We start from the raw sequence: 56140 nt of genomic DNA on the forward strand, positions 1-56140 counted from the left end.
TGCCATCAGAGGCGGGTTGCGTGCGCAAAATACCTTCATCCACCAGCAGCTTAAGACGCGCCGTCAGCATGTTTTTGGCAATACCCAGGTTTTTCTGAAATTCACCAAACCGCGTAACGCCTGCTAATGCATCACGCACAATCAGCAAGGACCACCAGTCACCAATAATATTTAGTGAGCGAGCAACAGGGCAGAAAGTCTCTTCAAAGCGGGTACGTTTCATTACGATTCTCCGGTTAATAGTTTAATTATAAAACCACGCCGCGCGGCTTCACACTGCTTTTTGCGCCAGTGCACACTCCGGGGATCTTGTGCGAGTGAGTTGTCATGAATGTGTCACAATCTAATTTCGGGTTGAAAAATAAGGAAAACACAATGAAAACGGTTTTTTTGCTTAGCGCGATTGCCGCCACCATGGCACTCCCCGCCGCGATGGCGCAAACGGCACCACAGGGTTATCAGTTACAACAAGTGTTGATCATGAGCCGTCATAACTTACGCGCACCGCTGGCGAATAATGGCAGCGTGCTGGAACAATCCACGCCCAACAAATGGGCGCAGTGGGATGTACCCGGCGGAGAGCTGACCACCAAAGGCGGCGTGCTGGAAGTGTATATGGGGCACTATATGCGCGAATGGCTTGCGGAGCAGAAACTCATTGCGACGGGAGAGTGCCCGGCGCCAGAAAGCGTTTATGCCTGGGCTAACAGCTTGCAACGTACTGTCGCGACGGCGCAGTTCTTTATCAATGGCGCGTTTCCTGGTTGTGATGTCCCGGTACATCATCAGGAAAAGATGGGCACGATGGATCCGACCTTTAATCCGGTGATCACGGATGACTCCGCCGCTTTCGGCCAGCAGGCGGTGAAAGCCATGGAAACTCAACGCCAGCACTATGCGCTGGCAGAGAGCTATAAACTGCTGGAAAAAATCACCCGCTATCAGCAGTCGCCGGCCTGTAAAGAGAAACAGCAATGTTCGCTGGCAGATAGCACCGATACCTTCAGCGCGAAATATCAGCAGGAGCCGGGTGTTTCCGGGCCACTGAAAGTGGGGAACTCGCTGGTGGATGCGTTCACCTTGCAGTACTACGAAGGGTTCCCGATGGATCAGGTTGCGTGGGGCGAAATCAAAACTGATCAGCAATGGAACATTTTGTCGAAGCTGAAAAATAGCTACCAGGATACGTTGTTCACCTCGCCGGAAGTGGCGCGTAACGTGGCCAAACCGCTGGTGAAATACATCGACAAAACGCTGGTGGAAGAGGCTGGTCGCGCGCCGAAACTCACCCTGCTGGTCGGGCATGACTCCAACATCGCTTCATTGCTCACGGCGCTCGATTTCAAACCTTATCAGTTGCATGACCAGAATGAACGCACGCCGATTGGCGGAAAGATCGTTTTCCAGCGCTGGCATGACACGGCGGGTAACCGCGATCTGATGAAGATTGAATATGTTTATCAGAGCCGCGACCAGTTGCGTAATGCCGAAGCATTAACTCTGAAATCTCCGGCACAGCGAGTCACGCTGGCCTTAAAAGATTGCCCGGTAAATGGAGAAGGGTTCTGCCCGATTGATAAGTTCAACGCGGTGATGCGTGACGCGGCGAAATAAGCGAAACGAAAAGCTCCCCCGCGACAGCGAGGGAGCAGGATGCTACACGTTCTGCCGCTCTATGGTTTGTTCGCCCCAGAAAAGCGAATCTTTATCGGTTTTTTCAAAGGCGCGCAGCAATACCTCATCGCTGCCTTCCTCCCAGATTTTTTCTGCCAGCTTTTCGTCATAATCGGCGAGTTCGAAGATCGCCTCGGCAATTTCCGGCGACGTATTCCGTAAACTGGCCCATTCACCCACGCGATGGGCTTTTGCTTCTTGAGTTGGCATCTGTCTCCTCCTGTAGAAGGTTAACCGTTGAGTTTTACTGCCAGGCCCGCAACGTATTCGCCCTGATAACGGGCAATTGCCAGCTCTTCATTACTGGGCTGGCGCGAACCGTCGGCACCGGCAATGGTTGTTGCACCATAAGGTGTGCCTCCGCGAACCTGCGAAATATCGAATAACTCCTGGGCAGCGTAGCCAATAGGCACAATCACCATCCCATGATGTGCAAGCGTAGTCCAGGTTGACGAGATTGTATGTTCCTGGCCGCCGCCGGTGCCGGTGGAGCTGAAGACGCTCGCCAGCTTGCCGTACAAGGCGCCCGATGCCCATAAACCACCGGTCTGATCAAGGAAGGTTCGCATCTGTCCGGACATGTTGCCGAAGCGCGTTGGTGTACCAAAAATGATGGCGTCGTACTCAGCCAACTCTTGCGGTGTGGCGACCGGCGCGTTTTGCGTCTTACCACCTGATTTCAAAAATAATTCTGCCGGCATGGTTTCCGGTACGCGCTTGATGACAACATCCGCGCCATTCACTTTTTGCGCACCTTCGGCAACGGCATGCGCCATCGTTTCAATATGTCCATACATTGAATAATAAAGCACCAATACTTTGGCCATTTGCATCACTCCTGATTTGATGATTTCCGGCAGCAGATCGCTGCGTTCTTTTTAAGCGTATGACGTGATGGCCAGAGTGCAAATTTGAGCGCCATTTCTTTGATAAATAACAATTTAAAAAACAAAATCCTGGCGCTTACAATTTGTCACAGATAAACGCGGCGGATTTTTTGCGAGTTAAGAGGAAGTTATCGGTTTCGCTTAGGGAAGGATGGCCGTTGGCAGCACAAGCTGTTGCAGAATATTACCATTCACTGGCTGAATGTTTTCCTTCCACTAAGCTTAGTTCCACACGGCGCAGATAAAGGCACTGCCTTTGCACCGTGCGGTGAAAGAATCCTCTTTTACTGAACGCAGTATGATGTCTGATATTTCACTCATCTGGAGGTAAGCATGGCAAACCATCGTGGTGGATCAGGTAACTTTGCTGAAGACCGTGAAAGAGCATCAGCAGCAGGCCGTAAAGGTGGCCAGCAGAGCGGGGGGAATTTCAAAAACGATCCCCAGCGTGCCTCAGAAGCCGGTAAAAAAGGGGGCAAAAATAGCCATGGTAGCCGTAGTAGCAGCTAGCAATGGCGGCTGACAGCCCTGACCGGTTGTCAACCACGCCCGCCGCCGGGGAGACCCGGCGGTTTTTTTATTCTTGCACCGTCTGCGATGCCAACGCACACTAGCGTTTTTCTCTGTTGCCGGTTGTGATATGTCTCTCTCCCGTTACGCCTTCTCCGTAAAACCTCAGGAAGCGCTGCTGATCCTTATCACCATGTTCTGGGGCGGCACGTTTCTTGCCGTGCAATACGCCGTAACGATGAGCGGTCCGTTTTTCTTCGTTGGTCTGCGCTTTGCCACTGCCGCGCTGGCGGTGGGTATGCTCTGTGTGAATATTCTGCGTGGCTTAACCTGGCTTGAAGTGAAGGCGGGAGTCGTCATCGGCGTTGCCATCGCACTGGGTTACAGTTTGCAAACCTGGGGGCTTCAGTCTATTTCCAGCAGCAAATCCGCCTTTATTACTGCCATGTATGTGCCCCTGGTGCCGTTATTACAGTGGCTGTGTCTGGGACGATTGCCGGGGTTAATGTCCTGTGTCGGCATTGCGCTGGCGTTTACCGGTTTGTTGTTTCTCGCCGGGCCGGAGGGGAACCTGCTGGCGCTGGGGGAGGGGGAAATCATCACGCTTGCCAGCGCGCTGGCGATTGCCGCCGAAATTATTCTGATCAGCGCCTGGGCCGGAAAAGTCAATGTTCGCCGGGTGACGGTAGTGCAGTTGCTCACCGCATCGCTGGTGTCTTTTGCCGCCATGGTGCCCGCCGGAGAAGCCATACCGTCACTGACGACAGGTTTGTTACTGGTTGCGCTGGGATTGGGTATTTTTAGCGCCATTATCCAGGTGGTAATGAACTGGGCGCAGCGCAGCGTGTCGCCAACCCGCGCCACGGTTATTTATACTGGCGAGCCAGTATGGGCCGGGATTTTTGGCCGCATTGCCGGTGAGCGGTTACCGCTGTTAGCACTTTTGGGCGGCGCGTTGATTGTGCTTGGTGTGCTGGTGAGCGAACTGAAGCTGAAAAAGAGAAAAACATCTTCTGCCGCTACAGCAACTGAGGCTGAGCAGGAGTCGTGATGGTGAAGGATAAGGAGTGGATGATGGCACAGGATGCAGCGAGCGGCGCGGGCAAACGCAAGCGCGCGGTGAGCGAGAAACGGCAGGCGATTTTAACGGCAGCACTGGATCTCTTTTCCCGGCTTGGTTTTCATGGCGCGCGCCTCGAACAGGTAGCGGAGCTGGCGGGGGTATCGAAGACCAATTTGCTCTATTACTACCCGTCGAAAGAGGCGCTTTATATCGCCGTGTTGCGCCAGATCCTTGATATCTGGTTAGCGCCACTGAAAGCGTTTCGCGAGGATTTCGCACCGCTGGCGGCCATTCGCGAGTACATCCGTTTAAAGATGGAAGTTTCGCGCGATCATCCCCAGGCATCAAAACTGTTTTGCCAGGAGATGCTCCAGGGCGCGCCGCTGCTGAAAGCGGAACTGACCGGCAGTTTGAAAACCTTAATTGACGATAAATCGGCGATTATTGCGGGCTGGGTAGCCAGCGGCAAACTCGCCGCTGTCGACCCGCATCATCTTATCTTTATGATTTGGGCCTCAACGCAGCATTACGCCGATTTCGCCACCCAGGTGGAAGCGGTCACCGGCTCGACCCTGCAGGATGAGGCTTTCTTTCAGCGCGCGGTGGAAAACGTTCAGCACATGATCATCGAAGGCATCCGCGTGCGTTAATGGCCTGGCGGTAATGGGCAGCTCAGATCACCTTCGCCGCATTGTAGCAGCGATGCCAGCCAGGCTTCACGCTCATTGGTTTTATCTGTCAGGCACTGGTTTTGCACCATCGGCTGGGCGCTGCCGCCCTCCACGCCAGAACTGACAAACGCGCAGTCGCTGTCGCGCAGGGTAATCCAGCTCTGCTGCGCTTTTTTCAGCATCGCCGCTTGCGGCGGCGTCGAGCGTTTAAGTGCGGCCTGGAAGGTTTGATTAAGTTTCTTATCCGCGGCCTGGTATTGACCGGCAGTGCAGCTGTTGAGCTGAGATTGTGTGGAGGCGTTATCGCACTCATCGGCCAGTACCGGGCCGCTGAGTAACAGCGCCGCCAGCGCCAGCATACGCGTTTTCATCACTTCCCCTTATTTCGCAAGGCGTTGAACCAGCGCTTTTATTAACATAGCCCTTCGCGAAAGTCACCCGCACAGCTGGAGTTTTGGGTAGCGTGTCAGCCAGCTTTTTTCATCAACCCGCTGGTCGAAAAGGTGGCGCTTCTCATGCTGAAAACAGGGTGTCGGTTGCAGACGCAAGCTGAATAAATCCGCCAGCCCAAAAGGGGCGATAATCGCGAGGCAATCATCTTTAGCTAAACGTACCGCTACGGCTGTCGCCGTTTCCGGCCAGTGCCAGAGAGCTTCGTCAAGCGAGGCGTACGGTGCATCGCCATTACGCGTGTGCATACGCGCCTGATTTTTAACCGACCAGGCAATGTCGCCCGAGCGCTGGCGCAACTGTGCTTCCAGCTCTGCATCGCGTTCAGCGCGCGTGTCCGCAGTCTCATGCCAGATAACATCCACATCCCCGGTATGCTGGCGCGGCGTAAAGCCGTGCAATTGATCCCAAACGGCATCGCGTATAAACCCGGCGCCAATCCAGCACCCTTCATGGGTTGACTGCACCATTGCCAGGGCCGCCATTCGCTGTGAATCGGCGCGAAGCAGTGCTTCCAGTTCAGCCGCATAGCGCATTGTTACACTCCGTTATTCGTTAAGCCGCAAGGAGTACAAGGTTATCGCCACTGCTGGCGGGCGAGTATCGTTTTACGCTGAAAATATTGCAGTTGGCGTTGTTGCCTTGCTCGTTTCAGTTCTCATTTTTAAAAACTTCTGGCGGCTGAGAGGCGGTTTTGTTGTGTAAGAACAGCTGCCACAACCCTGAAAATGAAAATAAATTGTTAATAAAATGTTTGTAAATACATTTTATTTAACAATATTCACGCTGACACTGGAGAGTTCCTGTCCAAATTTAACGTTAAATTAACAATAATTGATCGTTAATTTAACTTACTTGGGCTTATATCACATTTTTAAAATTAGCATTGTTTTGCCTCTTCCCTTCGTTGCTAACCTCCATTTCGCGACTTTCCTCTGTCCTCAAGAAAGGTACAACTATGAAATTCAAACTCGCATTACTCAGCGCAGCCCTCATTTCTGCCAGCATGGTTTCCGGCCAGGCGTTTGCGGCACAAAAATATGAGATCGCGGTGGTTGCCAAGGTTACCGGTATTCCATGGTTTAACCGCATGGAAACCGGGGTCAACGAAGCGGCGAAAAAACTGGACGTTAATGCGTACCAGACCGGGCCATCAACGCCGGATCCGGCGCAGCAAGTGAAAGTGATTGAAGATCTGATCGCCAAAAACGTCAACGCCATCATCGTTGTGCCGAACGATGCGAAAGTGCTGGAGCCGGTGCTGAAAAAAGCCCGTGACAAAGGCATTGTGGTGCTGACGCATGAATCGCCGGACCAGCAAATTGGTCAGTGGGACATTGAAACCATCGACAGCGAAAAATATGCGCAGGCCAACGTCGATGAACTGGCAAAAGATATGGGCGGTAAAGGCGGTTACGCCATTTATGTCGGCTCTCTGACGGTGCCGCTGCACAACGCCTGGGCTGACTACGCCATCAAATATCAAAAAGAGAAATACCCGGATATGTTCGAAGTTACCTCGCGATTGCCGGTCGCCGAGAGCATCGACAAATCCTACGCCACCACCCTCGATTTAATGAAAACCTACCCGCAAATGAAAGGGGTGATTGGCTTTGGTTCGCTGGGGCCGATTGGCGCCGGGCAAGCCGTGCAGAAGAAACGCGCAAAAGACAAACTGGCGGTAGTGGGTATCGCGATGCCAGGCCAGGCCGCGCCGTATCTGATGCGTGGTGACATCAAAAAAGCACTGCTGTGGGATCCGCGTGACGCCGGTTTCGCACTGGTGACCGTCGCCGATCAGTTGTTGCAAGGAAAAGAAGTGACGCCCGATCTGACTATCGATGGGTTGGGCAAAGCCGATGTTGATATGAATAAGAAAGTGATCCGTTTTAATAAGATCCTCGAAGTGACCAAAGATAACGCACAATCACTCGGTTTCTGAGCCTTTCAGGCCACACCAGGGAACCGGAATGCCGGCCGTCAGGCCGGCCTCTTCCGCCGCAGATTTTAACCTCGCGCCCGCCACGGGCGCTGGCAGAGGTATTGTCGATGACCGACACCACCGCATTTATCACTCTTGAGAATATCAGCAAGCGATTCCCGGGCGTGCTGGCGCTGGATAATGTGAATTTAACGCTGAAGAAAGGCGAAGTTCACTGTCTGGCGGGGCAAAACGGCTGCGGAAAGAGCACTATCATCAAAGTTATCTCCGGTGTTTATCACCCGGAAAAGGGCGCTAACATCGCGCTCGACGGCAAGCTTTTTCACCAGCTCACGCCGCAACTTTCAGCGCACTACGGGATTCAGGTTATCTACCAGGATCTGTCGCTGTTTCCTAATTTTAGCGTGGCGGAAAATATCGCCATTCACCGCTACCTTCCCGGTGGCGATATCTGGGTGCGTCGTAGCGCGATGCGAACACAAGCGCTGGCGGCGATGGCGCGCATTGGCGTGCACCTCGATCCGGATAAAAAAGTAGAAAAACTCTCTATTGCCGACCGCCAGTTGGTGGCGATTTGCCGCGCAATTGCTGCCGATGCCCGGCTGGTGATTATGGATGAACCCACCGCGTCGCTCACCCGCCAGGAAGTGAATGGCTTGCTGCGCGTGGTCAATGAACTGAAAGCCGCTGGCATTTGCGTGGTGTTTGTCAGCCACCGTCTGGATGAAGTGATGGAAGTGGCCGATCGTATCAGCGTGATGCGCGACGGCAAATTGATTGGTACCTGGCCGGCAAGCGAACTGGATAGCCACGAGCTGGCGTATCTGATGACCGGCCAGCGTTTTCACTACAGCCCGCTGCCGGAAAAACCACCGGTGGATCAATTGCCCATGCTGGAGCTGCGCCACCTTAGCCGTAAAGGCAAATATCGTGATATCAATCTGGCGCTGCGCAGCGGCGAAATCGTGTCGATTGTCGGGCTTTTAGGCGCCGGGCGTACCGAACTGTGCATGAGCTTGTTTGGTATGACCAAACCGGAAGATGGCGAGATCCGCATCAATGGCACGCCGGTGAAACTGCGTAATAACCATGACGCGATTCGCCACGGCATTGGTTATGTGTCAGAAGACCGGCTGACGCAGGGGCTCATCATGGAACAGTCGATTTATGACAACACTATCGTCACGGTGTTCGACAAGCTGCACACGCGCAGCGGGTTGCTTGATCACGCTAAAGCCGGGCAACTGGTGGCCGATCTGATCCGCGAGCTGAATATCAAAGTCTCTGATGCCCAGTTGCCGGTGAAAACGCTCTCCGGCGGCAATGCGCAGCGTATCGCCATCGCCAAATGGGTGGCCACACAGCCGCGTATTCTAATTCTGGATTCTCCCACGGTTGGCGTGGACATCGCCAACAAAGAGGGGATCTACCAGATTGCCCGCCAGCTGGCGGAGCAGGGGATGGCGGTGCTGATGATTTGTGACGAAATCCCGGAGGCTTATTACAACAGCCATCGCGTGCTGGTGATGCGTCAGGGAGAACTGGTGGCCGAGTTTAATCCGCACCGTTGCACAGAGCAGGAAATTGCCGAGGTGGTCAATGCGTAACGCGTCCTTTTCCCGCCTTGTCGGGCAACATGAATTCTGGCTGGGGTTGTTGGTTATCGCGCTGGCGATTTTTCTCAGCGTACGTACCGATGAGTTTCTCTCCCTCGGCAACCTGACGGATGTCGCCACCAGTTACGCCATTCTCGGGATCCTGGCCTGCGGGCTGTTTGTGGTGCTGATTTCCGGCGGCATCGACATTTCGTTTCCGGCGATGACCGCCATTGCCCAATACGCGATGGCCAGTTGGGTGATCGCTCACGGCGGTAATTTCGCGCTGGCGTTGGGGCTTTCGATGGCGGTCGGGCTGCTGCTTGGCCTGGTCAATGGCTTCCTGGTCTACTGGCTGCGCGTGCCTGCCATCATCATTACCATCGCCACGCTGAATGTTTATTACGGCCTGCTGGTGTATGCCACCAAAGGGACGTGGCTGTACGGTTTTCCGGACTGGTTTATGAACGGCATCAACTGGTTCTCGTTCACCGCCGCTGATGGTTATGACTATGGACTGACGCTGCCGCTGCTGTGTCTGGGCGCGACCATTATTCTGACCGCCGTGTTAATGAACTACACCCGGCTGGGCCGCCAGATTTATGCCATGGGCGGCAACCGCGATGCCGCGTCACGCCTCGGGCTGAACCTGCTGAAACTGCACTTCTACGTCTACGGTTTTATGGGCATCCTCGCCGGTGTTGCGGCGGTGGTACAGGCGCAAATTACTCAGTCTGTCGCGCCCAACTCGCTGCTGGGGTTTGAGCTGACGGTACTGGCGGCGGTGGTACTTGGCGGCACCAGCATGTCCGGCGGTCGCGGAACGCTGACCGGCACGCTACTGGGCGTTGTGTTGCTGGCTTTCCTGCAGAACGGCTTAACGCTGCTGAGTGTTTCTTCTTACTGGCACACGGTGTTTAGTGGCGCGATTATTCTGGTGAGCATTAGCGCCACCGCGTGGAACGAAAAACGCAAACTTGCGAGGGAGTTATAAGATGAAATCCATCGTCCGAATTCTGCCCGGTGATGCCATCATCCGCTTGCAATGCGTGATTATCATCGTCGTGGCGCTGGTTTTCTCGGCGCTGCTCGGCAGCCGTTTTTTCAGCGTCGCTAACTTCCAGTCGATTGGTTCGCAGTTGCCGATTCTGGGCATGCTGGCGCTGGGAATGGGCATCACCATGCTGACTGGCGGCATTAATTTGTCGATCATTGCCGGTGCGAACGCCTGTTCGCTGGTGATGGCGGCAGTAATTGTCAGCCACCCGGATAACCCGCTGTTCCTGGCGCTGGCGTTACTCGCCGGGCTGCTGGTGGCGGTGGCGATTGGCGCGCTGAATGGTGCGCTGGTAGCGTGGATTGGTGTTTCGCCGATTCTGGCAACCCTTGGCACCATGACGCTGATCTCCGGGCTGAATATTCTGTTCTCAAATGGCACGGTCATTTCCGGTTTTCCGGCGGCTATTCAGTTTCTTGGCAACGCTACACTGCTTGGCATCCCGGTCGCGCTGTTGCTGTTTATTCTCGTTGCGCTGTTGCTATGGGTGTTACTCGAACACACAACGCTTGGGCGCAGTCTCTATCTGGTTGGCTCAAACGAGCAGGCCACGCGCTACAGCGGTGTGAATACTGTTCGCGTACAGATTTCTGTTTATATCATCTCCGCGCTGTTGGGCTGGGCGGCCGCCATTTTGATGATGGCGAAGTTCAATTCGGCGAAAGCGGGCTACGGTGAGTCTTATCTTCTGGTGACCATTCTGGCGTCGGTGCTGGGCGGCATTAACCCGGACGGCGGTTTTGGCCGCGTGCTGGGGCTGGTGCTGGCGCTGGTGGTGCTGCAGATGCTGGAGAGCGGCTTTAATTTATTGGGTATCAGCAGTTATCTGACGATGGCGCTCTGGGGCGCGGTGCTGATCCTCTTTATCGCATTACAAAATCGAAAAGCCTGAGAGCGGGAGAAAAAGAATGGCGAGCTACTTTATTGGTGTGGATGTTGGCACCGGCAGCGCACGTGCAGGCGTCTTTGATCTGACCGGCAGAATGGTCAGCCAGGCGAGCAGGGCGATTGAGATTTACCGGCCGCAGGCCGACTTTGTTGAGCAATCTTCCGACAATATCTGGCAGGCGGTGTGCAACGCGGTACGCGATGCGGTCAACCAGGCAGACATTAACCCGATTCAGGTTAAAGGCCTCGGTTTTGACGCGACCTGTTCGCTGGTGGTGCTCGACAAAGAGGGCAACCCGCTGACCATCAGCCCTTCCGGGCGCAGCGAGCAGAACATTATCGTGTGGATGGATCACCGCGCCATCTCGCAGGCGAACCGTATCAATGCCACGCACCACCGGGTGCTGGATTACGTGGGCGGGATCATCTCGCCGGAGATGCAAACGCCGAAACTGCTGTGGCTAAAACAGCACATGCCAAACACCTGGGCCAACGCCGGGTATTACTTCGACCTGCCGGATTTTCTCACCTGGCGGGCGACTGGCGATGACACCCGTTCTCTTTGTTCCACGGTGTGCAAGTGGACGTATATGGGCCATGAGGATAAGTGGGACACCAGTTATTTCCGCCAGATCGGTCTTGAAGATTTGCTGGAGCATGACGCGGAGAAAATCGGCCGCTACGTGAAAACCATGGGCGAGCCACTGGGGCGCGGGCTGACGCAGCGTGCGGCAACCGAAATGGGCTTGATGCCCGGCACGGCGGTCAGCGTGTCAATTATCGATGCCCACGCAGGCACGCTGGGAACGCTCGGCGCCAGCGGGCCTTCGGGGGAAATGGCGGATTTCGATCGGCGCATCGCGCTGATTGGTGGTACATCTACTGGCCATATGGCGATTTCACCGCAGGCGCGCTTTATCGGTGGCGTGTGGGGGCCTTACTTCTCGGCGGTGCTGCCGGGCTACTGGCTGAACGAGGGCGGGCAGTCGGCGACCGGGGCGCTCATCGACCATATGATTCAGTCGCACCCATGCTACGACACGCTGCTGGCTCAGGCAAAAGCGCAGGGGCAAACCATCTATGAAGTGCTGAATGCGCTGCTGCGCAAGATGGCGGGCGAGCCGGAAAATATCGCGTTTTTAACGCGTGATATTCACATTCTGCCGTACTTCCACGGTAACCGTTCGCCGCGCGCGAACCCGACATTAACCGGGGCGATCAGCGGGCTGAAATTGTCACGTACGCCGGAGGATATGGCGTTGCATTATCTGGCAACCATTCAGGCGATTGCCCTCGGTACGCGGCATATTATTGAAACCATGAATCAGAGCGGCTACAGCATCGACACGGTAATGGCGAGCGGCGGGGGCACCAAAAACCCGATCTTTGTTCAGGAACATGCAAATGCCACCGGCTGCGCGATGTTACTGCCGGAAGAGAGCGAAGCGATGCTGCTCGGCGGCGCAATGATGGGCACCGTGGCGGCGGGCGTGTTTGACACTTTCCCTGAAGCGATGTCGGCGATGAGCCGCATTGGCAAGACGGTGACGCCGCAAACCAACCGCATCAAGCAGTATTACGATCGTAAATACACCGTCTTCCATGAGATGTACCAGGATCACATGAAATACCGTCAGCTGATGCAGGAGGAGGCATGAGCGACAGCTGGCGCCAGGCCTGCGGCGCCTGGCAAATCTATAGCGAAGAGATGGCGGCGCTGAGCCACCATCTTAACGATGCGTTGTGGAATGGGTTAATGGCGGAACTGCGCGGCTGTCGCGGCAAGATTGCGGTCACCGGCGTGGGGACATCCGGCATTGCGGCACGCAAGATTGCCCATATGCTGGCCTGTGTCGAGCGTCCGGCTATCTATCTGAATGCCACGGATGCCGCGCACGGTGATTTGGGGTTTCTCGACACCAATGATCTGGTGATTATGCTGTCGCGCGGCGGGAACTCCGATGAGCTAACGCGGCTGCTGCCGGGGCTTGCGCAAAAGGGTGTGCCGCTGATTAGCGTAACGGAAAACCCGGATTCCGCCATCGCTCAGGCCGCGCGGCTGGTAATTTCCACCGGCGTGCAGCGCGAAATTGATCCGCTTAATATGCTGGCGACCACTTCCATCGTGCTGACGCTGGCGATTTTCGATGCCGCCTGCGCCTGCCTGATGAGCGAAAGTGGTTATTCAAAAGAGACGTTACTGTCGGTACATCCCGGCGGGGATGTCGGATTGTCGCTCAGAAAAAAAGCGCCGTAAGGCGCTTTTTGTTGTCATTTCCAGACTGTTTTTCAGGTGGGGGATAACATCAGCCAATTGTCATCAAGCTGGCGTTGCCACCAGCTGCGGCGGTGTTGACACTCAACGAGCGTTCCACCCACAGGCGTTCGAGCAGGATGTTGGTTTCACCGCGCGCAAAGCCCTGTACCGACACAATCGCGCCATTGCGTGCGGCGACGTTTTCGCACAGCGCTACCAGTTGATCGGAATCACCGTGGAAAATCACCGCATCAAACGTCTGCGCCATTAACGCATCGGCTTTGGCAAACTGAATACGTTTGCTGACGCTTTCCGGCAGCTGTTTTGCCACATCGCGGTGCAACGTGTCGTCCGGCCATAGCAATTGGCTACCGCAGGCGATGACCGCCGCCAGTTGCACCAGTGCGTCCTGCTCGTTATCCGCCACGCAGAGTATCCGTTCGCGCGGTACCAGCGTCCAGCTGTTGCGCTCGCCGGTCGGGCCTTGCAGCAGGCGTTGTGTGCCGGTTTGCGCCAGTTCGCCAAAATGGGCGCACAGTTGTTGCAGCGCCGGACGATCTTTTGCCCATGCGCTTAATGCGTCCAGCGGCTGCAGGAGTGATGCTTTCAACTGCGCATCCAGCGGATGTTGCGCGTCGTGACGGGCCAGCGTTTTCTGTACCGCGTTTTCCGGTCGGCTGCCTAACAGGCGGTAAAGATAGAGCGGCCCGCCAGCTTTCGGCCCGGTGCCGGACAACCCTTCACCGCCAAACGGCTGCACGCCTACTACCGCGCCCACCATATTGCGGTTCACATACAGGTTACCGACATGGGCATTGCCGGTGACCTGGGCGATGGTTTCATCGATACGGGTATGAACGCCGAGCGTCAGGCCATAACCGGAGGCGTTAATCTGCGCGATTAATTGATCCAACTGGTTACGGTGATAACGAACGACGTGCAGCACCGGGCCGAAGACCTCTTTTTTCAGCTCGTCAAAACTTTCCAGTTCAATCAGTGTTGGCGCGACAAAGGTGCCGGTGCGCCATTCGCGCGCATCTTCGCTGTTTTCACGCACCGCCTGGTACACCTTGCGCCCTTTGGCCTGCATGGCCTGAATATGTTTGTCGATATTCGCTTTCGCTTCGGCGTCGATCACCGGGCCGATATCGGTGGTCAGTCGGCCTGGGTTACCCATGCGACACTCGGCCATCGCGCCGCGCAACATGGTCAGCGTGTGATCGGCAATGTCATCCTGCAAGCAGAGCACGCGCAGGGCTGAACAGCGCTGGCCTGCGCTATCAAACGCGGAGGCCAGCACATCGATAACCACCTGTTCGGTAAGCGCGGAGGAGTCGACAATCATCGCGTTCATCCCGCCGGTTTCCGCGATAAGCGGCGTCGGGCGACCCTGGGCATCGAGGCGCGTGGCGATACTGCGTTGCAGCAGCGTAGCCACGTCGGTGGAGCCGGTAAACATCACGCCGCGCACGCGCGGATCGGCGGTCAGCTGCGCGCCTACGGTTTCGCCGCGCCCTGGCAGTAACTGTAAAACACCCGCCGGGACACCAGCTTCCAGCAAAATAGCCACGCCCTGAGCGGCAATCAGCGGAGTCTGCTCGGCAGGTTTTGCCAGCACGCTGTTGCCCGCCGCTAACGCTGCGGCAATCTGGCCGGTGAAAATCGCCAGCGGGAAGTTCCACGGGCTGATACACACTACCGGCCCCAGCGGGCGGTGCGTTTCGTTATCGAAATCCGCACTCACCTGGCCTGCGTAGTAGCGCAGGAAATCGACCGCTTCGCGCACTTCGGCAATGGCATTGCTGAAGGTTTTACCCGCTTCACGCACCAGAATGCCAATTAACGACTGCATTTGATCTTCCATCAGCACTGCGGCGCGCTGAAGAATGGCGGCGCGCTCCTGCGGCGGCGTGGCAAACCAGATCGGTGCGTGATTAACGGCGTTTTCCAGCGCCTGGTTAACCTGCGCTTCGCTGGCTTCCACCACATAGCCAACGGTGTCTTTCGGTTCGGCAGGGTTAATCACCGCGACGGGTTCACCGTCCATGACCACCTGTTCCAGCGTCGGGCGGGCGTACCATTTCTGCGCCGCGCTGGCAAGCAGCGAGGAGGAGAGCGAGGCCAGCCGGTGTTCGTTCGCCAGATCCAGGCCAGCGGCATTGATTCGGCCTTCGCCATACAGTGCGCGGGGCAGGGCGATTTTCGGGTGTGGCAAGCCAACCTGACCTTCCTGGGCGGCGATTTTTTCCACTTCGCTCACCGGATCGGCAACCAGCGCGTCCAGCGGCAGCGTATTGTCGGCAATGCGGTTGACGAACGAAGTATTCGCGCCGTTTTCCAGCAGACGGCGCACCAGGTACGCCAGCAACGTTTCGTGGGTGCCGACCGGCGCATAAATGCGGCACGGGCGGTTCAGTTTGCCATCGGCCACTTTACCCACAACTTGCTCATACAACGGTTCGCCCATGCCGTGCAGGCACTGGAATTCATACTGGCCCGGATAGTAGTTTTGCCCGGCAAGCTGGTAGATAGCTGCCAGCGTATGGGCGTTGTGGGTGGCGAATTGCGGATAGATCAGGTTCGGCACCGCGAGCAATTTTTTCGCGCAGGCGAGGTACGAAACATCGGTGTACACCTTGCGGGTATAAACGGGATAGCCTTCCAGCCCTTCCATTTGCGCGCGCTTGATTTCGCTGTCCCAGTAAGCGCCTTTAACCAGGCGGATCATCAGACGGCGGCGGCTGCGTGTTGCCAGATCAACAAGATAATCGATAACAAACGGGCAGCGCTTCTGGTAGGCCTGAATAACAAAACCGATACCGTTCCAGCCTGCCAGTTCCGGCTCGAAACAAAGCTTTTCCAGCAGGTCGAGGGAGATTTCCAGACGATCGGCCTCTTCGGCGTCAATGTTAATGCCGATGTCATACTGGCGCGCCAGCAAAGTGAGGGATTTCAGGCGCGGATAAAGTTCATCCATTACGCGGTCGTATTGCGCACGGCTGTAGCGCGGGTGCAGGGCGGATAACTTAATTGAAATTCCCGGACCTTCATAAATGCCGCGCCCGTTGGAGGCTTTGCCAATGGCGTGGATCGCCTGCTGGTACGACACCATATACGCCTGCGCATCGGCCGCGGTAAGCGCCGCTTCGCCGAGCATGTCGTAAGAGTAGCGGAAACCTTTCTCTTCCAGTTTGCGCGCGTTAGCCAGCGCTTCGGCGATCGTTTCGCCGGTAACGAACTGTTCGCCCATCAGGCGCATCGCCATATCCACACCTTTGCGGATCAGCGGCTCGCCACTTTTACCAATAATACGATTCAACGAATGCGAGAGATTGGCTTCGTTATGCGTGGAGACCAGGCGGCCAGTAAACAACAGCCCCCAGGTGGCGGCATTGACGAACAGCGACGGGCTGCGCCCAATGTGTGACTGCCAGTTACCGTTGCTGATTTTGTCGCGGATCAGCGCATCGCGAGTGGCTTTGTCGGGAATACGCAGTAACGCTTCGGCCAGACACATCAACGCCACGCCTTCCTGCGAGGAGAGGGAAAACTCCTGTAACAGGCTTTGCACCATGCCAGCGCGGCCGGAGGCGGTTTTCTGGTTACGCAGTTTTTCCGCTAACTGATAAGCCAGCTTATGGGCATTTTCCGCCACCGGCTGCGGCAGGCGGGCTTGTTCCAGCAACATGGGCACTGCATCGGTTTCCGCCCAGCGCCATGCGCCGGTGATCGCGGCGCGGGAAACGGACTGCGGCAGGATCTGCTCGGCAAAATCAAGAAACGGCTGGTGGCTGTCATCAACCACAACGGCACTTTCCTCTTCCTGCGCGCTGGCGGATGCGGTCGCCAGTTCCGGCAGGCCTTCGTTGTTTTCCAGCTTTTCCAGAAAATTGAAGATGGCTTGTTTAATCAGCCAGTGCGGTGTGCGGTCGATGGTCGCCGCAGCGGCTTTGATCCTTTCGCGTGTTGCGTCATCAAGCTTGACCCCCATGGTGGTGGTGCCCATGCTTTGCTCCTGTTTTTTACGTTGTTTTGCGGTTCAGGCTGAAATATCCATCATGTTGCAACTTTGTGCAACCTTGTTAAATGTGACCTGGCTGGCAAGGTAAGAAATGAATGAAATGTTAACGGTTGGTAATTGCTAAAGGCGCTGAATAATTCGCTGGCAAAGTAGGTTTTATGCGGCAGATAACACTTTTTAAAGGTGCAACCTTTGAAAGTGTGACAGAGTGCAACCTATAGGAAATTGTTATCAGAGCCGGGATGAATTTGATGTAAATGCTGTGTTAAATCAATTGTGAATAAGTGAGGCATCCGGCAGGATACGGGCGCTTCAAATAATCTAAACGCCCCAGCGCCTCGTTCCGGTGCTGGAAAAAAGCGGCAAGCAGTATTTGCCGACGAAGAATCCTGGAGACTTTTTAATGGCAATGAGCACACCGATGCTGGTGACTTTTCTCGTTTATATCTTTGGCATGATACTTATCGGTTTCGTCGCCTGGCGTTCGACGAAAAACTTCGATGACTATATTCTGGGCGGTCGCAGCCTTGGGCCGCTGGTCACTGCGCTGTCTGCGGGGGCATCGGATATGAGCGGCTGGCTGCTGATGGGGCTGCCGGGCGCGATTTTTATCTCAGGTATCTCTGAAAGCTGGATCGCCATTGGCCTGACGCTGGGTGCCTGGATTAACTGGAAACTGGTGGCCGGGCGTTTGCGTGTCCACACCGAGGTGAACAATAACGCGCTGACCTTGCCGGACTATTTCACCGGCCGTTTTGAAGATAACAGCCGCCTGCTGCGGATTATCTCGGCAGTGGTGATTCTGCTGTTTTTCACCATTTATTGTGCTTCCGGCATTGTTGCCGGCGCTCGCCTGTTCGAAAGTACCTTCGGCATGAGTTACGAAACCGCCCTGTGGGCCGGTGCCGCTGCGACGATCATTTACACCTTTATTGGCGGTTTCCTGGCGATCAGCTGGACCGACACGGTGCAGGCCAGCCTGATGATTTTCGCGCTGATCCTGACGCCGGTGATTGTCATTATTTCCGTCGGCGGTTTTGGTGATTCGCTGGAAGTGATTAAGCAAAAAAGCATTGAAAACGTCGATATGCTGAAAGGCCTGAATTTTGTCGCCATCGTCTCGCTGATGGGCTGGGGGCTGGGTTATTTCGGCCAGCCGCATATTCTGGCGCGTTTTATGGCGGCGGATTCCCATCACACCATTGTCCATGCGCGTCGCATCAGTATGACGTGGATGATCCTGTGCCTGGCGGGCGCGGTCGCGGTGGGCTTTTTCGGCATCGCCTATTTCAATGAAAATCCGTCTGCTGCGGGCGCGGTTAACCAGAACGCCGAGCGCGTGTTTATCGAGCTGGCGCAAGTTCTGTTCAACCCGTGGATTGCCGGAGTGCTGTTGTCAGCGATCCTCGCCGCCGTGATGTCGACGCTGAGCTGCCAGTTGCTGGTGTGCTCCAGCGCGATTACCGAAGATTTCTATAAAGCGTTTTTGCGTAAAGGCGCAAGCCAGCGCGAGCTGGTGTGGGTTGGCCGTGCGATGGTGTTGCTGGTGGCGCTGGTTGCGATTGCGCTGGCGGCGAACCCGGAAAACCGCGTGCTCGGCCTGGTGAGCTACGCCTGGGCGGGCTTCGGGGCGGCGTTTGGCCCGGTGGTGCTGTTCTCGGTGATGTGGTCGCGCATGACGCGTAACGGTGCGCTGGCGGGGATGATCATCGGTGCGGTAACGGTGATTGTCTGGAAACACTACGCCTGGCTGGATCTGTATGAAATCATTCCGGGCTTTGTTTTCGGCAGTATCGGCATTGTGGTGTTTAGCCTGCTGGGCAAAGCGCCTTCCGCGCAGATGCAGCAGCGCTTTGCCGAGGCAGATGCACATTACCGCTCTGCGCCGCCATCGCGTTTACAGGCTGAATAAATTACCTCTTATGAAAAACCCGCTGCGGCGGGTTTTTTTATTGCTAAATAATTGTAATTACGCTGTTATCTCACAACAAATAACAATGAGGATAACAACATGACGTTAAAGACAGGGTTCACTGCACTGATGATGGCGGGTTTACTGGCGGGTTGCGTTTCGCCTGCTGTAAAACAACCGGGGGCGGCAGCACACACCTGCAAGGCTGAAAACCAGATGCAGCAAACCACGCTCTATTACGGCTTAACCCGACAGGGCGGCAAAGCGATTACCGCTCAGGAGTGGCAGCAGTATGTGGATAACGATGTCACGCCGCGTTTTCGCGATGGTTTAACCACTTTTGATGCGCAGGGGCAATGGCTGGGAAGTAACGGGAAAGTATCGAAGGAGCCAAGCAAGGCGTTGATGCTGATCCACAGCGTGGATGCGCAAAGTGACACTAAAATCGATGCGCTGCGTGATATCTACAAATCACGCTTTGCCCAGGAATCGGTGATGCGTGTCGATCAGCCGGTCTGCGTACAATTCTGATGTAAAGGCCCACTTGTGCGCAGTGGGCCAGTAAATTACAACACCACACCTGCGAAAGCCGCCGAAAGCAAACTCACCAGCGTTGCGCCGTACACTAAGCGCAGACCAAAGCGGGAAACTGCATTCCCCTGTTGCTCGTTTAACCCCTTAATTGCCCCCGCCACAATGCCGATCGAGGCAAAGTTGGCGAACGACACCAGAAACACGGAAAGAATACCCAGACCGCGCGGCGTCATCTGCGCGGCGATTTTTTGCAGCTCAATCATTGCTACAAATTCATTCGCCACCAGCTTGGTCGCCATAATGCTGCCCGCGTGCAGCGCATCGCTCAGCGGAATGCCAATCAGCCATGCCAGCGGGTAAAACACATAACCGAGGAGTTGCTGGAAGCTGATGCCGAACAAGGCGGAGAAGAGGGCGTTGACGGCGCTTATCAGCGCAATAAAGCCAATCAGCATCGCCAGAATAATCATCGCCACTTTGAAACCCGCGAGGATGTACTCCCCGAGCATCTCAAAGAAGCTTTGCGATTCGTGGAGCTTTTCCAGTTTGACCTCGGCTTCTGCTTCCGGGCGCGTCGGGTTAATGACCGACAGCACAATAAAGGTGCTGAACATATTGAGGACCAGCGCGGCGACCACATATTTTGCGTCCAGCATGGTCATATATGCGCCGACAATCGACAACGACACCGTCGACATTGCCGTTGCAGCCATGGTGAACATGCGGCGCGAGGAGAGATCCGCGAGGATGCCTTTATAGGCGATGAAGTTTTCCGACTGGCCGAGGATCAGCGAGCTGACGGCATTAAACGATTCCAGTTTGCCCATGCCGTTCAGTTTTGACAATAACGTGCCTATCAAACGTATAAAGATGGGCAGAATCCGCCAGTGCTGCAAAATACCGATCAGCGCGGAAATAAAGACGATAGGGCACAGCACGCCGAGGAAGATAAATGCCAGCCCTTTTTCGCTCATCCCGCCGAAGACAAAGCCGGTGCCTTCGCCCGCGAATTTCAGCAGCACTTCAAAGAAACCGGAAACGTATTTAATCAGCGTTAACCCGCTTTGCGCGTGCAGGAAGAACCACGCCAGCGCCAGTTCAATGACAATTAATTGCAGGATGAAGCGAAAACGAATGTGTCGGCGGTCAAAACTCACCAGCCAGGCCAGCGCGAGGATCACCACCAGCGCCAGCAAAAAATGGAAGAAGTTAGTCATGTCTTTAATTTTGCAGGTAAACGAAACGGGGCGTTTATTTAGCCACAGCGCCGGAGTGGGGTAAATACAAAGTTAAAGATTTGTAAGCTATGTTTTTGCTTTATTTCAACTGCTTCCGCATAACGCATAAACCGCACGGTTAGCCTGCTACGCGGTTACATCCAGTTATCATTCTCAACATTTTTCGCTTGAGTTTCCTTGCGGCGTAATGATAATCACTATCAATGCAATTTACTTTTCTTTGCAACCATTGACCGCGCATGACATTAGGGGTTTCCTCCATGTTTGTTCCATTTTTGATTATGTTACGTGAAGGCCTCGAAGCGGCGCTGATCGTCAGCCTGATTGCCAGTTATCTGAAACGTACCCAGCGTGGGCGCTGGATAAACGTGATGTGGATTGGTGTTTTTCTTGCCGCCGCGCTCTGTCTTGGGCTCGGTATTGCGATCAATGAAACTACCGGCGAGTTTCCGCAAAAAGAACAGGAGCTGTTTGAAGGCATTGTCGCGGCGATAGCCGTAGTGATCCTCACCTGGATGGTGTTCTGGATGCGCAAAGTGTCGCGCAACGTAAAAGTGCAGCTGGAGCTGGCGGTCGACAACGCGCTGGCGCGCAGTCATAACCACGGTTGGGCGCTGATCCTGATGGTCTTTTTCGCCGTGGCGCGCGAAGGGCTGGAATCGGTGTTCTTTCTGCTGGCGGCGTTCCAGCAGGATGTCGGCGTCTGGCCGCCGCTGGGCGCAGTGCTGGGTCTGGCCACGGCGGTGGTGCTCGGTTTCTTGCTTTACTGGGGCGGCGTACGTCTGAACCTCGGCGCGTTTTTCAAATGGACCAGCCTGTTTATTCTGTTTGTCGCGGCAGGGCTTGCCGCCGGGGCGATCCGCGCGTTTCACGAAGCGGGATTATGGAACCACTTCCAGGACGTGGCTTTCGATTTCAGTAATGTACTCACCACGCACTCCCTCACCGGTACGCTGCTGGAAGGGATTTTTGGTTACCAGGAAACACCAAGCGTCAGCGAAGTGGTGGTCTACTTTATCTATCTGATCCCGGCGCTGGTGATGTTTGTTTTACCGCCTCGCGCGGGGACGCAACCTTCACGAGCGGCACCATAATCGCTTTATAGTTACAACATACTAATTAAGGGAAAGGGCATGGCAATTCATTTTCGTCGTAGTGCATTACAGGCCGGGATGGCGGCATTAATCTCCAGTGCTTTCGCGGTGCAGGCTGCGGATATCCCACAGGTGAAAGTTACGGTTACGGACAAACAGTGTGAGCCGATGAACCTGACGGTGAACGCCGGTAAAACGCAGTTTATTATTCTCAACCACAGCCAGAAGGCGCTTGAGTGGGAGATCCTTAAAGGCGTGATGGTGGTTGAAGAGCGTGAAAATATCGCGCCAGGTTTTAGCCAGAAACTGACGGCTAACCTGCAGCCGGGCGAGTATGAGATGACTTGCGGTCTGTTAACCAATCCGAAAGGCAAGCTGGTGGTGAAAGGCGCGGCGACGGCCGATGCGGCAAAAGGTGACGCGCTGCTGAGCCTGAGCGGAGCCATTACCGCGTATAAAGCGTATGTGGTTGCCGAAACGGCGCAGCTGGTTTCCGGCACCAAAGCGTTCACTGATGCGGTAAAAGCGGGCGATATCGAAAAAGCGAAAGCGCTGTACGCGCCGACGCGCCAGCACTACGAGCGTATTGAACCGATTGCTGAGCTCTTCTCCGATCTCGATGGCAGCATTGATGCACGTGAAGATGATTACGAGCATAAAGCCGCCGATCCGAAATTTACCGGTTTCCACCGTCTGGAAAAAGCCCTGTTTGGTGATAACAGCACCAAAGACATGGGCAAATATGCCGATCAGCTCAACTCAGATGTGGTTGATCTGCAAACGCGCATTAATGAGCTGGCGTTCCCGCCATCCAAAGTGGTCGGTGGTGCAGCCGGTCTGATTGAAGAAGTCGCCGCGAGCAAAATCAGCGGTGAAGAAGATCGCTACAGCCACACCGATCTGTGGGACTTCCAGGCCAACGTCGATGGCGCACAGAAAATTGTTGATTTGCTGCGTCCGCAATTGCAGAAAGATAACGCCGAACTGCTGGCGAAAGTCGATGCCAACTTCAAGAAAGTGGATACCATCCTTGCGAAATACCGCACTAAAGAGGGGTATGAAACCTACGATAAGTTGACTGACGCCGATCGCAATGCGCTGAAAGGGCCGATCACCACACTGGCGGAAGACCTGGCGCAGCTGCGCGGCGTGCTGGGGCTGGATTAATACCATGAAGCACGATGATAACAACGACGTCAGCGAACCTTCCCGGCGCCGTTTATTAAAAAGTATGGGCGCGCTGGGAGGCGCGCTTGCGCTGGCTGGCGGATGCCCGGTAGCGCATGCGGTAACACCGAAGAGCGCACCTGGGACGCTTTCGCCTGATGCACGTATGGAGAAGCAGCCTTTCCTGGGCGCGCATCAGGCCGGTATTTTGACGCCACAGCAGGCGTCAATGATGCTGGTGGCGTTTGACGTGCTGGCTGCTGATAAAGCCGACCTTGAACGGTTGTTCCGTTTATTGACGCAACGCATCACGTTTCTGACCTCCGGCGGTCCGGCTCCGGAGACAACGAACCCGCGCTTACCGCCAATGGATTCCGGTATTCTCGGGGCGTATATCGCGCCGGATAACCTGACGATGACGGTTTCCGTAGGCGAATCGCTGTTCGACAACCGTTTTGGTTTGCGCGCGCAGATGCCGAAAAAGCTGCAAAAGATGACGCGTTTCCCTAACGATTCGCTTGATGCGGCGCTGTGTCACGGCGATTTGCTGCTCCAGATTTGCGCCAACACACAGGACACGGTGATTCATGCGCTGCGTGACATCATCAAGCACACGCCGGATTTACTCAGCGTGCGCTGGAAGCGGGAAGGGTTTATCTCTGATCATGCGGCGCGCAGCAAAGGCAAAGAGACGCCGGTTAACCTGCTGGGTTTTAAAGATGGCACCGCCAACCCGGACAGCAGCGATAATACGCTGATGAACGAGGTGGTGTGGGTGACGAAAGAGCAGGGCGAACCGGCGTGGGCGGTGGGCGGCAGTTATCAGGCGGTGCGTATTATCCAGTTTCACGTGGAGTTCTGGGATCGCACACCGCTAAAAGAGCAGCAGACCATTTTCGGGCGCGATAAGCATTCCGGCGCGCCGCTGGGCATGAAAAATGAGCATGACGTCCCGGATTATGCCAGCGATCCGGACGGTGATGTCATTGCCCTCGACAGCCATATTCGTCTGGCGAACCCGCGCACGAAAGAGACGCAATCCAGCCTGATGATGCGGCGTGGTTACAGTTACTCGCTCGGGGTGACCAACTCCGGTCAGCTGGATATGGGGTTGCTGTTCGTTTGTTATCAACATGATCTGGAAAAAGGCTTTCTGACGGTGCAAAAGCGTCTGAACGGCGAGGCGCTGGAAGAGTACATTCGTCCGATTGGTGGCGGTTACTTCTTTGCGTTGCCCGGCGTACAAGCGGCAAACCGCTATCTGGCGCAATCTCTGCTAGAAGCGTGAAGATCCTATCCTGCCCGCTACCGGGCAGGATATTCTGTCATCTGTTGCATCCTGACATACTTTTTCTGCCATCCAGATATCATTTTTTCGTATGAGAAAGTATCTGTTATCTTTCTGTAATATTCATAACCGAGACTCTGTTCAACGACGCAGAGGTCATGCACGTTATGGTTAGGTAAAAATAATGTTGCAATGATGCTAATCTTTGATGTAATTAGTGAGAGCGTTATCCCCTGCGGTGATGAAGTTTTTCTGGAGATCGCGGATGGTAAAGTCCAGTAGCGGACAGACAAAAAGACCACGCAAAACCCGGCACGGAGGTGCGACCTCCGGCAGCGACTTCTTCACCCCTGAATTTTCCTCCTTCTTTTTCATTCCTGATGTCGACGATGTGACAGGCGATGCTGTTCGTCGCGTTGGCACGTCATTTTCAAAGGCAAGCCATGGCTTACAAGGAAGCCAACCCTCAGACGTTTGTGCGCATAATCGCGTCGATAGCGACGTGTGTGATGTAAACCAACAACTCAAGGTGCTATCCATGGGAAGACAAAAAGCAGTGATCAAAGCTCGTCGTGAAGCGAAACGCGTGCTGAGACGTGATTCACGCAGCCATAAACAACGTGAAGAAGAGTCGGTCACCTCGCTTGTGCAGATGAGTGGCGTAGAAGCAATTGGCATGGCGCGGGACAGCCGTGATACTTCTCCAATTGCAGCGCGTAATGAAGCTCAGGCGCACTACCTGAATGCTATCGAGAGTAAACAACTGATCTTTGCAACCGGCGAAGCCGGCTGCGGGAAAACGTGGATCAGCGCGGCGAAAGCGGCGGAAGCCCTGATCCATAAGGATGTGGACAGGATTATTGTAACCCGACCGGTTCTGCAGGCCGACGAAGATCTCGGCTTCTTACCCGGTGATATTTCGGAGAAGTTCGCTCCCTATTTCCGGCCCGTCTACGACGTGCTGTTGAAACGCCTGGGGGCGTCCTTTATGCAATACTGCCTGCGACCAGAGATCGGTAAGGTGGAAATCGCGCCGTTCGCCTATATGCGCGGACGTACCTTTGAAAATGCGGTGGTCATTCTCGACGAGGCTCAGAATGTCACGGCTGCGCAAATGAAAATGTTTTTAACGCGCCTCGGGGAGAACGTGACCGTTATTGTCAACGGTGATATTACCCAGTGTGACCTGCCATCCGGTGTGAAATCGGGTTTGAGCGACGCGCTGGCACGTTTTGAGGAAGACGAGATGATTGGCGTTGTACGCTTTAATAAAGACGACTGCGTACGCTCCGCGCTCTGCCAGCGCACGCTGAAAGCGTACGACTGATGGCGTTGATAGTTAGCGATAAAACCCGGGAAACCGGGTTTTATTTTTTGCGGGGGGCAAACAGGCCGTTCCCTGGCCCGACCGCGGATCGTCATTCCCTGGCGACATACGAAAGAAGCCCGCTTTTTCAGGCTGGTTCTTCTTTGAAAGGCGAGGGTCGATAACAGAACAAGACCATGGCTTGTTAATAATGACGTGTAAATAACCGGACCTGTGTCGCGCCTGCTGACTGCGTGAGCCTGTTTTTCCAGCGAATGATTAAGCATTTGAAATGTGCAATATGTAATTCAAAAGAACCTGACCGATGCTTTTGCCTGTGGTAATTATGTGTTTCAGCGCTTTTCTCGCCGCCAGGCGGTTCTGGCCAGTTAAGACCCGCTTCGCTTGGCGCAGCGCGCATGTCTCCTTTGCGGCTTGATGACTGATATTTTGCGGGGGCGTTCTTTATAAAATAGCTCTCCCTGTTGCCGGAGTCCCGAAGAGAGGGGATATCTGGCACGTCATCACTCTTATCCCCGTGTTCACCCTGCCTGGTCTGTAGTGCTTTTCCCCCTTATAAAAATCGCGGATCCGTACAGGATTTGCTGCCTGTCGATGAATCCATATTGATATCAGCGCGTTACATTTTCTTACGCAAAGCCGCTTTGATGAAATAATAACGCAACTGAATTAATGAAAAGTGAACGGTGCCTGTTAGAGCTTTACCGTAGTACTGGCTTGCCGGTGATCCCGGAGGCACTTTTCAACCACGGTGGGTCACGCAATTGGGTATCTAAAGAGCGCGTACGCGCTGGAACGTCATGCGCTGCTTATAACAAGACTCTTACATCCAGAAACGAAATAGTAACTATTGGTTATATTTGCGCAGGTAAATTAGGGTTGGCACCATTTTTGGAGGGATGATGATGAAGATTTTCGTATCGACACTCTATATGTCCGGAAGTTTTTGTACGGGAGCCTCTGCACCCATTTGTCTTAGTGCCCTTTCATCACTCTTAAGCGAACGCATGGCGTTAATGAGAGAAGTTGCCGCTTATAAGGCGAAGTACCACGTGCCGGTGGAGGATATTGTTCGGGAACAAAAAGTGTTGCTGCAGGCGCAGAGCACTGCGCACGAGGTTGGGCTGGAACCGAAGTCCGTGGAGCCGTTTATCAGTGCGCTGATGAATGCGGGAAAAGCGATACAGTATCGCTATCTGGCAGACTGGTTGCCTCGACCAGAATCATTCGTCACCCTCCTGGATCTTGATGGGATCAGACGGCGTATAAATGAACTGGACAAGCATTTGCTGATGGTCATAAGTCAGCGGCTTCGTGCAGGAACGCTCTCTTATACCGACCGGGCTGTGCTGGCGGAGAAAACAGTGTCCCCAAATCTTACTGATGCTGAGAAGGATAATTTGCTGGATTCCATGCGCTTTATTCAGCGTGCCCCGCAGGCACCCGATTCAGGGATAGTCTGAAAGGCAACGTCACGATCTTACAAATATGCACCGAACCCATTGCTCTGTGCCGGTAAAAAATCACTATCAGTGATATTTACACTATTAATGAGGTTATCCTGCGAGCATTGATTAGATAATGTTATTGTGTTCAGGTTTAATTTTATAAAGATAAACTTATCTAATGAAAATTAGAGTGTCACCATTTGCGTTCTCGACTTTTATTTTTACTTTGTTGCAATGCCGTTTAATTTTTATACCTCTGGATAACAGCGCTAATTATATAAAGTGAAACTAATGGCATTAATAACTTTTTGCGGAGTGAACATGGGATATGACGCGCGTAATTTTATTAACTCGATCGTTAAAAACTTTAAAGAATCCATTGGAATAATGAACGTGTTGTTACTGGAACCTGATGAGCCCGACGCGTTGCGCTTATTGTACCTAAAACTGGATGTTATCAGGGCAGGGATTGAGCAGGATGTCCACATGTTAACCAAAGCCCGTCTGGACAGCAACGCCGCACTTTGCCTTTACCAGGTACATAATGCGTTAAATGCTTTGAACTATTGCATTGGGATTGTCAGAAATACGCCGTTAAATCAGCAGGTTTATTACGATTTCGAAGATCTAAAGCGTATTGTGAACACTCTTGATGCAACATCCGGACGTGTTTTTACTAAACTGGATGGTAATGAGTACACATAAAGAGATATCTGTATTGCATGAAGTTAAAAGGAAAGCTGCATGAAAAACCAATACATTTTGCTAAATCTCTTTCGCTTTAAGTGTAATGAGTTAATACTGATTGATAATCGTGGAAATAAAAAAGGAGAAACATCTTATCACTTTTTCTCCGCTGAACTTAAACGCCAATTCAACTAAATATGAATTCGTCAGATGTTTTTATCGCAGCACCTTAACCATACTTCAACAATGCTAATGTCGGGATGATTATGTTTTTTCTGCGCCGTAATGTGAAAGGAATAATTGCCAGCCTCATTGTTTTCCCGGTATCCGGATTCTGCGCGATGCTATTGGCCCAGAATAATGCTGATGTGCCAGAACCTGTGCTGCCCGCGCATATCTGCGCAAGGCTGGCTTCTTCGTCAGGAGACGATACCCGACGGCTTCAGTCGGCGATGGATAACTGCCCCCGGGGTGAAGCATTGCAGCTCCTTGCGGGTCGTTTCTCCAGTGGGCCGCTGACCATGAAGTCTGGCGTCACACTCTGGATCTCGCGGGGGGCAATGCTGGTAGCGAATAGTGACTCACGTGTTTACGACAAGAACGGTCACTGTGGAACTGTCGATCATAAAGGGAATGGCTGTCGGCCCTTTATTCTTTTTAAAAGCACGGACGGGGGAGGCATTGTCGGGGAGGGCATTATTGATGGGCAGGGCGGTAAGCCGATACAAGGGCAGAAAGAATCATGGTGGCAACTGGCTCGCCGCGCACAGACGGAAGGCGGGGCGCAGAATGTTCCTCGCCTGATTGAAGTAGATGATGCCTCGCATATTATTTTTCACGGCATCACACTGCGAAATGCGCCGGGATTCCATGCCACGCTGAAAAACGTCCAGGATGCGACGTTCTGGGGCGTGCGTATTGATACCCCGGCGAATGCCCGTAACACCGACGGCATTGATCCCATTTCGTCGCAGAATATCCTCATCGCCCACAGCTTCATCAGAACCGGTGACGATAATGTGGCGATTAAAGCAGGCGCAGGTGGCGCCACGCGCCATGTGGTCTTGGTGGATAACCATTTTTACTGGGGACACGGGATGTCGATTGGTAGCGAGACGCTTGGGGGTGTCAGTGACATTCGGGTGCGTGATTTGACGCTTGACGGCACAACTTCCGGGCTTCGTATCAAAAGTGACATCAGCCGGGGCGGCGTTGTCAGCGATGTGCGCTACGAAAATGTTTGTATGCGCGGGAATCGTCGGCCGCTCGACTTTGATACCCAATATGATGCGCACGCGATCGGTAACAACATTCCCGTCTACCGCAATATCTCCCTGAGCCACATTTCCGGCGAAACCGGCCAGTTGATATTACGCGGTTATGACGCGGCTCATCCTTTGCAATTTGCCCTGAACGACGTCTCTTTCAGCAACACAGCCCGCTGGCTAATTGAATCGGCGCAGATCCGCATTGGCCCCGATGGCATCTCACCTGTGCCGCCGGGAGAAGCATCATTACCACGATCGGCTGTCCAGGCGGATTGCGCAAAAAAATGGATCCCATTCCCGGTGACGGATGCACCTGAAGACTAAAATGCACGTGATGGAAGCCTGGCTGCACTGACCATTCATTAACAGAGCATCGTTTGGCACAGTCAACGGTGACAGTCCTCCAGTAGAAGAAGAGAGCAGGGGTTACATTTTTTACGGACAAAATAAGGATTGCAGCTTCGGTATGAGAGAGAAAGAGGATAATGCGTTTGTAAATAACTCACGTCACGCATCTTATGCCAGAGATAATAATTATGCCGTGTCGGGTATTTTCACTACGGCTATTTTACTGCAACGTCAAACCGCATGCGCCGGGCAGCCTGCCCGTAGTATCGCTGGCCTGCTGTTATCAGGCCGACGATTTCATCCTGAGCGCGTTTGCGAAAACCACGACGTGTTATGTGGATTGCTGGCGTAATTGCTGCGCCTGAGGGCAGCCGATACTGCGACGCCATGCGCCGGGTGCCTGGCCATACTGGCGCTTGAAACTGCGGTTGAAGGACTGCTGGGAGTCAAAGCCTAACGCAATCGCCACGTTCAGAATCGGCTCGTCGCTGTGGGTTAAGCGCTCGATCGATTTTTGCAGCTTTTGCGCGCGAATATACTCGGCGAGACGATAACCCGTATGCTCTTTGAAGAGGCGCTGGAGGTGCCATTTCGAATAGCCGGCTCGCCTGGAGACGGTTTCAATGTCCAGACGGCTTTCCAGGTTGTTGTCGATCCAGTCGAGTAAATCGTGAATAAATGCGCCAGTGTTCATCTTGTTATCCTCACGCCGCTTATTTAAAAGCATCTTTGTCTGTTGCATTTAAAGGTGGCCCGTTTTCGCATTAATTGCAAGTTTTATTGTTGCATTTAAATCCTTGTCGGAAACGTGACTTTTCCCCCTGACTCAAACAGCACATAAAGTGTATCAATTATTCTTGCACTAAATTTAGCGCCTCCCTACAATCCCCGCGATAGTGTATTGGCAACTGTTACAGTTTTGTGGCGATGAACGGCACAAATGGCCTGAAGCCAGCCCGGACAAAGGAAGTGGCGTAGCGTCTCCCGCTGCGTCTTGCCCGGCGGCTACAATTAGCGGAATAAAAATAATGAGCCTGCAGAAACCTTGGGTTAACTTTCATCTGAATGCACTGGGAGCGATGTTGCTCTCTGTAGTGCTTGTCGGATGCGATAACGGTGTCGCGCAAAATGCCGTGCCACAAGCTCCCGCCGTCAGCGCCGCTGACGTGGTAGTGAAATCTATTAGCCAGTGGGATAGTTTTAACGGTCGGATTGAAGCAGTGGAGAGTGTTCAGCTCCGTCCGCGCGTCTCCGGCTACATTGATAAAGTGAATTACACTGACGGCCAGGAAGTGAAAAAGGGCCAGGTGCTGTTCACCATTGATGACAGAACCTATCGCGCCGCGCTGGAACAGGCGCAGGCGACGCTGGCGAGAGCCAAAACGCAGGCCAGCCTGGCGCAAAGTGAGGCGAACCGTACCGATAAATTAATCAACACCCATCTGGTTTCCCGTGAGGAGTGGGAGCAGCGCCGTTCGGCCGCCGTTCAGGCGCAGGCCGATATTCGCGCCGCGCAGGCGGCAGTTGACGCCGCGCAACTTAACCTGGATTTCACCAAAGTGACCGCGCCTATTGATGGCCGCGCCAGCCGGGCGTTGATCACCAGCGGTAATCTGGTCACCGCGGGTGACAGCGCCAGCGTACTCACCACGCTGGTTTCACAGAAAACCGTTTACGTCTACTTTGACGTGGATGAGTCGACCTATCTCCACTATCAAAACCTCGCGCGCAGCGGGCAGGGGGCGTCCAGTAATCACCTGGCGCTACCGGTGGAAATTGGCCTTGTCGGCGAGGATGGCTACCCGCATCAGGGCAAAGTGGATTTTCTGGATAATCAGTTAACCCCGAGTACCGGCACGATCCGTATGCGCGCGCTGTTGGATAACGCGCAGCGTCAGTTCACGCCGGGACTTTTTGCCCGCGTACGTCTGCCGGGCAGCGCTGAATTCAAAGCCACGCTTATCGACGACAAAGCGGTGCTGACCGATCAGGATCGCAAATATGTTTATATCGTTGATAAAGAGGGGAAAGCGCAGCGTCGTGATATCACACCGGGGCGTCTTGCTGCCGGTTTACGCATCGTGCAGAAGGGGCTGAACCCTGGCGATAAAGTCATCGTCGACGGTTTACAAAAAGTGTTTATGCCGGGGATGCCGGTTAACGCGAAAACCGTGGCCATGAACGCCAGCTCCGCTCTCAACTGATCCCTTATCTGAGAATCCGACACATGGACTTTTCCCGCTTTTTTATCGACAGGCCGATTTTCGCCGCGGTGCTGTCGATTCTGATTTTTGTAACAGGATTAATCGCCATCCCGCTGTTGCCGGTGAGCGAATATCCTGACGTTGTGCCACCAAGCGTACAGGTGCGCGCGGAGTATCCAGGCGCCAACCCTAAAGTGATTGCCGAGACGGTGGCGACGCCGCTGGAAGAAGCGATCAATGGCGTTGAAAACATGATGTACATGAAATCTGTCGCAGGTTCCGACGGCGTGCTGGTGACCACCGTCACTTTCCGTCCGGGTACAGATCCCGATCAGGCTCAGGTTCAGGTACAAAACCGCGTATCGCAGGCCGAGGCACGTCTGCCGGAAGATGTGCGGCGTTTGGGCATCACCACCCAGAAGCAATCACCGACGCTCACGCTGGTGGTGCATCTGTTTTCACCCAACGGTAAATACGATTCACTGTATATGCGTAACTACGCCACGCTAAAAGTGAAGGATGAACTGGCGCGTCTGCCTGGCGTCGGCCAGATTCAGATTTTCGGCTCGGGCGAATACGCGATGCGCATCTGGCTGGATCCGAATAAGGTGGCGGCACGTGGGTTAACTGCCTCGGATGTGGTGACGGCGATGCAGGAGCAAAACGTCCAGGTTTCCGCCGGGCAACTTGGCGCGGAGCCGCTGCCGAAAGAGAGCGATTTCCTGATCTCCATTAACGCTCAGGGTCGTCTGCACACCGAAGACGAGTTTGGCAATATTGTTCTGAAAACGGCGCAAGACGGTTCGGTAGTACGTCTGCGCGACGTGGCGCGTATTGAAATGGGTTCTGGCAGCTATGCGCTGCGTTCTCAGCTTAATAATAAAGACGCGGTCGGGATTGGTATCTTCCAGTCGCCGGGGGCGAACGCCATCGATTTGTCTAACGCGGTGCGCGCCAAAATGAACGAGCTGGCCACGCGTTTCCCGGAAGATATGAAATGGGCGGCACCTTACGATCCGACAGTTTTTGTTCGCGATTCCATTCGCGCGGTCGTGCAAACGTTGCTGGAAGCGGTGGTGCTGGTTGTGCTGGTGGTGATCCTGTTCCTGCAAACCTGGCGCGCGTCGATTATTCCGCTGATCGCGGTGCCGGTCTCGGTCGTGGGGACGTTCAGCATTCTCTACCTGCTCGGCTTTTCGCTTAACACCCTGAGCTTGTTCGGGCTGGTACTGGCTATCGGTATCGTTGTGGATGACGCCATCGTGGTGGTGGAGAACGTCGAGCGAAATATCGAAGAGGGGCTTGCCCCGCTACAGGCGGCGCATCAGGCGATGCGTGAAGTGTCCGGGCCGATTATCGCGATTGCGCTGGTGCTGTGCGCGGTGTTCGTGCCGATGGCGTTTCTCTCCGGCGTAACGGGTCAGTTCTATAAACAGTTTGCGGTGACAATCGCGATTTCGACGGTGATCTCTGCCATCAACTCGCTGACGCTCTCTCCGGCGCTGGCCGCTTTGCTGTTGAAGCCGCACGGCGCACCGAAAGACTTCCCGACGAGGCTCATTGACCGTCTGTTCGGTTGGCTTTTCCGTCCGTTTAACCGCTTTTTCCACCGCAGCTCGAACGGTTATCAGGGGCTGGTGGGTAAAACGCTTGGTCGACGTGGCGCGGTATTTGTCGTTTATGTGCTGCTGCTCTGTGCCGCTGGCGTCATGTTTAAAGCCGTACCCGGCGGGTTTATTCCGACGCAGGATAAGCTCTATTTAATTGGCGGCGTGAAGATGCCGGAAGGCTCTTCGCTGGCTCGCACCGATGCGGTGATCCGCAAAATGAGTGAAATCGGTATGAATACCGAAGGCGTGGATTATGCGGTCGCTTTTCCAGGGCTTAACGCGTTGCAGTTCACCAATACGCCGAATACCGGAACGGTCTTTTTTGGTCTGAAACCGTTCGACCAGCGTAAACATACCGCAGCGGAAATTAACGCTGAAATCAACGCTAAAATCGCGCAGATCCAGCAGGGTTTTGGATTCTCCATTTTGCCGCCGCCGATTTTAGGGCTGGGTCAGGGCTCTGGTTATTCGCTGTACATCCAGGATCGCGCCGGTCTTGGCTATGGCGCGCTGCAAAGTGCGGTGAACACCATGTCCGGTGCGATTATGCAGACGCCGGGGATGCATTTCCCCATCTCAACCTACCAGGCTAACGTTCCGCAGCTGGATGTGCAGGTTGATCGTGATAAGGCGAAAGCGCAGGGCGTGTCGCTGACCGATCTGTTCGGTACGCTGCAAACCTATCTGGGCTCGTCTTATGTGAACGATTTCAACCAGTTCGGGCGTACCTGGCGCGTAATGGCGCAGGCCGACGGGCCGTTCCGCGACAGCGTGGAAGATATTGCGAATTTGCGCACCCGTAATAATCAGGGCGAAATGGTACCGATCGGCAGTATGGTGAATATCAGCACCACCTACGGGCCGGATCCGGTGATTCGTTACAATGGTTATCCGGCGGCGGATCTCATTGGTGATGCCGATCCTCGCGTTCTCTCTTCCTCGCAGGCGATGACGCAACTGGACGGGATGTCTAAGCAGATATTGCCGAACGGGATGAATATTGAATGGACAGACCTGAGCTACCAGCAGGCCACTCAGGGGAATACGGCGCTGATCGTCTTCCCGGTCGCGGTTTTGCTGGCGTTCCTCGTGCTGGCGGCGCTGTATGAAAGCTGGACGTTGCCGCTGGCGGTGATCCTAATCGTCCCGATGACGATGCTGTCCGCGCTGTTTGGCGTCTGGCTGACCGGTGGCGATAATAACGTGTTCGTGCAGGTTGGTCTGGTGGTACTCATGGGGCTGGCATGTAAAAACGCGATTCTTATCGTGGAGTTTGCCCGCGAGCTGGAAATTCAGGGGAAAGGGATCATGGAAGCGGCGCTGGAGGCTTGTCGTCTGCGTTTACGCCCGATTGTTATGACCTCCATCGCCTTTATTGCCGGGACGATTCCGCTGATCCTCGGTCACGGCGCGGGTGCAGAAGTGCGCGGTGTCACCGGGATCACCGTGTTCTCCGGTATGCTGGGCGTGACGCTGTTTGGTCTGTTCCTGACTCCGGTGTTTTACGTTACGCTGCGTAAATTCGTGACGCGCGGTAAACCGGTAAATGACGTTCTGCCTGCGTAAGTTGTTGCAGATACAAAAAAACCGCCTTCATTGTGAAGGCGGTTTTTTTTCATAATAAGCAAATAGTTAAGACGTTTTTTTATACTGGGCAATAAGTTCCGGCACCGGATCCCAGCCGCTGGTATCGGCTTTTTTCACCTCTTCCAGCGCGCTTGCCACGGTATGGCGCGCTAATACCTGTAACGACGCCTGCTCCGCTTCTTCGGCGATAGATTTGAAATACCAGCAGGCGTTAGCGCTGACCACGCAGCGGGCCGGTACGTCAGGACGCGACGCCCACAATTTTTTATCTTCGATAACGGAAAGGTAGATATCGCGCAGGGTGATCTCTTCCGCCGGGCGACCAAGGTGAATAGATCCGTTGCGGCCAAGCGTTGAGACGATAATGCCGTCACGCGTGAGCGGCACCATTAATTTGCGGATAAAGCTCGGATTCGCTTCCAGGCCGTAGGCCAGAATCGCACTCGTCGAACGTTCACCCACTTGCTCCGCCATCGCTACGCTGAGAACCATCTGCAAAGCTGTCGGGAAGCGGTAATCTAACATTTTATCGTCCTGGGTTGCGGTGAATCTTGTTCTTTTTGGCACCGCAGAGGTGAATAAGCAATGAGCAACAATATAACAAATGCGGTAATTTTTTTGAAGCAATCAACGCTTAACGTGCCCTGTAAAAAAGAGTTTCCGCTGCTGCCGGATGGCGGCAAAGTATTCATCCGCGCTCGGGTTATTGAACTCAAATTCATCGTTCAGATCCGCGGCACGCTAGCGGACATTGAATTATAGTCTGGCGCATCATGGCGACTCACAACCATACGACGGATAAAAGCTGGCCTATTATCCAGACACTTCAGTGGCTTTACTGTGCTCATTCTCCCGGTAGACGATCATACCTTAATGTTTAGAACGTCTTTTCGGGCACAAAGGGGGCAGTCCTGGGGGGAAACGACGTTCTGCTATGTGCTAGAAGTGGGCAGTCTGACCTTCAAAAGAAAGCCATTGCGATACCAGTGGCCTCCTGCACGATTAACGGGAAGGGGTTGCCAGTACAGGCGCGCAGGTCACCTGTAGCGCGTATTTTCCTGGAGATGTTGCGGGATATTTGGCTCACTCAGGCATAACCAGGACAGTAAACCGGCTTTACTATCAGGGCCAGCCACCCAGTAGGGGAGATAAGCGATTCCCCTACCTTCAATGGCGGCATGACCCTGACCCCGACTATGCTGAGAAATGAGAACGGACATTAACGCCGGTCATCCGTCAGGCATGTCAGTTGGCTGATGCGGTTGGTCTGATGGTTATTTCTGTTGTATCCACGCTCTCAGGAGCTTCAATGACCTGTCGCACGGCACGGGCGATATCTGCAGGTTTAAGTGCCACAGAACGGTACACATCCATCGCCGCCCTGGTTTCCGGATGCGTAATGGTTGAGGCAAGTTCACTTTCCACCACACCCGGATTGACACAGGTCACGCGAATATTTGGGCTTTCCTGGCGTAAACCATCCGAAATCGCGCGTACCGCGAATTTTGAGGCGCAATAGACGGCGGCGGTTGGCACGACGGAAAGGGCACCGATAGAGCCAATATTGATTATCTGACCGGAGCCCTGGGCTTCCATCACGGGAAGAACAGCGCCAATGCCCCAGAGCACGCCTTTGATATTCACGTCGATAATTTGCTCCCATTCATCCTGTTTGCCGGCGGCAAGCGGAGAGAGCGGCATGATGCCCGCATTGTTGATCAGAACATCGACGCGGCCCCATTTATCCAGCGCGGCCTGCACGAAGCTGGCCATCGACTGGCGGCGGGTGACATCTAGCTCACGCGCCTCAGCAATACCGCCCGCGCTGCGTATTTCTGCGGCAATGGCCTCGATACGCTCCAGTCTGCGAGCCCCTAATAACACCTTCGCGCCTGCGTTTCCCAGCTCTCTGGCCATACCTTCTCCAATCCCGCTTGATGCGCCGGTAATTAATATCACTTTTTCCATAGCATGCTCCTTCAGTTGAGTTCGAAACGATCATAGAACGTAACGATTGGTTCCAGTATCCTGCTTTTACTGGACTCACTGGTTAGCACTGTTAAACAATGAAAATTGATCTCAACCTTTTACCGGTTTTTATCGCAGTGGCGGAAGAGCGTAATTTCAGCGCTGCCGCCGCTCGCCTGGGCGTCACTCGATCTGCGATCAGTCAGGGAATAAGACGACTTGAAGATGCGTTCGGCACAATGCTGGTAATGCGTACGACGCGCTCAGTAACGCTGACGGAGGCGGGAGAACGGCTGCGACAATCCCTGTCATTGCCGTTATCCAGTATTGAAACGGCGTTTGAAGAGGTTGCGTCGGAGAATGTGCCGCGCGGATGTTTGCGGATTGCCGTGACCTCGATAGCCGAAGCGTTTCTTTCCGGTCCGCTGATCGCCTCGTTTGCGGCGGCCAACCCCGCCGTGACGGTTGATATTGTCGTCACGGATGAAGAGTTTGATATTGTGGCTGCGGGTTATGACGCGGGCGTAAGGCTGGGAGAGGTGATCGAAAAGGATATGATTGCCGTCCCGCTGACCGAAAAGCAACGTGAAATGGCGGTTGCCTCGCCCGCGTATCTCGCGACGAACAACGCACCCGTACATCCGCGTGAATTGATCCATCATCGGTGTATCGGCTGGCGTCCTGCCAAAGATGTCGCCCCTTATCGCTGGGCATTTGAGGAGGCGGGTGAACCTTTCAGCCTGGCGATTGAACCGCAGATCACCACTAATGATCTGCGCCTGATGCTGCGGCTGGCGCTTGCGGGTGGCGGAATTACGTTTGCCACAGAGGATACGTTCAGACCGTTTGTTGAAACCGGGCAGCTTGTCTCATTGCTGGATGATTATCTGCCTTATTTCCCTGGCTTCTATCTCTACTTTCCTCATCGCCGCAATATGGCACCCAAACTACGTGCCCTGGTCGACCATGTCAGGCAATGGCGACAGCAGGAGATTTAACGCCGATATTTGTTTCGTTCTGCGCGCTGATAATGACCTTTTGTCATGAGCTATGTCTGTTTATGACGCTCAGAATATGGCAGTGAGGGGGGATTGATTCGCTGCACTCACTATTACTCGCCCCTTCGGGGCCAACGCAAGCGTTGTTCAAAAACGCTCCCGGCGTTTTTGTGCGGACAGTTTCCTTGCGGGCTCGTCATTTGTCCAACTGGCTACGCCAGTTGTCGAACCCCGGTCGGGGCTTCTCATCCCCCCTGCGGGAGTGCGATATGCGAAAAAAAAGCCCGCATTTGCATGCGAGCTCTTCTTCGAATGATGGCGGTGAGGGGGGGATTCGAACCCCCGATACGTTGCCGTATACACACTTTCCAGGCGTGCTCCTTCAGCCACTCGGACACCTCACCACATTGTATCGCTGCCAGCCAGTACAGGGGGCAACGGGGCGCTACTATAGGGAGTTGTACTGAAACGGTCAAGCAAGATTTTAAGCTTTCATGACTGTTCGCTTAAGGTGTGAGCAATGCGAAGATTTGCTGCGAAATCCGCAGGCTTACCGGTCAATAAAGCAAAGCGAATAGGTACTGCGGTTGTCTTGCATTACACGTGAGTAAGCTTTGTGAATTCGCACTCAATTCTCAAAATTGTAAGACGCAATTTCCCGGCGCTGGCGTTTAGTCTTACTTCGGATCCAGGTATTTCAGCAAGCGCGTCATTTTGCTTTCTGCAGGGATATACCCGGGTTTGCTTGCATCAATCCAGCTTTCATCAGCTTCTGGATGAGGTCCGGTAAGCACAACCTTACCTTTCCCATAGGTGTAGCCTGCCATTGCAACGTCACCATTCAGGTAATAAGCGATGGGAGTATAGCCGGGGCTTTTAGTACTGTTACTCAGATAGGGACCATCCTGATAGTAAAACGACTCCTCTTTGCCTCCCCATTTAACGGAAAGCGTGTAATCGCCTTCGTCATTAACCTCTGCACCCGGCCGGCCAACTTCTGAATCAAGGGGAGCATTAATAAGCCCTATCCAGTCTTTGTCAGCAAGATAAGCGCCCATACATAATCCAAGATATCCCTTACCAGAACGCACAAATTCCCGGATAGCGTCAGCGCCTTCATCACCTATCGCAGTGTAAGCCGCAGGAATGTCCTGTCCGCCTCCGGGCTGAATATACAAATCAAACTTCTTCAGGTTCTGGCGGTTCAATTTTAGCTTTTCGTCCTCGCCGATGTAGCTGATAGAGAGTTTCAGGCCTGTCTTAACGAGTGATTTTACAACCATTTCTGAGCAGCCCTCGCAACCCGCTTCCCCCCTGTAGACCGCGATATTCATCACGTTGTTGTCTGCAGAGTGAGCCGGAGGTGTATATCCTGTCGTGAAGAGAGCCAGCGCAGCGGTAAGCATAAAAATGTTCAGGTAGCGTCTGTAAGGGCGAGCTTCAGATTTCATTAAATATTCCTGAATTTTTAGATGACAATGGGGAAGGGCAAAACGGCAAATGAGCGCGTGCTCTCAGATTGACATGCAACCTGGCGTTAAGAGCACGTTACCAGGTCTAAAACATCATTCATTCTGTTGTGTCATTTTCACCACTGCCCCAGACGTCAGCCTTTCGCTCACCGCTTTCCTGCTTCAGGGCTGGAGTAAAAACGGACACCGTTTATCCCTCATGATATACATCCACTTTATCCGTTAAATTCTCAACGTTTCTATAACCGCGCGCAGAACGGGCGGCACATTGCGGTGCGGATAATAGAGAAATGAATCTTCCAGACGCGGGTATTTGTCCGAAACCCAGTGTTCGCGTATCGCGCATGGCGAAAAGGTTGTGCTGTCGACGGGCAGGCTTGTGCCATCCACGAATGGCGTAATAAGGGGGAAAGCGCTGGTGGCAATCCCCCTATTTAAGAAGGGCAAACTAGCTTTGTTGACAGAAGCGCAGCCGGTTGCCAAACGGGTCGTGGACTTCCATGACGTCTCCCCAGTCTTGCTTCACGATTTCCGGGCGGCCGTACCCATATTGTTTGCCGTGGAGTTCATCTCTGAGCAATGCAATATTATTCAGAGGGATAAATATCGTTGCGCCCGGGCTGGCGTCACCGTGATGTTCAGAAAGATGTAACTGCAACCCTTCTCTGGCAATGCCCATATACAGCGGTAAGCCAGGCTCGAACCGGTGTTCAAACTCAACGCTAAATGACAGAAATTCAAGATAGAACTCCTGTGCTTTGCGGACATCAAAAATTCGCAGAATGGGGATGGGTTTGCTGAATTGGATTTGAGACTGTGGGATCTGCGGGGGCAACGTTGCTGCCGCTGTGTTCCAGTCTTTGAAGCCTAACTGGTGTGCAACCGTTTCGAGTGCGGTGGAATAAGAAAGCTTATGTTCACGCAACTCAAGAGAGGCTTTTAACTTTGCCGCCATTTGTTTGGCTTGCTCAATGGAAAGCATATTTTCTCCTGTTGGCAGGAAATGGTGGTGCCCGCATTACCACGTCCCGACCATCAAGAGTTTTAAAATTAATGAGGTTGAGAACAAACATGCTTTCACCTTTTCCTTTCAGGAAGCGAGCGGCGGGCAGCACGAGCCCTGAATGAGAATACCCAGGCTCGCGAAACGCCACAAGTTTTCAGGTTCGAATGAAGAGGGAGGCTACCAATTCAGGTAGTTAGGGTGAATGGATAACTGTATTCGAGACGTTCTGCTCATAATCCTTCAATACAATTCACAATGCTTTATTTTTATAGGCTAACCATTCTACCCAGATATTTTCTGCATCGAGATCGGAATAGCCCCGGTTTGCAAGCATGTCATGGGCAATGTCCGTTGGTAAGTTAATAGCGGTAGCATTATCCCGTATCGACTCAACCTCATACCGGCTCAATTCGCGGCCGGTTTCTTTTTCCTGTGCTTCAAGCAATGCCACAAGAGAAGGGATGAATACAATTGTCATGGGTGGTCATACTCCGTGATTTGCTGAATTAATTATCCTTACATGTATTGTCTCTCAGAGCACTTTCTTTATAACAATTGTGTGAATGTTATTGCAGCATGAGTGAGAGGTGCTAACGTCCGCTTCGTGCTGTGAGTTCAACGGATATTGCAAATATATCGATAGATTGATGAGCAGGGGTGAAAACGTTTTTCATTTCAACGGGGTTTACAGGCGATTGTGTGATAGGGGAAATGGCATTGCGAATAGCGATATTTCAATAAATTATAAGTTTTAAACATTTTTTCTTTCTGATGGTCGATTATTTTTTTATATTTCCCATCGTTTATCGTTATAAATTCACGCTTTCGTCGCCCATTCATTATCAAAAACTCTATAATGAAACTCATTGCTTGTTGATCCTTTAAAGAAATCCGCATCTTTCAACTCATTAATTTGCTTTAGTTTCAAAGATTCCACTACACCAATTGAGGCCAGATTACGGGAATCAATCAATGCGTCGACATGAGATAACTTATAATTATTAAATAAAAAATCTATTACCATACACACGCACTGTTTCGCCACTCCTCTTTTTTGATACCTCCCAAACACATGATAAGCAATATATGCCCAGCCTTTATCAACCATCAGGGTCGACTGGATATACCCAAGATACGCACCAGAGTTACGATGTATAATCACCCAGTTTAGCCAAATTTGGCTCTTATCTGGCGAGTAACGCTGAGATATTCTCTCATAACGCGCTGTCAACTCATCCAGGTTTGCCGGTGGGTCAGTCGGTATAAACTTATAATCATCAACGAAACATAACCCAGCATACATTTCGTGTGCATGAGACTTATCTAAGGGCTCCAGAACATATAAATCCGACATCAAAGGCTCAATTAATTTAGCACTCACAGTGAAGTCCTCATAAAATATGACATGCAGAAATTACCTTTTAGCCACAATCCGCATTTCCACAAGTGCGTTTTCTGGAATAAATTCTGCTACACCAATAGCAGACCATGCCGGATATGGTGCCTTTATATACTCATCTTTTACGTTAGAAAAAACGTCTATATGTTTTTTAAGATCAATATGAAAAGTGGTCATCTCAAGTATATGTTCATAGCCCAAACCGGCGGCGTTTAAATAAATACCCAGCTTATAAAACGCATCATGGAATTGTTCTTCAGGATGCTTACTTATCGGTTTGTCCTTGCGTGCCGCGGTAACGCCTGAGAGATACACTGTGCCATCAGCTTCGATGACCGGTGAGAAGTGCCAGTCATCGAAATAATGCTGAAATTCTTCAGGAACTATCGATTTTTTCATAATTTTTCTCAAATTGATGACTTAATAAATGCCAGCATGTACCAAACCGTTATGCCCCGTGGCGATTCCGTCAGGATTATCATCCAACCCTCCGACAAAGCTGGCAATTTTTGATGTCATTAAATTGAGCCTGTTTCGGCCAGGTATTTAGCCAATCCCGCCATCACTTCCGGGAAATCTGCGCTGATCCCCTCTCCGAAAGCCTTAGCCTGGGGACCCTGGGTGCTGATCGCATAAATCACGATACTTTCATCGGAGCCGGATGCCTCGATACGATGTTCAACGTTGACCCGTGTTTCATCCACCCAGGTCTCATCAATGAAATATTTTTCTTCAGAAACATCGGTAAGCTGACTACGGACAACCTCTCCTTCAGGTAACGCCATCGTGAACCATGTTCCCGTATGAAATGGCCCTTCGATAGCGATTGACTTAACGCCAGGGTTCCATCGCTTCCAGTTATCGGTGTCGACAAAGGCCTGCCATATTGCTTTTGGTGTGCTTCTAACAGTGAGCGTATAGCGCTTGCTCCAGGTGTTGTCTTCATTCATAAAATTGCTCATCAGACAGGATAAGTGGACATCGTGAATATGTACTTATAATGGCGTAACGGCAAAAATGCCAAACCTCATTTTTCGTTCAGGGAGAGTCAATCTCGCTCTGGCAGGCATCACAACACATAATTATTCACCAACAGACCAGTGAAAAGGCTTTGAGATTTGATGCCAGTGGCGCTTTAAACGCTAATTTGAATGGTTAAAAAACGTCCGCCTCTCGCGCAAAGCCGCCTGTCAGATAGTTTGTATTATCGGCTTTGACGCTCACTGAGAAAAAAACAACCTGTCCACTTACCGAGATGCTGGCCGGGACCAGCCTGACCAGTACATCAGCAGGGGAAAGAACAGCATCGTTGATTCTGCGAGTCGGGTGGATTTCAATAACGAGCGGCGTGCATAAATCATCTTTTACTGTACCAGGGGAGGTAAAGTCTCAGGGTTCCCCCCCAGAATAGGCCGTCAACAAGCCCCGTCGCCCCGCCAAACAACATGCAAAAGCTGGTGGCTGACCTTAATCCAGGCTGCAGATACAGGGCTGAGGTCAGGGCAAACTTCATACTAAAAGCAATCACTATCAATCCCAGAGTCAGCGGTGTCCCGGCTCTGATAATCATGCCTGGCTTGTCTGTATTTCTCAGCGGTGGCTGTGAGCGCCATAATCGGTATCCGAATGCGGTGCCTGCAAACAGCCCGGCGGTCATCATTGTAAGGCTTACTCCAACCCGTTCCGTCTCGGTGATAACGCCATACGCTCCCCAGGCAAGAAAAAGTACCGGGAGTAAAAACAACCGCCCGATTGCCATCTTCCGGTCATAAAGCGCAGCAAAACCGCGACGTAGTAAAAAGGCCAGCAATATCCATACCCATACGGGTGTTTCTCTTAAAAAGTGTGCCATATCCATAATTTGTCCCGGTTACGAAAGTGAATCTTTTTCTTCAGCACTGGTGAACTGTCACACCATATTTTTCAGCGGCACTCATCGCTGTTAACGTCCACTGCAATGCCTGCGATGAGACTGACATATCAGGCTGGCACCGCACACGACACCGCTATGACGGAAAGGTGACACGTCAGTGACACAGGCCGGACTCGGGACATGACAAGCCAGGCCTGCGGCATTAAAGACCAGCAGGTTCAGTTCTGCCAGCATGCGGTAAGCAAAGCCGTTACGTTGTGTATGCAGCAAACCGGCTTTCTGGTAAACCGGCAAATTCCGTTGATTCCGCTTTAAACAACGCATCGTCATGCTTTGACGACGCAGGTGATCCCGGGACCTGCGGCAAAAGCGATTGCGTAATAAAACATGCTCAGGCGTTTCATACCTGTCAGCGCGACTGCGCCAGTGTCTGCAAAAAGTGGGCGACTGGGTGATTAGAACGGGGGAACTGAATAACTCCACGCTGGTAGCTCGTCCGTCTGGCCGGTTTCGCTGGGTAACCTGTGCCTCTCCGGCGTATCTCAGGGAATACGGGATTCGCAGTCGCCCGACGAATTGTTGCAGCATTGTGCGATCCATTACTTTTCCGGCTCAGCCAGGCGTACGGGTGAATTGCGTTTTGCGCGTGGCGCTCTCCGTCTCTGTTAATGGCGATGCGGCTGTTAACGAAACGGGGCTCTATAGAAAAATGTGTCTTGAAGGTTTCAGGCTGGCGCAGTTTGCTGAGCGCATTGTCTCAGAGCATCACAAGGAAGGCTCATTGAGGTGCTTGCAGACTGGCAACCGCCATCAGTACCGGCCACTTTGCTGTACCCGCATCACGCTTTCTTTCTCGCGCGGTGCGCGCATTTGCAGACTGGATAGCCGATATCATCTGATATTGCCGTTACTTTGAACTTGAACGGCCATCCCAGGATGGCCGTCGTATGCACACTTAAACCTGCGTCATGCCGCCATCAACGCAAATCTCTGCGCCTGCAATATAGCGACTCTCGTCACTTGCGAGGAAAAATGCCGCGTTTGCAACTTCTTCAGGTTGGCCCATTCTGCCGAGCGGTATGGCGCTGGTTAAGCTTTTACGCACTTCATCAGACGTTGCCGCCATCATTTCAGTGTCGACAGGACCGGGCGCGACAACATTAACGCGGATACCGCGCGCGGCAAGCTCACGTGTCCAGGTACGGGCAAAGGAGCGCAACGCGGCTTTGCTGGCCGAGTAGACGCCATAGCCGTGTGTGCCGAGAACATCAGCAATAGAATCGATGAGAACGACACTGCTGCCGGGTTTCATCAACGGCAATGCTGCCTGCAGGGCAAAGACGGGGGAGCGAACATTCAGGCCAAACGTCTGGTCAAAATGTTGCTCACTTACCTCTTCAAGCGGGGCGTATTCCGATATTCCCGCATTGATTATCAGGATATCTATCTGACCTGATTTTTCTGAAACCGTCTGCATGATACGGCTCAGTTCGTTCTTCTGACTGACATCAGCCTGCAGCGGCATCGCTGTTCCTGATATTTTGCTTTTGGCTGTCTCAAGTTCTTCTTCCCGTCGGGAAGTGAACCAGGTGACGGCCCCCTCAGCCGCTAAACGCTGGCTGATCGCCAGCCCAATTCCTTTCGCTCCGCCAAGCACCACAGCGACTTTTTTCTCTACTTTGCCCATCTGATTTCTCCGATTGAGGTCGAAAACAGATGATATAAATTCTATACTTAATATCAATTACGCACTTTTGCTATACCAACTATAAGTGACTATATCGCTATGCAAGAAAACCACGATAACTGCCTGATAGACCAGAGAAATACTCGACTGGTGTTAGAACACATCACCAATAAATGGTCGATATTAATTCTGACCGTACTGTGTACGGAACCTTGCCGGTTCAATGAACTTCGCCGACGCCTGGACGGAATTACCCACAAGGCGCTGGCCGATGCGCTGAAACGGCTGGAGCGCAACGGTTTAATTAATCGCCAGGTTCTGTCCACATATCCGGTGAGTGTCGAATACACCATTACGCCGCTGGCGCAGTCATTGCAGCAGCCTTTTATTGCGCTGGCGAATTGGGCGCAGGAGTTTGGTCCGGGCATTGCATTAGCGCAGGCTGAATACGATCGAACGCATGCGGATGAAAATAAATTCGAAAGTCAGGTTGAGGCCTGAGCAATACGCCTGATCCTCTGAATAACTGCGAACAGGCTAACCTTGGAAATTTATTTCCGGAGCCGGGGTTAACCTTAAAAGATACCGGCTGCTTTGTTGGTTATTACCAGGCGGTGTATCGCCTTCTGCTGGCGCTTTCTGATGAGGAGCAGGCCAGAATTCTGGGGCCGGGGATTCTGAAAGAACTTTATTATCGCGTCCTGATCGATACGCAGGGAGCCTCCATCAGAGCGGCACTCTCGGGAAAAGGGCATTTCAGGCAAATTGCTGGCGCTATTCGCACCATGCATACCCGATTTATGGAGCCTGTTGACGTGGAGATGCTGGCTAAAGAAGCAGGCATGAGCTCTCCCTCTTTTCATCGCCATTTCAGAGCATTCACCGGCACAACACCCAAACAGTATCTGATTTCCATCAGGCTGCACCAGGCGCGTTTTTTAATGGTGAAGCGCAATGTCACGGCCAGCGAAGCCTCTTTCAGGGTTGGCTACCTCAGTCCGACACAATTTAGCAGAGAATTTAGCCGGTTCTTTGGTTGTCCCCCGCAAAAGGAAGCGCAGCGTTTACGCCATTTATTAAAAGTGAAAGCCGAATCGTACTGGCCGGAATAACCGCTTCCCGGCCGGAATGTCGTGCCAGTTAAAGAACGGATAAGCGCGGTGCATTCGCAAAGGTAAAAACAGCGCGACACATCGCGCCGTTACGGCCCGGAGTTTCACTCAGAACGCGGTTTCTAGTGAATCTGTGACACAGTAATCATCATCTACCAGCGGCAAATACCGCCATTTATCGAATGCGGTACAGGGGTGCGAAATACCACAGCCCACCCAGTCGCCGGGCTTTAACGCATCCTCTTGCGGTAGTAACAAATACGCATGCTGGTCATTCACCTCGCTGATACGCATGCCAGACGCTGCACGCGGGGCGCTGCCATCAACGTTGCGCACCCACAGCGGATTGGGCAGATCCTGATCGAACGGCACATCGCGGCGTCCGAAATCAACAAACGCCAGACCAGGCTCGGGGCGCGACAACACCCGTCCCCAGATTTCCAGCGCGGCGGTGAAATGATGTGTTGCACCGGGCTGCGCAAAAGGCGCAATGCGCGCGTACAGGCCGCTGTCGTGCGCCATGTAAGCGCCTGATCGAATCAGCGGTGTCATTGGCAGGGGCAGGTTCGCGGCCGTAAAACACGCCGAGACCACGTCAAACCACGCGCCGCCGCCAGCACTGAGGATAATCTGCTCGCTGGCAAACAGCTGTTTTTCGGCGAGCAGCGCCGCCGTGGCGATCAGCATCTGGCAGTAATCTTTCACGCGCTGCACGCCCGCAGCATCACGTCCGGCACCGAGCGCACCTTCATAACCCGCGACACCGACCAGTCGCAGAGTAGGGCTGGTCGCAATCGCGGCGGCAATCTCCAGGGCTTCAGCGGATGAACGGCAGCCGGTGCGCCCGCCGCTGACCGACATTTCCAGCAGTACCGCAATGCGGCTCTCGCCGAGATGTTGCTCCAGCAGACGAACACCCTGCAGCGAATCGACGTAGCACAGGAAACTATGGTCGGGATGCTGCTGTTGCCATTCGCCTATCCAGCGAATGCCTGCGGGATCGACCAGTTCATTGGCGAGGAAGACGTTACGAATGCCGAACTGGCGCAACGCGCGAACCTGTGCAGGCGTTGCGGCGCTCAATCCCCAGGCTCCGCCTTCCGTGATGGCGCGGCGCAGTATTGCCGCAGACATTGAGGTTTTGCCGTGTGCCGCCAGCATTACGCCTTGCTCACGACAAAACGCAGCCAGCTGACGCAGGTTATTCTCCAGCGCGGATTGCTTCATCAACATCAGGGGGGAAAACACATCCGGGCTGTTAAAGACCGGAGTGCCGTTAGCCAGCGGCTGATTACCGGAGCCGGCGACCGATTTAAAACGCGGCGCAGGTTGCAGCGCATCCAGCGCGCCGTCTGCCTGCAAAGGAAAGTGAATCGACATCATGCCTCCTGTTAGTGCTCAAGCACACGCGATAAGAACTGCTGGGTGCGCGGATTCTGCGGATTGACGAAGATCTGCTCCGGCGAACCCTGCTCGGCGATCACGCCCTGATCCATAAACACCACGCGGTCAGCGGTTTTACGCGCAAAACCCATCTCGTGGGTGACCACCACCATGGTCATACCTTCACGCGCCAGGCTGCGCATCACCTCCATCACTTCGCCAACCAGTTCGGGATCGAGCGCTGACGTCGCTTCATCGAAAAACATAATTTTCGGCTCCACCGCCAGCGCGCGGGCAATCGCCACACGCTGCTGCTGACCGCCGGATAGCTGAGCCGGATAATGATGCGCGCGCTCGGCCAGCCCGACTCGGGTCAGGGCTGCCATACCGCGTTTATTGGCTTCGGCTTCGGACAATTTCTGCGCTTTAATTAACGCCAGCGTCACGTTACCGAGCGCGGTTTTATGGGGAAACAGATTGAACTGCTGAAACACCATGCCGACGTGGCCGCAGATCTCGCTGCTGCGTTTGCGGTCGTGCAGCGGTACTTCATTTACCCAGATTTCCCCACCATCGGCGGTTTCCAGCCCGCTCATAATGCGTAATACGGTGCTTTTGCCGGAACCGGATGCGCCAATCAGCACCAGCACTTCGCCGGGCGACACATCAAGGCTTATCTCTTTCAGTACCTGGGTTGAGCCAAAGGATTTGGTGATCCGGCTCAGCGTAATGGCGGATTTGCTCATGATAACTGGCTCCTGGTTTGATGATGTTGAACCCAACGGGAAAGCGGAAAGCAGACAACGAAGTAGAGCAGGGCGACCAGGCTGTAAATCACCACCGGCTGACCGATGCGATCGACAATGGCCTGGCCCTGGTGCATCAATTCCGACATGCCGATCATGCTGACAATCGACGTATCTTTAATCAGCGACAGATACTGACCCACCAGCGGCGGCAGTACGATGCCGCGCGTCTGCGGCAGGATCACGCTAACAAACGTCTGGCGTTTTGAAAGACCAAGGATCCACGACACCTCCCACTGGCCTTTGGGAACAGCTTCAATCCCGGCGCGGAATACTTCGGCAATATAAGCGCCCTGATAAATGCTCAGGCCGAGGATACCGGCGGCGAACAGATTGATTTCATAGCCGAAGTACGCCACGCCGAAGTAGATAAACATCAGCGTGATCAGTACCGGCGTGCCGCGAAACAGTTCGGTGTAGAACACGGCGATCTGTTTAGCGACCGGCAAACGGCTGGTGCGTAACACCGCTGCCAGTAAACCGAGCAGCGTGCTGCCGACGATAGCGGCGATGGAGAGCAGTAGCGTGATCACCAGGCCTTTCAGCAGGATTGGCAGCGAGTTGATGATAAGTTCACTCATAGCGCATTCTCCCGTTTCGCTGGGTTAATCAGCCATTTTTTTGCCCACCGCCAGCCGGGCTTTTTTACCGGCGTCACCAGCGGCGGATGGAACATCCGGCGTCCTGCCATGCTGCCAAGCCATGAAAACAGGTTGCTAAGCACCAGATAGACCAGTGCGACAATACTGAAGGTCTGGATGTAGAGCAGGGTGCGCGCATTGATCACCGTTGCGGTGCCGGTCAGTTCCGGCAGTGCGATGGCGGAGAGCAGTGAGGTGCCGAGCAGTAGCTGAATCAGGTTATTGATAATGGCAGGCCACACCGCGCGCGCAGCCTGCGGCAGCACCACGCTGAGAAAGATCTGTCGGCGCGGAATACCGAGAATATACGCCGCTTCCAGCTGGCCCTTCGCGACCGACTGAATGCCGGCGCGGAAGGTTTCCGACAGATAAGCGCCCACGTTAATCCCCAGCGCCAGCACGCCTGCGGTAAAGGCGCTCATGGTGATACCCAACGACGGCAGACCAAAAAAGATAATGAAGATTTGCAACAGTACCGGGGTATTGCGGATGAACTCGACGTAGCAGTGGCTGAGCCAGCGTACCGGTGCCAGCGGCGAGGATTTCGCCAGCGCGGCCAGCAGCCCGAGAGCCACTGCCAGGATAAACGCCAGCAGCGTGACCTGTAGCGTTAGCCAGGCGGCGTCGAGAAAGGTGTCGGCGTAGCGCCACAGGGTTAGCCATTGATAACTCATGGTGTGACTCCTTCAGGCGGCGCAGCATCGGTTGCTGCACCGCGGGCGAACAATCAGTATTGCGGATTCAGCGGGTAACGCGGTTTACTGCCGAACCATTTCTCATACAGCTGTGCGTTTTCGCCGGATGCGTTGATTTCAAAAAGGAATTCGTTCAGGTAGTTGGTCCATACCTGATCACCCTGTTTCACACCGAAGGCGTTGTACTCCAGCGGCACCAGCGCTTCGTTGGTCACGGTCAGCGACGGATCGAGTTTCGCCTGATAGGCGAGGAAGTTGTTATCTTCGATCATCGCATCAGCCTGTCCCTGTTTCACCGCCAGAATCGCCGCCTGGGATGAGTCGTACTCCTGAATTTTCACGTCGATGCCGAGGTTGCGTACTTCGTCACCGTTGGTGGAACCTTTCACCGTGGCGATGGTTTTTCCGGCCATGTCATGTGCGGACTGAATGCCGCTGTTTTTGCGCACCAGCATGGCTTCACTCGCTACGACATACGGGTTGGTGAAACCAATCTCTTTGGCGCGTTCCAGATTGCGGGTGAAGTTACAGAACACCACGTCAACTTTATTGGTCTGCAGGTTAGGGATGCGGTTGGCGCTGGTGGTGTTGACCATCTCCAGTTTGACGCCCATCTCTTTCGCCAGCGCTTTGGCCAGATCGACGTCATACCCATCCGGATTGCCGTCTTTATCGTAAAAACCAAACGGGGCAAAGCTCAGGCAGTCGCCCACGCGCAGTGTGCCGCGCTGCAGGACGGTTTGCAGTGCAGACTGCGGCGCCGCGCCGGCTTCTTTTTTCTCTTCGGTCGGCGTACAGCCCGCCACAGCCAGCAATACCAGCGCGCCGGCCAGTGTTGTGGCACTTAATTTCAGCGATGTCGTTGCATTCATTTTTTATGCTCTCTTTTAATGTTTGACGAGACGGTGTAATACCGTGTCACCCGTAATAAGCCAGGCGATCGCCCGCGCAGCGGCAGCGCCGATTATTTCGGGATATTCTGGTGAAAAAGCACAAGCATCAATTAATAACAGGCGGCCCTGGTGTTGGCGAAGAAAAAATAAAAACGCGCAGCCTGTTTTAACGGTTTTAATTATTTGCGGTCAGCGCGGAAACATTTCATATCCACTTCCACTTTGCAGTCGACCACTAAATCCTGCACGCTACAAATACGCGCTGGCGGATTATCACTAAATATCTCTCTGAATACTTTATTAAATGAACTGAAATAGCGCGCGTCGGTTAATACCGCCGTAACGTGTACAACATCTTCTATGCGATAGCCTGCTTCCCGCATGATGGCGAGACAGTTATCGAACGCCAGTTGCGTCTGCTCGATGATACCGCCTTCCACTACTTCGCCCTCGCGCATCGGTGTCTGGCCGGAGATATACAGCCAGCCATCGGCCTCAACTGCCCGTGCGAACGGCAGTTTCTGCCCACCTGTACCGGTGCCGCCTTCAATGCCATAACGCTTAATCGTCATGCAACGCTGCTCCTTTTTGTTCTGAGAATACCCGTCAGTAGCGGGTGATTGTTGTCTGATATATCAGATTTGTATCTGCAATATCGGATAGAGCAAGATTTGCACAGGTTTTTTGCTTTTGCAATATATCGCGAGGAATTTAATTTCTCGTGATGTCGTCGCGATCGCAAAATAAAAAAGTAATTAAGGTAATTCCTGGCTGGAAATGTTACCGCTGTCGTTATTTGAAAAATTAATCTGCACCTCATGCGCTAAAATGAGGCCCCAAAATAGAACAAATAAATATAAACACTGGAACTGAAATTTTAATTAACGGGGATGGGTTAACGACGCCGCCGGGTGTATGATGCTTTTCTTTTTTACTGTCTGGCGCGACCGCCCGACTGCATCAGGAGAATTTGCTTATGCCGGATGAGAAGTCATCGCGAGCACGCGGTGTTGACCGGGTTATCGACATTTTTCGCCAGTTGCATATCGCTCGTCAGCCCATGGCGATGCGCGATTTGATCGACGCCACCGGCGCGCCGCGCTCCAGCGTATATGAACTCGTCAACCTGCTGAGTGAAGCCGGATTGCTTGAACTGGATGCCGACGGTGCGGTGTTCTTCGGCCGTGAAATGCACTATTACGGTGCGGATTACATGGCGCATAACGATCTTATTCGCCGCTCACATCAGTTAATGGTTGAGATTGTGGCCCGTCATGGCGAGACGGTGCAGCTCTGTATGCTGGAAGGGAATAAGTACACCGTTGTGTTGTCGGAAAGTAATGCCCATCCGTTCAAAATCACCTCTGATGTCGGGGTGCGGGTACCGATTCCCTGGACTGCCACCGGTCGCCTGCTGCTCAGTAATTGGTTGGACAGTGCCATTCTCGATCTTATCCCCGAAGAGGATTACCGTCTGGCGAACGGGCAGATCCTCGACAAACAGGCATTCCTCGAAGATATACATCGTGCCGGGCAGCTGGGATATTGCCTGACCGAAGGCTTATCAGAGAGTTTTACCTGCTGCATGGCCGCACCGATTCGTTCCCGAAGCGGGCAGGCGGTCGCCGCAATCTGCTTTATGGTGAGTCGCGATACGCCGGAGGAGCGCCGTCAGATGTTGCTCAAAGAGTTGATTGTTTCCGGACAAAAATTATCGGATTTCACCTGAGCCTCTATTTCCTGTGATGGAAAATAAGGGATTTCCGGCTCGCCGGGTTACACCAGAGAGTGCAGAGTCGTATCGCTCGCCTCGTTGCGCTGCAAAAGCCCGCTGGTGTAGGCCCCGCAGAACGCCCCATTCCCACAACCACAGACGTTTTCAGTCCAACGGCAGGGGCCTCCAGACACGCCACATGCTTAGCTTGTCTCCTTTCTCCGGTGCGCTAACAAAACCACTTTCCTGATCGCTGTACGCCCTTTGCTTCTGTGTGTCTCAGCCCGGATGCTGGCCTTTTGTTGATAATAACGATATAAAGAACCCCATTACGGACATTTAGACATCTATACGTTTAGAAGGTGATATGCAGACACAACAAGAAAATGGCGAGCTTAAGCGCACCATGAAAACCCGCCATTTGATTATGCTGTCATTGGGCGGCGTCATTGGCACAGGGTTATTTTTTAATACCGGATACATCATCTCTACCACCGGTGCGGCAGGGACTCTGCTGGCGTATTTGATTGGGGCGCTGGTCGTCTGGCTGGTGATGCAGTGCCTTGGCGAGCTTTCCGTGGCGATGCCGGTAACAGGCGCTTTTCATGTCTATGCGGCGCGCTATATTGGTCCGGCGACCGGGTATACCGTGGCATGGCTCTACTGGCTCACCTGGACAGTTGCACTGGGTTCAAGCTTTACCGCCGCCGGGTTTTGTATGCAGTACTGGTTCCCGCACGTTCCAGTCTGGATATGGAGTGCCCTGTTTTGTGCGGTGATTTTTTGTCTTAACGCGATTTCAACGCGCTTCTTTGCCGAAGGGGAGTTCTGGTTCTCGCTGGTTAAAGTTGCGACCATCCTCGTCTTTATCATCCTGGGCTGCGGGGTGATTTTCGGCTTTATCACCATGAAAGATGGTTCACCGTCGCCGGGGCTTTCTAACCTCACCCGCGAAGGCTGGTTCCCACACGGTGGTTTGCCCATCCTGATGACCATGGTGGCGGTCAACTTTGCTTTTTCCGGTACTGAGCTTATCGGTATCGCGGCGGGGGAAACGGAAAATCCGCACCAGGCTATCCCGGTCGCGATCCGCGCGACGATTGCCCGCTTGATCCTGTTTTTTATCGGCACCGTTTTTGTCCTTGCCGCGCTGGTTCCGGCGAATGTGGCAGGGGTGGAGAAGAGCCCGTTTGTGCTGGTCTTTGAAAAAATCGGCATTCCATATGCGGCCGATATTTTTAACTTCGTCATCCTCACCGCTATTCTTTCCGCGGCGAATTCCGGGCTCTATGCGTCGGGCCGTATGTTATGGTCGCTGGCAAACGAAAAAACGTTGCCGGGCTGTTTTGCCCGCGTCAACAAAAATGGCGTGCCGTTGACAGCGCTGTCTGTCTCTATGCTCGGCGGTCTGCTGGCGCTGTTATCCAGCGTGATTGCCCCTGATACTGTTTTCGTTGCGCTCAGTGCCATTTCTGGCTTTGCCGTTGTCGCTGTCTGGCTCAGCATCTGTGCAGCCCACTTTGTCTTTCGTCGCCGCCACTTGCAGTCGGGCAAGCCATCTGCGGCATTGAGATACCGGGCACCCTGGTATCCGCTGGTGCCGGTACTTGGATTCGTGTTGTGTCTGCTGGCCTGCATCGGGCTGGCGTTCGATGCGGATCAGCGCATTGCGCTCTATTGTGGTTTGCCGTTTGTCGCCCTTTGCTACGGTGCCTATTTTCTCACCCACAAAACGAAATTGAAGGAGGCTGACTATGCCGCAGAGTAATTCCCTTGCCACGCTGCTTGAGCATCATCCCTTTGCCGTGCTGGATGGTGCCCTGGCCACCGAGCTTGAAGCACGCGGATGCAGTCTTGTCGATAATCTCTGGTCCGCCAAAGTGTTAATGGAAAATCCGCAGCGTATTCGGGACGTACATCTGGATTACTTCCGTGCGGGCGCACAGATAGCCATTACCGCCAGTTATCAGGCCACGCCCGCTGGTTTTGCGGCGCGCGGGCTGACTGAGGCGCAGTCGAAAGCGCTGATTGAACAGAGTGTGAAACTGGCAAAAGAGGCGAGTGACATTTATCGCTCAGAAAACCCCAATGCCGGTCCGCTGCTGGTGGCGGGCTCTGTTGGGCCATACGGTGCTTATCTGGCAGATGGCTCGGAGTATCGCGGCGACTACGTATGCAGCCATGAGGCATTTCAGGCATTTCATCGCCCGCGCATTGACGCGTTGCTCAATGCCGGTGTCGATCTGCTGGCCTGTGAAACGTTACCTTCTTTTGCCGAAATCGCAGCGCTGGTAGATCTGTTATCTGAATACCCGCATGCGCAGGCGTGGTTCTCCTTTACCTTACGTGACGACAAGCACTTGAGCGATGGCACTCCGCTGGCCCAGGTGGTGGACGCGCTGTCTGACTGTCCACAAATCGTTGCGCTGGGGATTAACTGTATTGCGCTGAGTAAAACCACCGCCGCCCTCAAACATCTGCAACGCCTCAGCGCGCTGCCGCTGGTTGTCTATCCTAACTCTGGTGAAACCTATGACGCCGTCACCAAGGCGTGGCATACACACGGCGAGAGCTGCGGATCCTTAGCGGCATATTTGCCCCAGTGGTTAGCGGCGGGAGCGAGAATTATTGGCGGATGCTGCCGGACGACCCCACAGGATATTGCCGCACTGAGTCAACACCGTTAACGGTGACGGGCAGCAAACAGGAGTCGTGGGCTGGAACTTATGGCTCACGGTGCCTTTCATCCGACTAGCATGAAGATGAATCGCTCTCTGCTTTAATCGATGGCTGGCGAAAAGTTTGTCCGTGTCCAACAACCGATAACCTCAACCTACTGACTGTATATTGCATGGCGGAAACATCCGTGGCTGAACCCGGATTGAAGCGCGGGGCGTGACGGGTAACCCGATTGCTTCTGGCAAGCTGCACTATTAGCAAACCTTGATGACAAGTTTGCCGGTCACATGTCCTTCGGCGCTTACCCGATGTGCATCGGCAGTCTGGTGCAATGGATATACGTCTTCAATATGAAGTCTAAACAGGCCATCGGCGCAGAGACGGGCAATTTTTGCGAGGGCAAGTTCCGGGTGTTCAGGAGGGCCGTGGGAAAATTTCGCGCCATAGTGCTCTGCAGAAAAATCCGCGACGGAAAGTACGCGAGCGGGATTTCCCACGATGGAAATTAATTCAGGTATGACCCCTGAACCCGCAACGTCAATGGCAGCATCGACACCCATCGGCGCTAAATGAGCTATTCGTTCCTGTAAGCCTGGGCCGTAAGTCGTCGCAATGGCGCCTAATGAGGCGAGATAGCCATGTTTAGGGGAACTTGCTGAAGCAATAACGGTAATGCCGCGCAGGCAGGCGAGTTGGACGATAGCCGTTCCTACACCGCCAGCCGCTCCGCTAACCAGCAGCGTCTGTCCCGTTTCAATATTTACTTCATCAAGAGCACGGCTGGCCGTATCAACAATCACGGGCAAGCCTGCTGCTACCTCAAAAGATACTGCAGCGGGTTTGGCTGCCCAATGTGTGAGGATAGCTTTCTCAGCGACGGTGCCGTCGCCAAAACCAAATACCGCATCGCCGATGGCAACGCCGGAAACGCCATCGCCAATTTCATCAACAATGCCGCTGGCTTCCACGCCCACCGTGAGTGGAAACACCACATCTTCGAATGCCTGATACTGGCCCTCTCTTCGTTTCCAGTCCGATGGATTCACCCCGGCACAATGCACCGCAATACGAATCTCCCCAGGTCCGG

The 56140-nt window shown here is 53.6% G+C and carries 54 protein-coding genes, 1 tRNA gene and 2 pseudogenes (2 of these 57 cut by a window edge); 30 read left to right on the plus strand and 27 right to left on the minus strand.

The genetic code is table 11. The features are described 5' to 3' along the window. A protein-coding gene (locus tag ACFX4U_RS07060) for a helix-turn-helix domain-containing protein (protein WP_313507260.1) crosses the window boundary here: on the minus strand, positions 1 to 223 show its 5' end (the start). It extends 224 nt beyond the left edge of the window; the window shows 223 of its 447 coding nt (coding positions 1–223); its start codon is at positions 221 to 223; its stop codon lies beyond the left edge, outside the window. Positions 224 to 375: 152 nt separating this feature from the next. Here ACFX4U_RS07060 and agp point away from each other — a divergent pair, with 152 nt between their 5' ends. Beyond that, the gene (agp, locus tag ACFX4U_RS07065; RefSeq protein WP_313507259.1) at positions 376 to 1614 is read left to right on the plus strand and encodes a bifunctional glucose-1-phosphatase/inositol phosphatase; all 1239 of its coding nucleotides are present in this window, start codon (positions 376 to 378) and stop codon (positions 1612 to 1614) included. 42 nt (positions 1615 to 1656) lie between these two features. Here the strand turns inward: agp and ACFX4U_RS07070 are convergent, their stop codons facing one another. Together ACFX4U_RS07070 and wrbA are read right to left on the minus strand one after the other, a co-directional pair. Continuing rightward, complete coding sequence (locus tag ACFX4U_RS07070) at positions 1657 to 1884, minus strand: YccJ family protein (protein ID WP_017456265.1); 228 nt, start codon at positions 1882 to 1884, stop codon at positions 1657 to 1659. A 20-nt stretch (positions 1885 to 1904) separates the two neighbouring features. After that, entirely contained in the window at positions 1905 to 2501 is a 597-nt protein-coding gene (gene wrbA, locus ACFX4U_RS07075) for an NAD(P)H:quinone oxidoreductase (RefSeq protein WP_249882294.1), read from the minus strand. A 393-nt stretch (positions 2502 to 2894) separates the two neighbouring features. Between wrbA and ACFX4U_RS07080 the strand changes: the two genes are divergently transcribed. The 3 genes from ACFX4U_RS07080 (at position 2895) to rutR (ending at position 4784) form a co-directional block, all read left to right on the plus strand. Beyond that, positions 2895 to 3071 carry a general stress protein gene (locus tag ACFX4U_RS07080; RefSeq protein ID WP_071889987.1) on the plus strand — a complete coding sequence of 59 codons (177 nt, stop codon included), beginning with the start codon at positions 2895 to 2897 and terminating at the stop codon, positions 3069 to 3071. 130 nt (positions 3072 to 3201) lie between these two features. After that, complete coding sequence (locus ACFX4U_RS07085; protein ID WP_313507257.1) at positions 3202 to 4122, plus strand: DMT family transporter; 921 nt, start codon at positions 3202 to 3204, stop codon at positions 4120 to 4122. Between the two features lie 23 nt (positions 4123 to 4145). After that, the gene (gene rutR / locus ACFX4U_RS07090) at positions 4146 to 4784 is read left to right on the plus strand and encodes an HTH-type transcriptional regulator RutR (protein WP_025263664.1); all 639 of its coding nucleotides are present in this window, start codon (positions 4146 to 4148) and stop codon (positions 4782 to 4784) included. Here the strand turns inward: rutR and ACFX4U_RS07095 are convergent. Next, entirely contained in the window at positions 4781 to 5176 is a 396-nt protein-coding gene (locus ACFX4U_RS07095; protein WP_313507256.1) for a lysozyme inhibitor LprI family protein, read from the minus strand. The two genes, rutR and ACFX4U_RS07095, sit on opposite strands and share 4 nt — an antisense overlap. 63 nt (positions 5177 to 5239) lie before the next feature. Then, the gene (locus ACFX4U_RS07100) at positions 5240 to 5791 is read right to left on the minus strand and encodes a nucleotidyltransferase family protein (RefSeq protein WP_313507255.1); all 552 of its coding nucleotides are present in this window, start codon (positions 5789 to 5791) and stop codon (positions 5240 to 5242) included. A gap of 422 nt (positions 5792 to 6213) precedes the next feature. Between ACFX4U_RS07100 and ACFX4U_RS07105 the strand changes: the two genes are divergently transcribed. From ACFX4U_RS07105 to ACFX4U_RS07130, 6 genes are all read left to right on the plus strand, one after another. Further along, a complete protein-coding gene (locus tag ACFX4U_RS07105; RefSeq protein ID WP_017456273.1) occupies positions 6214 to 7197 on the plus strand; it encodes an autoinducer 2 ABC transporter substrate-binding protein in 984 nt (327 codons plus the stop codon). Between the two features lie 107 nt (positions 7198 to 7304). Further along, complete coding sequence (locus ACFX4U_RS07110; RefSeq protein WP_313507254.1) at positions 7305 to 8804, plus strand: sugar ABC transporter ATP-binding protein; 1500 nt, start codon at positions 7305 to 7307, stop codon at positions 8802 to 8804. Next, positions 8797 to 9786, plus strand: a complete 990-nt coding sequence (locus tag ACFX4U_RS07115; protein WP_131413260.1) for an ABC transporter permease — start codon at positions 8797 to 8799, stop codon at positions 9784 to 9786. The genes ACFX4U_RS07110 and ACFX4U_RS07115 overlap by 8 nt, the downstream gene beginning before the upstream one ends. Position 9787: 1 nt before the next feature. Then, positions 9788 to 10741, plus strand: coding sequence for an ABC transporter permease (locus tag ACFX4U_RS07120; RefSeq protein ID WP_200552748.1), 954 nt, complete (start codon positions 9788 to 9790; stop codon positions 10739 to 10741). Between the two features lie 16 nt (positions 10742 to 10757). Next, on the plus strand, positions 10758 to 12395 hold the full coding sequence (locus ACFX4U_RS07125) for an FGGY-family carbohydrate kinase (protein ID WP_313507252.1): 1638 nt from the start codon (positions 10758 to 10760) through the stop codon (positions 12393 to 12395). Then, complete coding sequence (locus ACFX4U_RS07130) at positions 12392 to 12994, plus strand: SIS domain-containing protein (protein ID WP_313507251.1); 603 nt, start codon at positions 12392 to 12394, stop codon at positions 12992 to 12994. Before ACFX4U_RS07125 ends, ACFX4U_RS07130 begins: the two co-directional genes overlap by 4 nt. Positions 12995 to 13043: 49 nt before the next feature. Here the strand turns inward: ACFX4U_RS07130 and putA are convergent, their stop codons facing one another. After that, on the minus strand, positions 13044 to 17000 hold the full coding sequence (putA, locus tag ACFX4U_RS07135; RefSeq protein ID WP_313507250.1) for a trifunctional transcriptional regulator/proline dehydrogenase/L-glutamate gamma-semialdehyde dehydrogenase: 3957 nt from the start codon (positions 16998 to 17000) through the stop codon (positions 13044 to 13046). 418 nt (positions 17001 to 17418) lie between these two features. Here putA and putP point away from each other — a divergent pair, with 418 nt between their 5' ends. After that, entirely contained in the window at positions 17419 to 18927 is a 1509-nt protein-coding gene (gene putP, locus ACFX4U_RS07140) for a sodium/proline symporter PutP (protein WP_305736487.1), read from the plus strand. 99 nt (positions 18928 to 19026) lie between these two features. Further along, the gene (locus ACFX4U_RS07145) at positions 19027 to 19458 is read left to right on the plus strand and encodes a DUF3574 domain-containing protein (protein WP_313507249.1); all 432 of its coding nucleotides are present in this window, start codon (positions 19027 to 19029) and stop codon (positions 19456 to 19458) included. Between the two features lie 35 nt (positions 19459 to 19493). Here the strand turns inward: ACFX4U_RS07145 and ACFX4U_RS07150 are convergent, their stop codons facing one another. Next, complete coding sequence (locus tag ACFX4U_RS07150) at positions 19494 to 20678, minus strand: nucleoside transporter C-terminal domain-containing protein (protein WP_313507247.1); 1185 nt, start codon at positions 20676 to 20678, stop codon at positions 19494 to 19496. 281 nt (positions 20679 to 20959) lie between these two features. Between ACFX4U_RS07150 and efeU the strand changes: the two genes are divergently transcribed. The 7 genes from efeU to ACFX4U_RS07185 all read left to right on the plus strand — a co-directional run bounded on the left by efeU (position 20960) and on the right by ACFX4U_RS07185 (position 29302). Continuing rightward, entirely contained in the window at positions 20960 to 21793 is an 834-nt protein-coding gene (gene efeU, locus ACFX4U_RS07155; protein WP_313507246.1) for an iron uptake transporter permease EfeU, read from the plus strand. A 39-nt stretch (positions 21794 to 21832) separates the two neighbouring features. Further along, positions 21833 to 22960: an iron uptake system protein EfeO gene (gene efeO, locus ACFX4U_RS07160; protein WP_065368823.1), complete on the plus strand. Its 1128-nt coding sequence runs from the start codon at positions 21833 to 21835 to the stop codon at positions 22958 to 22960. Positions 22961 to 22964: 4 nt separating this feature from the next. Next, on the plus strand, positions 22965 to 24248 hold the full coding sequence (efeB, locus tag ACFX4U_RS07165; protein ID WP_313507245.1) for an iron uptake transporter deferrochelatase/peroxidase subunit: 1284 nt from the start codon (positions 22965 to 22967) through the stop codon (positions 24246 to 24248). Between the two features lie 538 nt (positions 24249 to 24786). Continuing rightward, positions 24787 to 25575 carry a phosphate starvation-inducible protein PhoH gene (phoH, locus tag ACFX4U_RS07170; RefSeq protein WP_017456289.1) on the plus strand — a complete coding sequence of 263 codons (789 nt, stop codon included), beginning with the start codon at positions 24787 to 24789 and terminating at the stop codon, positions 25573 to 25575. Positions 25576 to 26477: 902 nt separating this feature from the next. Further along, the gene (locus ACFX4U_RS07175; protein WP_313507244.1) at positions 26478 to 27038 is read left to right on the plus strand and encodes a chorismate mutase; all 561 of its coding nucleotides are present in this window, start codon (positions 26478 to 26480) and stop codon (positions 27036 to 27038) included. Positions 27039 to 27344: 306 nt separating this feature from the next. Further along, positions 27345 to 27728, plus strand: coding sequence for a hypothetical protein (locus ACFX4U_RS07180; RefSeq protein WP_380217770.1), 384 nt, complete (start codon positions 27345 to 27347; stop codon positions 27726 to 27728). Between the two features lie 323 nt (positions 27729 to 28051). Beyond that, entirely contained in the window at positions 28052 to 29302 is a 1251-nt protein-coding gene (locus ACFX4U_RS07185) for a glycosyl hydrolase family 28 protein (protein WP_313507242.1), read from the plus strand. A gap of 355 nt (positions 29303 to 29657) precedes the next feature. Here the strand turns inward: ACFX4U_RS07185 and ACFX4U_RS07190 are convergent, their stop codons facing one another. Beyond that, complete coding sequence (locus ACFX4U_RS07190) at positions 29658 to 30020, minus strand: helix-turn-helix domain-containing protein (protein WP_131413324.1); 363 nt, start codon at positions 30018 to 30020, stop codon at positions 29658 to 29660. 334 nt (positions 30021 to 30354) lie between these two features. Between ACFX4U_RS07190 and ACFX4U_RS07195 the strand changes: the two genes are divergently transcribed. Then, positions 30355 to 31530, plus strand: coding sequence for an efflux RND transporter periplasmic adaptor subunit (locus ACFX4U_RS07195; protein WP_305736479.1), 1176 nt, complete (start codon positions 30355 to 30357; stop codon positions 31528 to 31530). A gap of 23 nt (positions 31531 to 31553) precedes the next feature. Beyond that, positions 31554 to 34706, plus strand: a complete 3153-nt coding sequence (gene oqxB / locus ACFX4U_RS07200; protein WP_020457332.1) for a multidrug efflux RND transporter permease subunit OqxB — start codon at positions 31554 to 31556, stop codon at positions 34704 to 34706. 66 nt (positions 34707 to 34772) lie between these two features. Here oqxB and ACFX4U_RS07205 read toward each other — a convergent pair whose 3' ends face one another. Continuing rightward, on the minus strand, positions 34773 to 35252 hold the full coding sequence (locus ACFX4U_RS07205; protein ID WP_020457333.1) for an Rrf2 family transcriptional regulator: 480 nt from the start codon (positions 35250 to 35252) through the stop codon (positions 34773 to 34775). A gap of 60 nt (positions 35253 to 35312) precedes the next feature. Here ACFX4U_RS07205 and ACFX4U_RS07210 point away from each other — a divergent pair, with 60 nt between their 5' ends. Beyond that, positions 35313 to 35489, plus strand: a complete 177-nt coding sequence (locus ACFX4U_RS07210) for a hypothetical protein (RefSeq protein WP_313507240.1) — start codon at positions 35313 to 35315, stop codon at positions 35487 to 35489. A 483-nt stretch (positions 35490 to 35972) separates the two neighbouring features. On the opposite strand, the gene ACFX4U_RS07215 is transcribed toward ACFX4U_RS07210, so the two are convergent. Beyond that, entirely contained in the window at positions 35973 to 36695 is a 723-nt protein-coding gene (locus ACFX4U_RS07215) for an SDR family oxidoreductase (protein WP_313507239.1), read from the minus strand. Between the two features lie 98 nt (positions 36696 to 36793). On the opposite strand from ACFX4U_RS07215, the gene ACFX4U_RS07220 reads away from it, so the two are divergent. Then, entirely contained in the window at positions 36794 to 37693 is a 900-nt protein-coding gene (locus tag ACFX4U_RS07220; RefSeq protein WP_349350587.1) for a LysR family transcriptional regulator, read from the plus strand. A gap of 316 nt (positions 37694 to 38009) precedes the next feature. On the opposite strand, the gene ACFX4U_RS07225 is transcribed toward ACFX4U_RS07220, so the two are convergent. From ACFX4U_RS07225 to ACFX4U_RS07265, 9 genes and pseudogenes are all read right to left on the minus strand, one after another. Continuing rightward, positions 38010 to 38097 (minus strand) — tRNA-Ser (locus tag ACFX4U_RS07225). Positions 38098 to 38370: 273 nt separating this feature from the next. Beyond that, positions 38371 to 39144 (minus strand): BPL-N domain-containing protein, encoded by a 774-nt coding sequence (locus ACFX4U_RS07230; protein ID WP_380217766.1) that lies wholly within the window; start codon positions 39142 to 39144, stop codon positions 38371 to 38373. A 243-nt stretch (positions 39145 to 39387) separates the two neighbouring features. After that, positions 39388 to 39471 (minus strand): annotated as a pseudogene (locus ACFX4U_RS07235) (hypothetical protein); the annotation flags it as partial. Between the two features lie 142 nt (positions 39472 to 39613). Next, positions 39614 to 40147, minus strand: a complete 534-nt coding sequence (locus ACFX4U_RS07240) for a glyoxalase superfamily protein (protein WP_313507236.1) — start codon at positions 40145 to 40147, stop codon at positions 39614 to 39616. Positions 40148 to 40421: 274 nt separating this feature from the next. Beyond that, positions 40422 to 40649, minus strand: coding sequence for a hypothetical protein (locus ACFX4U_RS07245; protein ID WP_305736473.1), 228 nt, complete (start codon positions 40647 to 40649; stop codon positions 40422 to 40424). 339 nt (positions 40650 to 40988) lie between these two features. Then, positions 40989 to 41552, minus strand: a complete 564-nt coding sequence (locus ACFX4U_RS07250; protein WP_305736472.1) for a GNAT family N-acetyltransferase — start codon at positions 41550 to 41552, stop codon at positions 40989 to 40991. Positions 41553 to 41585: 33 nt separating this feature from the next. Next, entirely contained in the window at positions 41586 to 41969 is a 384-nt protein-coding gene (locus ACFX4U_RS07255; RefSeq protein WP_305736471.1) for a Rid family hydrolase, read from the minus strand. Positions 41970 to 42088: 119 nt separating this feature from the next. Beyond that, positions 42089 to 42520, minus strand: a complete 432-nt coding sequence (locus ACFX4U_RS07260; RefSeq protein ID WP_305736470.1) for a polyketide cyclase — start codon at positions 42518 to 42520, stop codon at positions 42089 to 42091. Positions 42521 to 42927: 407 nt separating this feature from the next. Next, positions 42928 to 43428 carry a DUF6622 family protein gene (locus tag ACFX4U_RS07265; protein ID WP_313507235.1) on the minus strand — a complete coding sequence of 167 codons (501 nt, stop codon included), beginning with the start codon at positions 43426 to 43428 and terminating at the stop codon, positions 42928 to 42930. A 195-nt stretch (positions 43429 to 43623) separates the two neighbouring features. Between ACFX4U_RS07265 and ACFX4U_RS07270 the strand changes: the two genes are divergently transcribed. After that, a complete protein-coding gene (locus ACFX4U_RS07270) occupies positions 43624 to 43758 on the plus strand; it encodes a hypothetical protein (RefSeq protein WP_305736468.1) in 135 nt (44 codons plus the stop codon). Positions 43759 to 43849: 91 nt separating this feature from the next. Further along, positions 43850 to 44342, plus strand: a pseudogene (locus ACFX4U_RS07275) (LysR substrate-binding domain-containing protein); the annotation flags it as partial. Positions 44343 to 44398: 56 nt separating this feature from the next. Here the strand turns inward: ACFX4U_RS07275 and ACFX4U_RS07280 are convergent. Next, complete coding sequence (locus tag ACFX4U_RS07280; RefSeq protein ID WP_313507234.1) at positions 44399 to 45130, minus strand: SDR family oxidoreductase; 732 nt, start codon at positions 45128 to 45130, stop codon at positions 44399 to 44401. Between the two features lie 99 nt (positions 45131 to 45229). Here ACFX4U_RS07280 and ACFX4U_RS07285 point away from each other — a divergent pair, with 99 nt between their 5' ends. Both ACFX4U_RS07285 and ACFX4U_RS07290 read left to right on the plus strand, forming a co-directional pair. Further along, complete coding sequence (locus ACFX4U_RS07285; protein ID WP_313507233.1) at positions 45230 to 45631, plus strand: helix-turn-helix domain-containing protein; 402 nt, start codon at positions 45230 to 45232, stop codon at positions 45629 to 45631. A gap of 113 nt (positions 45632 to 45744) precedes the next feature. Then, positions 45745 to 46242, plus strand: coding sequence for a helix-turn-helix domain-containing protein (locus tag ACFX4U_RS07290; protein ID WP_313507232.1), 498 nt, complete (start codon positions 45745 to 45747; stop codon positions 46240 to 46242). Between the two features lie 108 nt (positions 46243 to 46350). On the opposite strand, the gene ACFX4U_RS07295 is transcribed toward ACFX4U_RS07290, so the two are convergent. The 6 genes from ACFX4U_RS07295 to ACFX4U_RS07320 form a co-directional block, all read right to left on the minus strand. Then, a complete protein-coding gene (locus tag ACFX4U_RS07295; protein ID WP_313507231.1) occupies positions 46351 to 47622 on the minus strand; it encodes an alanine racemase in 1272 nt (423 codons plus the stop codon). Between the two features lie 11 nt (positions 47623 to 47633). Further along, positions 47634 to 48371 (minus strand): amino acid ABC transporter ATP-binding protein, encoded by a 738-nt coding sequence (locus tag ACFX4U_RS07300; protein ID WP_175272522.1) that lies wholly within the window; start codon positions 48369 to 48371, stop codon positions 47634 to 47636. Next, entirely contained in the window at positions 48368 to 49012 is a 645-nt protein-coding gene (locus ACFX4U_RS07305; protein ID WP_313507230.1) for an amino acid ABC transporter permease, read from the minus strand. The genes ACFX4U_RS07300 and ACFX4U_RS07305 overlap by 4 nt, the downstream gene beginning before the upstream one ends. Continuing rightward, positions 49009 to 49746, minus strand: a complete 738-nt coding sequence (locus ACFX4U_RS07310) for an amino acid ABC transporter permease (RefSeq protein WP_313507229.1) — start codon at positions 49744 to 49746, stop codon at positions 49009 to 49011. The genes ACFX4U_RS07305 and ACFX4U_RS07310 overlap by 4 nt, the downstream gene beginning before the upstream one ends. A 53-nt stretch (positions 49747 to 49799) precedes the next feature. Continuing rightward, positions 49800 to 50639 carry a transporter substrate-binding domain-containing protein gene (locus ACFX4U_RS07315; RefSeq protein WP_305736463.1) on the minus strand — a complete coding sequence of 280 codons (840 nt, stop codon included), beginning with the start codon at positions 50637 to 50639 and terminating at the stop codon, positions 49800 to 49802. A 200-nt stretch (positions 50640 to 50839) separates the two neighbouring features. Beyond that, on the minus strand, positions 50840 to 51232 hold the full coding sequence (locus ACFX4U_RS07320; protein WP_305736462.1) for a RidA family protein: 393 nt from the start codon (positions 51230 to 51232) through the stop codon (positions 50840 to 50842). A 404-nt stretch (positions 51233 to 51636) separates the two neighbouring features. Between ACFX4U_RS07320 and ACFX4U_RS07325 the strand changes: the two genes are divergently transcribed. The 3 genes from ACFX4U_RS07325 to mmuM all read left to right on the plus strand — a co-directional run bounded on the left by ACFX4U_RS07325 (position 51637) and on the right by mmuM (position 55061). Next, entirely contained in the window at positions 51637 to 52389 is a 753-nt protein-coding gene (locus ACFX4U_RS07325) for an IclR family transcriptional regulator (RefSeq protein WP_313507228.1), read from the plus strand. A 352-nt stretch (positions 52390 to 52741) separates the two neighbouring features. After that, positions 52742 to 54142, plus strand: coding sequence for an S-methylmethionine permease (mmuP, locus tag ACFX4U_RS07330; RefSeq protein ID WP_313507226.1), 1401 nt, complete (start codon positions 52742 to 52744; stop codon positions 54140 to 54142). Then, positions 54129 to 55061 carry a homocysteine S-methyltransferase gene (gene mmuM, locus ACFX4U_RS07335; RefSeq protein ID WP_313507225.1) on the plus strand — a complete coding sequence of 311 codons (933 nt, stop codon included), beginning with the start codon at positions 54129 to 54131 and terminating at the stop codon, positions 55059 to 55061. Before mmuP ends, mmuM begins: the two co-directional genes overlap by 14 nt. 246 nt (positions 55062 to 55307) lie before the next feature. Here mmuM and ACFX4U_RS07340 read toward each other — a convergent pair whose 3' ends face one another. Further along, positions 55308 to 56140: the 3' portion of an NADP-dependent oxidoreductase gene (locus ACFX4U_RS07340; RefSeq protein WP_380217853.1), read on the minus strand. Its footprint extends 73 nt past the window's final position; only the last 833 of its 906 coding nucleotides appear in the window; the start codon falls outside the window, past its right edge — the gene reads right to left on this strand; its stop codon occupies positions 55308 to 55310.

The sequence above is a fragment of the Kosakonia sp. YIM B13588 genome (genome assembly GCF_042788165.1).
GTDB classification, from domain to species: domain Bacteria; phylum Pseudomonadota; class Gammaproteobacteria; order Enterobacterales; family Enterobacteriaceae; genus Kosakonia; species Kosakonia sacchari.

Coding starts and splice junctions, on each gene's coding strand:
- agp (WP_313507259.1), top strand. CDS start 376: ATGAAAACGGTTTTTTTGCTTAGCGCGATTGCCGCCACCATGGCACTC.
- ACFX4U_RS07070 (WP_017456265.1), bottom strand. CDS start 1,884: ATGCCAACTCAAGAAGCAAAAGCCCATCGCGTGGGTGAATGGGCCAGT.
- wrbA (WP_249882294.1), bottom strand. CDS start 2,501: ATGGCCAAAGTATTGGTGCTTTATTATTCAATGTATGGACATATTGAA.
- ACFX4U_RS07080 (WP_071889987.1), top strand. CDS start 2,895: ATGGCAAACCATCGTGGTGGATCAGGTAACTTTGCTGAAGACCGTGAA.
- ACFX4U_RS07085 (WP_313507257.1), top strand. CDS start 3,202: ATGTCTCTCTCCCGTTACGCCTTCTCCGTAAAACCTCAGGAAGCGCTG.
- rutR (WP_025263664.1), top strand. CDS start 4,146: ATGGCACAGGATGCAGCGAGCGGCGCGGGCAAACGCAAGCGCGCGGTG.
- ACFX4U_RS07095 (WP_313507256.1), bottom strand. CDS start 5,176: ATGAAAACGCGTATGCTGGCGCTGGCGGCGCTGTTACTCAGCGGCCCG.
- ACFX4U_RS07100 (WP_313507255.1), bottom strand. CDS start 5,791: ATGCGCTATGCGGCTGAACTGGAAGCACTGCTTCGCGCCGATTCACAG.
- ACFX4U_RS07105 (WP_017456273.1), top strand. CDS start 6,214: ATGAAATTCAAACTCGCATTACTCAGCGCAGCCCTCATTTCTGCCAGC.
- ACFX4U_RS07110 (WP_313507254.1), top strand. CDS start 7,305: ATGACCGACACCACCGCATTTATCACTCTTGAGAATATCAGCAAGCGA.
- ACFX4U_RS07115 (WP_131413260.1), top strand. CDS start 8,797: ATGCGTAACGCGTCCTTTTCCCGCCTTGTCGGGCAACATGAATTCTGG.
- ACFX4U_RS07120 (WP_200552748.1), top strand. CDS start 9,788: ATGAAATCCATCGTCCGAATTCTGCCCGGTGATGCCATCATCCGCTTG.
- ACFX4U_RS07125 (WP_313507252.1), top strand. CDS start 10,758: ATGGCGAGCTACTTTATTGGTGTGGATGTTGGCACCGGCAGCGCACGT.
- ACFX4U_RS07130 (WP_313507251.1), top strand. CDS start 12,392: ATGAGCGACAGCTGGCGCCAGGCCTGCGGCGCCTGGCAAATCTATAGC.
- putA (WP_313507250.1), bottom strand. CDS start 17,000: ATGGGCACCACCACCATGGGGGTCAAGCTTGATGACGCAACACGCGAA.
- putP (WP_305736487.1), top strand. CDS start 17,419: ATGGCAATGAGCACACCGATGCTGGTGACTTTTCTCGTTTATATCTTT.
- ACFX4U_RS07145 (WP_313507249.1), top strand. CDS start 19,027: ATGACGTTAAAGACAGGGTTCACTGCACTGATGATGGCGGGTTTACTG.
- ACFX4U_RS07150 (WP_313507247.1), bottom strand. CDS start 20,678: ATGACTAACTTCTTCCATTTTTTGCTGGCGCTGGTGGTGATCCTCGCG.
- efeU (WP_313507246.1), top strand. CDS start 20,960: ATGTTTGTTCCATTTTTGATTATGTTACGTGAAGGCCTCGAAGCGGCG.
- efeO (WP_065368823.1), top strand. CDS start 21,833: ATGGCAATTCATTTTCGTCGTAGTGCATTACAGGCCGGGATGGCGGCA.
- efeB (WP_313507245.1), top strand. CDS start 22,965: ATGAAGCACGATGATAACAACGACGTCAGCGAACCTTCCCGGCGCCGT.
- phoH (WP_017456289.1), top strand. CDS start 24,787: ATGGGAAGACAAAAAGCAGTGATCAAAGCTCGTCGTGAAGCGAAACGC.
- ACFX4U_RS07175 (WP_313507244.1), top strand. CDS start 26,478: ATGATGAAGATTTTCGTATCGACACTCTATATGTCCGGAAGTTTTTGT.
- ACFX4U_RS07180 (WP_380217770.1), top strand. CDS start 27,345: ATGGGATATGACGCGCGTAATTTTATTAACTCGATCGTTAAAAACTTT.
- ACFX4U_RS07185 (WP_313507242.1), top strand. CDS start 28,052: ATGCTATTGGCCCAGAATAATGCTGATGTGCCAGAACCTGTGCTGCCC.
- ACFX4U_RS07190 (WP_131413324.1), bottom strand. CDS start 30,020: ATGAACACTGGCGCATTTATTCACGATTTACTCGACTGGATCGACAAC.
- ACFX4U_RS07195 (WP_305736479.1), top strand. CDS start 30,355: ATGAGCCTGCAGAAACCTTGGGTTAACTTTCATCTGAATGCACTGGGA.
- oqxB (WP_020457332.1), top strand. CDS start 31,554: ATGGACTTTTCCCGCTTTTTTATCGACAGGCCGATTTTCGCCGCGGTG.
- ACFX4U_RS07205 (WP_020457333.1), bottom strand. CDS start 35,252: ATGTTAGATTACCGCTTCCCGACAGCTTTGCAGATGGTTCTCAGCGTA.
- ACFX4U_RS07210 (WP_313507240.1), top strand. CDS start 35,313: ATGAGCAACAATATAACAAATGCGGTAATTTTTTTGAAGCAATCAACG.
- ACFX4U_RS07215 (WP_313507239.1), bottom strand. CDS start 36,695: ATGGAAAAAGTGATATTAATTACCGGCGCATCAAGCGGGATTGGAGAA.
- ACFX4U_RS07220 (WP_349350587.1), top strand. CDS start 36,794: ATGAAAATTGATCTCAACCTTTTACCGGTTTTTATCGCAGTGGCGGAA.
- ACFX4U_RS07230 (WP_380217766.1), bottom strand. CDS start 39,144: ATGAAATCTGAAGCTCGCCCTTACAGACGCTACCTGAACATTTTTATG.
- ACFX4U_RS07240 (WP_313507236.1), bottom strand. CDS start 40,147: ATGCTTTCCATTGAGCAAGCCAAACAAATGGCGGCAAAGTTAAAAGCC.
- ACFX4U_RS07245 (WP_305736473.1), bottom strand. CDS start 40,649: ATGACAATTGTATTCATCCCTTCTCTTGTGGCATTGCTTGAAGCACAG.
- ACFX4U_RS07255 (WP_305736471.1), bottom strand. CDS start 41,969: ATGAAAAAATCGATAGTTCCTGAAGAATTTCAGCATTATTTCGATGAC.
- ACFX4U_RS07260 (WP_305736470.1), bottom strand. CDS start 42,520: ATGAATGAAGACAACACCTGGAGCAAGCGCTATACGCTCACTGTTAGA.
- ACFX4U_RS07265 (WP_313507235.1), bottom strand. CDS start 43,428: ATGGATATGGCACACTTTTTAAGAGAAACACCCGTATGGGTATGGATA.
- ACFX4U_RS07270 (WP_305736468.1), top strand. CDS start 43,624: ATGACAAGCCAGGCCTGCGGCATTAAAGACCAGCAGGTTCAGTTCTGC.
- ACFX4U_RS07280 (WP_313507234.1), bottom strand. CDS start 45,130: ATGGGCAAAGTAGAGAAAAAAGTCGCTGTGGTGCTTGGCGGAGCGAAA.
- ACFX4U_RS07285 (WP_313507233.1), top strand. CDS start 45,230: ATGCAAGAAAACCACGATAACTGCCTGATAGACCAGAGAAATACTCGA.
- ACFX4U_RS07295 (WP_313507231.1), bottom strand. CDS start 47,622: ATGTCGATTCACTTTCCTTTGCAGGCAGACGGCGCGCTGGATGCGCTG.
- ACFX4U_RS07300 (WP_175272522.1), bottom strand. CDS start 48,371: ATGAGCAAATCCGCCATTACGCTGAGCCGGATCACCAAATCCTTTGGC.
- ACFX4U_RS07305 (WP_313507230.1), bottom strand. CDS start 49,012: ATGAGTGAACTTATCATCAACTCGCTGCCAATCCTGCTGAAAGGCCTG.
- ACFX4U_RS07310 (WP_313507229.1), bottom strand. CDS start 49,746: ATGAGTTATCAATGGCTAACCCTGTGGCGCTACGCCGACACCTTTCTC.
- ACFX4U_RS07315 (WP_305736463.1), bottom strand. CDS start 50,639: ATGAATGCAACGACATCGCTGAAATTAAGTGCCACAACACTGGCCGGC.
- ACFX4U_RS07320 (WP_305736462.1), bottom strand. CDS start 51,232: ATGACGATTAAGCGTTATGGCATTGAAGGCGGCACCGGTACAGGTGGG.
- ACFX4U_RS07325 (WP_313507228.1), top strand. CDS start 51,637: ATGCCGGATGAGAAGTCATCGCGAGCACGCGGTGTTGACCGGGTTATC.
- mmuP (WP_313507226.1), top strand. CDS start 52,742: ATGCAGACACAACAAGAAAATGGCGAGCTTAAGCGCACCATGAAAACC.
- mmuM (WP_313507225.1), top strand. CDS start 54,129: ATGCCGCAGAGTAATTCCCTTGCCACGCTGCTTGAGCATCATCCCTTT.